The sequence below is a fragment of the Paenibacillus sp. JL3B1040 genome (genome assembly GCF_057063165.1).
On the sequence record NZ_CM169317.1, the window covers coordinates 1,385,464 to 1,442,057 of the forward strand.

Annotated in this window: 57 protein-coding genes and 5 tRNA genes (2 of these 62 only partly in view); 46 read left to right on the top strand and 16 right to left on the bottom strand. The window is 54.6% G+C overall.

The annotated features are described in order from the left end of the window. Positions 1–573: the end of a Tex family protein gene (locus tag ACZF99_RS06030; RefSeq protein ID WP_483609926.1), read on the top strand. It extends 1,662 nt beyond the left edge of the window; only the last 573 of its 2,235 coding nucleotides appear in the window; its start codon lies off the left edge, out of view; it ends in the stop codon at positions 571–573. A 204-nt stretch (positions 574–777) separates the two neighbouring features. Here ACZF99_RS06030 and ACZF99_RS06035 read toward each other — a convergent pair whose 3' ends face one another. The 4 genes from ACZF99_RS06035 to ACZF99_RS06050 form a co-directional block, all read right to left on the bottom strand. Beyond that, positions 778–885 (bottom strand): helix-turn-helix domain-containing protein, encoded by a 108-nt coding sequence (locus ACZF99_RS06035; protein ID WP_483612571.1) that lies wholly within the window; start codon positions 883–885, stop codon positions 778–780. 86 nt (positions 886–971) lie between these two features. Further along, positions 972–1,112 carry a cortex morphogenetic protein CmpA gene (gene cmpA, locus ACZF99_RS06040; protein WP_483609928.1) on the bottom strand — a complete coding sequence of 47 codons (141 nt, stop codon included), beginning with the start codon at positions 1,110–1,112 and terminating at the stop codon, positions 972–974. A gap of 529 nt (positions 1,113–1,641) precedes the next feature. Further along, positions 1,642–2,802, bottom strand: a complete 1,161-nt coding sequence (locus ACZF99_RS06045) for an IS4 family transposase (protein ID WP_483609930.1) — start codon at positions 2,800–2,802, stop codon at positions 1,642–1,644. Between the two features lie 540 nt (positions 2,803–3,342). After that, positions 3,343–3,693: a hydrolase/acyltransferase gene (locus tag ACZF99_RS06050; RefSeq protein ID WP_483612573.1), complete on the bottom strand. Its 351-nt coding sequence runs from the start codon at positions 3,691–3,693 to the stop codon at positions 3,343–3,345. Positions 3,694–3,819: 126 nt separating this feature from the next. Between ACZF99_RS06050 and ACZF99_RS06055 the strand changes: the two genes are divergently transcribed. Beyond that, positions 3,820–4,290, top strand: a complete 471-nt coding sequence (locus tag ACZF99_RS06055) for a SprT family protein (RefSeq protein ID WP_483612574.1) — start codon at positions 3,820–3,822, stop codon at positions 4,288–4,290. Between the two features lie 238 nt (positions 4,291–4,528). On the opposite strand, the gene ACZF99_RS06060 is transcribed toward ACZF99_RS06055, so the two are convergent. Continuing rightward, complete coding sequence (locus ACZF99_RS06060; RefSeq protein ID WP_483609932.1) at positions 4,529–5,086, bottom strand: ArsR family transcriptional regulator; 558 nt, start codon at positions 5,084–5,086, stop codon at positions 4,529–4,531. 97 nt (positions 5,087–5,183) lie between these two features. After that, the gene (locus ACZF99_RS06065) at positions 5,184–6,452 is read right to left on the bottom strand and encodes an MFS transporter (RefSeq protein WP_483609934.1); all 1,269 of its coding nucleotides are present in this window, start codon (positions 6,450–6,452) and stop codon (positions 5,184–5,186) included. Positions 6,453–6,694: 242 nt separating this feature from the next. On the opposite strand from ACZF99_RS06065, the gene ACZF99_RS06070 reads away from it, so the two are divergent. The 12 genes from ACZF99_RS06070 to ACZF99_RS06125 all read left to right on the top strand — a co-directional run bounded on the left by ACZF99_RS06070 (position 6,695) and on the right by ACZF99_RS06125 (position 17,389). Beyond that, positions 6,695–6,770, top strand: a tRNA-Asn gene (locus tag ACZF99_RS06070). Between the two features lie 10 nt (positions 6,771–6,780). Next, positions 6,781–6,869 (top strand) — tRNA-Ser (locus ACZF99_RS06075). 437 nt (positions 6,870–7,306) lie between these two features. After that, positions 7,307–7,816 carry a hypothetical protein gene (locus ACZF99_RS06080; protein ID WP_483609936.1) on the top strand — a complete coding sequence of 170 codons (510 nt, stop codon included), beginning with the start codon at positions 7,307–7,309 and terminating at the stop codon, positions 7,814–7,816. 215 nt (positions 7,817–8,031) lie between these two features. Further along, entirely contained in the window at positions 8,032–10,191 is a 2,160-nt protein-coding gene (locus ACZF99_RS06085; protein WP_483609938.1) for a BglG family transcription antiterminator, read from the top strand. A gap of 65 nt (positions 10,192–10,256) precedes the next feature. Beyond that, positions 10,257–10,493, top strand: coding sequence for a PTS sugar transporter subunit IIB (locus tag ACZF99_RS06090; RefSeq protein WP_483609940.1), 237 nt, complete (start codon positions 10,257–10,259; stop codon positions 10,491–10,493). A 38-nt stretch (positions 10,494–10,531) separates the two neighbouring features. Further along, positions 10,532–11,803, top strand: coding sequence for a PTS ascorbate transporter subunit IIC (locus ACZF99_RS06095; RefSeq protein WP_483609941.1), 1,272 nt, complete (start codon positions 10,532–10,534; stop codon positions 11,801–11,803). Between the two features lie 71 nt (positions 11,804–11,874). Beyond that, positions 11,875–12,474, top strand: coding sequence for a KpsF/GutQ family sugar-phosphate isomerase (locus ACZF99_RS06100; protein WP_483609943.1), 600 nt, complete (start codon positions 11,875–11,877; stop codon positions 12,472–12,474). A gap of 18 nt (positions 12,475–12,492) precedes the next feature. Next, a complete protein-coding gene (gene dapA, locus ACZF99_RS06105) occupies positions 12,493–13,392 on the top strand; it encodes a 4-hydroxy-tetrahydrodipicolinate synthase (RefSeq protein WP_483609945.1) in 900 nt (299 codons plus the stop codon). Positions 13,393–13,429: 37 nt separating this feature from the next. Then, entirely contained in the window at positions 13,430–14,023 is a 594-nt protein-coding gene (locus ACZF99_RS06110) for a beta/alpha barrel domain-containing protein (protein ID WP_483609947.1), read from the top strand. 210 nt (positions 14,024–14,233) lie between these two features. After that, positions 14,234–15,451 (top strand): ABC transporter substrate-binding protein, encoded by a 1,218-nt coding sequence (locus ACZF99_RS06115; RefSeq protein WP_483609949.1) that lies wholly within the window; start codon positions 14,234–14,236, stop codon positions 15,449–15,451. Between the two features lie 47 nt (positions 15,452–15,498). Then, positions 15,499–16,524 carry an ABC transporter substrate-binding protein gene (locus tag ACZF99_RS06120; RefSeq protein WP_483609951.1) on the top strand — a complete coding sequence of 342 codons (1,026 nt, stop codon included), beginning with the start codon at positions 15,499–15,501 and terminating at the stop codon, positions 16,522–16,524. 16 nt (positions 16,525–16,540) lie between these two features. Further along, positions 16,541–17,389 (top strand): alpha/beta hydrolase, encoded by an 849-nt coding sequence (locus ACZF99_RS06125; protein ID WP_483609953.1) that lies wholly within the window; start codon positions 16,541–16,543, stop codon positions 17,387–17,389. Positions 17,390–17,588: 199 nt separating this feature from the next. Here the strand turns inward: ACZF99_RS06125 and ACZF99_RS06130 are convergent, their stop codons facing one another. Beyond that, entirely contained in the window at positions 17,589–17,864 is a 276-nt protein-coding gene (locus ACZF99_RS06130) for a type II toxin-antitoxin system YafQ family toxin (protein WP_483609955.1), read from the bottom strand. Then, on the bottom strand, positions 17,854–18,135 hold the full coding sequence (locus ACZF99_RS06135; protein ID WP_483609957.1) for a type II toxin-antitoxin system RelB/DinJ family antitoxin: 282 nt from the start codon (positions 18,133–18,135) through the stop codon (positions 17,854–17,856). Before ACZF99_RS06135 ends, ACZF99_RS06130 begins: the two co-directional genes overlap by 11 nt. Positions 18,136–18,346: 211 nt before the next feature. Between ACZF99_RS06135 and ACZF99_RS06140 the strand changes: the two genes are divergently transcribed. Beyond that, positions 18,347–18,421: transfer RNA gene (locus ACZF99_RS06140), tRNA-Glu, on the top strand. Between the two features lie 17 nt (positions 18,422–18,438). Beyond that, positions 18,439–18,521 (top strand) — tRNA-Leu (locus tag ACZF99_RS06145). Positions 18,522–18,590: 69 nt separating this feature from the next. Here ACZF99_RS06145 and ACZF99_RS06150 read toward each other — a convergent pair. Continuing rightward, positions 18,591–19,442: a Cof-type HAD-IIB family hydrolase gene (locus ACZF99_RS06150; protein ID WP_483609959.1), complete on the bottom strand. Its 852-nt coding sequence runs from the start codon at positions 19,440–19,442 to the stop codon at positions 18,591–18,593. A gap of 96 nt (positions 19,443–19,538) precedes the next feature. Between ACZF99_RS06150 and ACZF99_RS06155 the strand changes: the two genes are divergently transcribed. Then, positions 19,539–19,859, top strand: coding sequence for an AzlD domain-containing protein (locus ACZF99_RS06155; RefSeq protein ID WP_483609961.1), 321 nt, complete (start codon positions 19,539–19,541; stop codon positions 19,857–19,859). Between the two features lie 39 nt (positions 19,860–19,898). Further along, on the top strand, positions 19,899–20,648 hold the full coding sequence (locus ACZF99_RS06160) for an AzlC family ABC transporter permease (RefSeq protein WP_483609963.1): 750 nt from the start codon (positions 19,899–19,901) through the stop codon (positions 20,646–20,648). Positions 20,649–20,659: 11 nt separating this feature from the next. Here ACZF99_RS06160 and ACZF99_RS06165 read toward each other — a convergent pair whose 3' ends face one another. Next, positions 20,660–21,253 (bottom strand): PAS domain-containing protein, encoded by a 594-nt coding sequence (locus ACZF99_RS06165; RefSeq protein ID WP_483609965.1) that lies wholly within the window; start codon positions 21,251–21,253, stop codon positions 20,660–20,662. Positions 21,254–21,573: 320 nt separating this feature from the next. Here ACZF99_RS06165 and ACZF99_RS06170 point away from each other — a divergent pair, with 320 nt between their 5' ends. The 20 genes from ACZF99_RS06170 to ACZF99_RS06265 all read left to right on the top strand — a co-directional run bounded on the left by ACZF99_RS06170 (position 21,574) and on the right by ACZF99_RS06265 (position 41,178). After that, positions 21,574–21,891: a helix-turn-helix domain-containing protein gene (locus tag ACZF99_RS06170; protein WP_483612576.1), complete on the top strand. Its 318-nt coding sequence runs from the start codon at positions 21,574–21,576 to the stop codon at positions 21,889–21,891. A gap of 69 nt (positions 21,892–21,960) precedes the next feature. Continuing rightward, positions 21,961–22,043, top strand: a tRNA-Leu gene (locus tag ACZF99_RS06175). A 156-nt stretch (positions 22,044–22,199) separates the two neighbouring features. Continuing rightward, complete coding sequence (locus tag ACZF99_RS06180; RefSeq protein ID WP_483609967.1) at positions 22,200–23,921, top strand: alkaline phosphatase; 1,722 nt, start codon at positions 22,200–22,202, stop codon at positions 23,919–23,921. Positions 23,922–24,030: 109 nt separating this feature from the next. Beyond that, positions 24,031–24,747, top strand: a complete 717-nt coding sequence (locus ACZF99_RS06185) for an ABC transporter ATP-binding protein (protein ID WP_483609969.1) — start codon at positions 24,031–24,033, stop codon at positions 24,745–24,747. Further along, positions 24,744–25,958 (top strand): ABC transporter permease, encoded by a 1,215-nt coding sequence (locus ACZF99_RS06190; RefSeq protein WP_483609970.1) that lies wholly within the window; start codon positions 24,744–24,746, stop codon positions 25,956–25,958. Before ACZF99_RS06185 ends, ACZF99_RS06190 begins: the two co-directional genes overlap by 4 nt. 15 nt (positions 25,959–25,973) lie before the next feature. After that, on the top strand, positions 25,974–26,897 hold the full coding sequence (locus ACZF99_RS06195) for a hypothetical protein (RefSeq protein WP_483609972.1): 924 nt from the start codon (positions 25,974–25,976) through the stop codon (positions 26,895–26,897). A gap of 279 nt (positions 26,898–27,176) precedes the next feature. Next, on the top strand, positions 27,177–27,455 hold the full coding sequence (locus ACZF99_RS06200) for a hypothetical protein (RefSeq protein WP_483609974.1): 279 nt from the start codon (positions 27,177–27,179) through the stop codon (positions 27,453–27,455). A gap of 98 nt (positions 27,456–27,553) precedes the next feature. After that, positions 27,554–27,979, top strand: coding sequence for a thiol-disulfide oxidoreductase DCC family protein (locus ACZF99_RS06205; protein WP_483609976.1), 426 nt, complete (start codon positions 27,554–27,556; stop codon positions 27,977–27,979). Positions 27,980–28,445: 466 nt separating this feature from the next. After that, a complete protein-coding gene (locus ACZF99_RS06210) occupies positions 28,446–29,588 on the top strand; it encodes a nucleotide-binding protein (RefSeq protein ID WP_483609978.1) in 1,143 nt (380 codons plus the stop codon). A 2-nt stretch (positions 29,589–29,590) separates the two neighbouring features. Continuing rightward, a complete protein-coding gene (locus ACZF99_RS06215; protein WP_483609980.1) occupies positions 29,591–30,811 on the top strand; it encodes a TadA family conjugal transfer-associated ATPase in 1,221 nt (406 codons plus the stop codon). A gap of 21 nt (positions 30,812–30,832) precedes the next feature. Next, positions 30,833–31,645, top strand: coding sequence for a type II secretion system F family protein (locus tag ACZF99_RS06220; RefSeq protein WP_483609982.1), 813 nt, complete (start codon positions 30,833–30,835; stop codon positions 31,643–31,645). Positions 31,646–31,661: 16 nt separating this feature from the next. Beyond that, positions 31,662–32,537, top strand: coding sequence for a type II secretion system F family protein (locus ACZF99_RS06225; protein ID WP_483609984.1), 876 nt, complete (start codon positions 31,662–31,664; stop codon positions 32,535–32,537). Positions 32,538–32,560: 23 nt separating this feature from the next. Beyond that, positions 32,561–32,755, top strand: a complete 195-nt coding sequence (locus tag ACZF99_RS06230; protein WP_483609986.1) for a Flp1 family type IVb pilin — start codon at positions 32,561–32,563, stop codon at positions 32,753–32,755. A gap of 2 nt (positions 32,756–32,757) precedes the next feature. Next, entirely contained in the window at positions 32,758–33,417 is a 660-nt protein-coding gene (locus ACZF99_RS06235; RefSeq protein WP_483609988.1) for a TadE/TadG family type IV pilus assembly protein, read from the top strand. Positions 33,418–33,448: 31 nt separating this feature from the next. Beyond that, entirely contained in the window at positions 33,449–35,677 is a 2,229-nt protein-coding gene (locus ACZF99_RS06240; protein ID WP_483609990.1) for a TadE/TadG family type IV pilus assembly protein, read from the top strand. Next, positions 35,646–36,719: a pilus assembly protein gene (locus tag ACZF99_RS06245; RefSeq protein ID WP_483609992.1), complete on the top strand. Its 1,074-nt coding sequence runs from the start codon at positions 35,646–35,648 to the stop codon at positions 36,717–36,719. The genes ACZF99_RS06240 and ACZF99_RS06245 overlap by 32 nt, the downstream gene beginning before the upstream one ends. A 21-nt stretch (positions 36,720–36,740) precedes the next feature. Then, positions 36,741–37,244 carry an A24 family peptidase gene (locus ACZF99_RS06250; RefSeq protein ID WP_483609994.1) on the top strand — a complete coding sequence of 168 codons (504 nt, stop codon included), beginning with the start codon at positions 36,741–36,743 and terminating at the stop codon, positions 37,242–37,244. A 20-nt stretch (positions 37,245–37,264) separates the two neighbouring features. Then, entirely contained in the window at positions 37,265–38,938 is a 1,674-nt protein-coding gene (locus ACZF99_RS06255) for a DUF6382 domain-containing protein (RefSeq protein WP_483609996.1), read from the top strand. A gap of 171 nt (positions 38,939–39,109) precedes the next feature. Further along, positions 39,110–40,147, top strand: a complete 1,038-nt coding sequence (locus tag ACZF99_RS06260) for a FecCD family ABC transporter permease (protein WP_483609998.1) — start codon at positions 39,110–39,112, stop codon at positions 40,145–40,147. Beyond that, the gene (locus tag ACZF99_RS06265; RefSeq protein ID WP_483610000.1) at positions 40,144–41,178 is read left to right on the top strand and encodes a FecCD family ABC transporter permease; all 1,035 of its coding nucleotides are present in this window, start codon (positions 40,144–40,146) and stop codon (positions 41,176–41,178) included. Before ACZF99_RS06260 ends, ACZF99_RS06265 begins: the two co-directional genes overlap by 4 nt. A 193-nt stretch (positions 41,179–41,371) precedes the next feature. On the opposite strand, the gene ACZF99_RS06270 is transcribed toward ACZF99_RS06265, so the two are convergent. Next, the gene (locus ACZF99_RS06270; RefSeq protein ID WP_483610002.1) at positions 41,372–42,301 is read right to left on the bottom strand and encodes a TIGR01777 family oxidoreductase; all 930 of its coding nucleotides are present in this window, start codon (positions 42,299–42,301) and stop codon (positions 41,372–41,374) included. A 77-nt stretch (positions 42,302–42,378) separates the two neighbouring features. Then, positions 42,379–42,792, bottom strand: a complete 414-nt coding sequence (locus ACZF99_RS06275; protein ID WP_410055666.1) for a DUF2621 domain-containing protein — start codon at positions 42,790–42,792, stop codon at positions 42,379–42,381. A gap of 236 nt (positions 42,793–43,028) precedes the next feature. Between ACZF99_RS06275 and ACZF99_RS06280 the strand changes: the two genes are divergently transcribed. The 4 genes from ACZF99_RS06280 (at position 43,029) to ppnP (ending at position 47,905) form a co-directional block, all read left to right on the top strand. Continuing rightward, on the top strand, positions 43,029–44,144 hold the full coding sequence (locus ACZF99_RS06280) for a deoxyribonuclease IV (protein WP_483610004.1): 1,116 nt from the start codon (positions 43,029–43,031) through the stop codon (positions 44,142–44,144). 37 nt (positions 44,145–44,181) lie between these two features. After that, the gene (gene purU, locus ACZF99_RS06285) at positions 44,182–45,081 is read left to right on the top strand and encodes a formyltetrahydrofolate deformylase (RefSeq protein ID WP_483610006.1); all 900 of its coding nucleotides are present in this window, start codon (positions 44,182–44,184) and stop codon (positions 45,079–45,081) included. A gap of 310 nt (positions 45,082–45,391) precedes the next feature. Further along, positions 45,392–47,416: a transketolase gene (gene tkt, locus ACZF99_RS06290; protein WP_483610008.1), complete on the top strand. Its 2,025-nt coding sequence runs from the start codon at positions 45,392–45,394 to the stop codon at positions 47,414–47,416. Positions 47,417–47,581: 165 nt separating this feature from the next. Next, positions 47,582–47,905, top strand: a complete 324-nt coding sequence (gene ppnP, locus ACZF99_RS06295; protein ID WP_483610010.1) for a pyrimidine/purine nucleoside phosphorylase — start codon at positions 47,582–47,584, stop codon at positions 47,903–47,905. A gap of 113 nt (positions 47,906–48,018) precedes the next feature. On the opposite strand, the gene ACZF99_RS06300 is transcribed toward ppnP, so the two are convergent. Then, positions 48,019–48,906, bottom strand: coding sequence for an NAD(P)-dependent oxidoreductase (locus ACZF99_RS06300; RefSeq protein ID WP_483610012.1), 888 nt, complete (start codon positions 48,904–48,906; stop codon positions 48,019–48,021). A 226-nt stretch (positions 48,907–49,132) separates the two neighbouring features. On the opposite strand from ACZF99_RS06300, the gene ACZF99_RS06305 reads away from it, so the two are divergent. The 4 genes from ACZF99_RS06305 (at position 49,133) to ACZF99_RS06320 (ending at position 53,185) form a co-directional block, all read left to right on the top strand. Further along, positions 49,133–50,488, top strand: a complete 1,356-nt coding sequence (locus ACZF99_RS06305; RefSeq protein WP_483610014.1) for a glucose-6-phosphate isomerase — start codon at positions 49,133–49,135, stop codon at positions 50,486–50,488. Positions 50,489–50,592: 104 nt separating this feature from the next. Further along, positions 50,593–51,225 carry a YigZ family protein gene (locus tag ACZF99_RS06310; RefSeq protein ID WP_483610016.1) on the top strand — a complete coding sequence of 211 codons (633 nt, stop codon included), beginning with the start codon at positions 50,593–50,595 and terminating at the stop codon, positions 51,223–51,225. A gap of 5 nt (positions 51,226–51,230) precedes the next feature. After that, entirely contained in the window at positions 51,231–51,830 is a 600-nt protein-coding gene (locus ACZF99_RS06315; RefSeq protein ID WP_483610018.1) for a TetR/AcrR family transcriptional regulator, read from the top strand. A 290-nt stretch (positions 51,831–52,120) separates the two neighbouring features. Further along, complete coding sequence (locus ACZF99_RS06320) at positions 52,121–53,185, top strand: sulfate/molybdate ABC transporter ATP-binding protein (protein ID WP_483610020.1); 1,065 nt, start codon at positions 52,121–52,123, stop codon at positions 53,183–53,185. A 285-nt stretch (positions 53,186–53,470) separates the two neighbouring features. Here the strand turns inward: ACZF99_RS06320 and ACZF99_RS06325 are convergent, their stop codons facing one another. From ACZF99_RS06325 to ACZF99_RS06335, 3 genes are all read right to left on the bottom strand, one after another. Continuing rightward, entirely contained in the window at positions 53,471–54,301 is an 831-nt protein-coding gene (locus ACZF99_RS06325) for a carbohydrate ABC transporter permease (RefSeq protein ID WP_483610022.1), read from the bottom strand. Between the two features lie 24 nt (positions 54,302–54,325). Further along, a complete protein-coding gene (locus ACZF99_RS06330; RefSeq protein WP_483610024.1) occupies positions 54,326–55,213 on the bottom strand; it encodes a carbohydrate ABC transporter permease in 888 nt (295 codons plus the stop codon). Positions 55,214–55,317: 104 nt separating this feature from the next. Next, a protein-coding gene (locus ACZF99_RS06335; RefSeq protein ID WP_483610026.1) for a sugar ABC transporter substrate-binding protein crosses the window boundary here: on the bottom strand, positions 55,318–56,594 show its 3' portion. It continues 4 nt past the right edge of the window; the window shows 1,277 of its 1,281 coding nt (coding positions 5–1,281); its start codon lies beyond the right edge, outside the window; the stop codon is at positions 55,318–55,320.

The window sequence follows — 56,594 nt, forward strand, 5'->3', positions numbered from 1 at the left end:
CTTGGCGCCAAGACGTTCGAGCAGTGCGTCGGCTTCCTGCGGATCGACGGGGGCGAGCACCCGCTCGACAAGACGCCGATCCACCCCGAGTCCTATAACGTGGTAAACCGGCTGTTCGCCGAGTTGGGCGTTTCCTTGGATCAGTTGGGCTCCAAAGAGCTGAACGTGAAGCTGGCTGCGCTGGAGCCGAACGAGCTGGCGCCGCGTCTGGAGGTTGGCGTTCCGACATTGCGCGATATTCTCGAAAGCCTGCAGCGCCCGGGGCGCGACCCGCGCGAGGAGCTGCCGCTGCCGATCTTCCGCACCGACGTGCTGAAGATCGAGGACCTGGTTCCGGGCATGGAGCTGCAAGGTACCGTGCGCAATGTGATTGATTTTGGCGCTTTTGTCGATATCGGAATCAAAAACGACGGGCTTGTGCACATCTCCCAGCTAAGCAACGGGTACGTGAAGCATCCGATGGACGTCGTCTCCGTCGGTGACAACGTTACCGTTTGGGTTATGAACGTGGACGTCAAGAAAGGCCGGGTCGGGTTGACGATGCGGGGCCCCGCCGAGGTTAAGGCGCAATAATGCAGTGAAACGAAAAGAGCCGAAGCAGCGGGGGTTCCTGCGGCTTACGGCTCTTTATGCGATCCGGGAACTGTAGTACCTGCTCCCGCTCCCGCTTTCCTCGCTACAGCCCGGCACTCTGCCTTGGCTTGTCTGGGGCGAGGACGAGGATCCTTTCTGGTCGTCGTGAATGCTCGCTGTACTGCAGGTCGAGCATCACCTTGGTCATACCGTTTCGCGTACGGTGCCGGACATATCGGCGAGCTGCTGATGCGTCAGCTTGAAGGCGATGAGAACGCCGTCCGGTTTCCGCGTGTCAGCTGTATGTGGGATGAACGATTATTGTGAGAACACGGGGCCGTTCCAAGCAGGTGTTTGCGCTGCTGCGGAGCCGCCCCTTTGGTTTTTGTGAAGAGCCGCTATTGTATCGGGTTGGTGTTGTCGGTTTGGCTATTCCGGCGGCTGTAGTAAAAGAACCAACAATCGTTGAGCAGTCGAATCTGACGGCGATCCCTCTTGTTAAAGGCACGCATGATCTGATTGCTGAGCCAATTCGGCAAGCGTATCCCCTCCTCCGGTAACCCATTGGTATGGTTAAGGTATGGGGCATTCCCCCAATCCGTGCAAGTCCTCCAGTAAATGAGACTGAATTTCCGGCTTTTGATCGCAAAGCGGTATCGGCTGAACGGATAAAGTCTCTACGTTCCGTTCGCGCAACTGCTCACATAGGCATCCTCCGGACACCACTATCCGCACCGGGCTAACGGAACTGAGAGACGTTATATGCTCAAAGAGGGGAATGTTCGAATCTAACGGAACGAGGAGACCTTATTTGTGGTGAAACCTGCAAAATAGCTGCCCATACCGTCGAATAAGGTCATTAGGTTCCGTTACAGCGGGAAATAGTCGGGAAATGGCACTAGCCTTGCATAGAAGCTGACATGGATTGGATTAAGAATCAAAAGTATACATGAAGTGTATCTAGACCAAATATTTTGCAGTTAGTTATCCAGGCTCATCGCCAAAAAGTCGATCTCCCTGTAAGCATAGGATCATGTTACCAATTATTGTATATATGCCCTTGTGTAACTATTTCTTGATCAATTTTACGGTCTTGTGCACCTTAGGATGCTTTCGAGGGCGACCGAGCTTCTTTTTCTTACGCCTACCAAGTGAATGCTTGGTCGGCTTGCGGTTCAATCGCTCCACAAATGCAGTCCATGAGGATGTTATATACGCTCGCAGCATCTTCAAAAAGGACCACAAGCGCTGAGGGGGTGCGGACTCTTGATGAATCAACTGCAGTAAGGCATGAGCAATCATCGCCAAATAGATTTGGTTCCACACCGCCTCTGGCTTGTAGCTGTATAGATGAACAAGACTTACATGTTGTTTCATCCATTTGAAAAACAGCTCGATGGCCCAGCGCCCACGATAGATGTCACTGATCTGTACAGCTGTTCGATCCCATACGTTTGTCAGAACCCGGTACAGACGTTCTTTGTCATCGATGTACTCCACCAATCGCAAAGAAACCTCCACTTGTTCTTTCGTTTCTTTATCCGTGTAGGATACGGTGACATCGGCATCGCGAAGGATCGAAGGGAACTCGGAAACATCGCGTTCTTCCTTCACAACGGTTCGGCTGTTTTTCTGGATACGTGCGACGAAGCGAATATTGTTTTCTAACCAATGCTTGAATTGGCTATACACAATGTAACCGCGGTCCATCACATGAATCGCCCTGGGATCGACGACGAGATCCAGCGCGACTTCCGAGTCTGCGACGCCTCGAGTGGAACAGACCATCTGATCGCAATAGCAGAGGCCTGGGCGGGCTAATACGACACTCGTATGAATCTTAATGCCATTGCTTGTCTGTGAATTATAAGCCCATTTACCCGCCATCTCTGGAAGAGACAACACCGTCGAATCGATGATGCGCAGCTTTCCGAGATGAGCCCCTTTTTGCGCTGAACAAACCTGATTTTGCTTAGAGATCAATTGGAACCAAAGCTCTTGCAGTTCCACTAATGGAAGTGCGTTTAAGGTCCGGTCAATCTGAGAAGCGCTGATGCGGACAAGACCAATATCTTGTTGTAACTGCGGATTCGCATCGAGATGAAGGCTAATGGTCTCCAGATCGCTACGTTGGCTTAATTGGGCTTCGATCAACAGCTTAACCGCTTTGACGAAAGTGAACTTGCGACGATAATTAAACAACGGAAAATGATCGTCGGATAAATCCATGTAATCTAGGCATTTACAAATGACGGTCTGATCTGGTACATTACCCATAGTGAGCTCCTTTTGTGAGAGGAATGGGTAACATGCCTATCCTTCAACATTAGGAGTTTTTTTATGGATTTCCAGAGTGATTCCATCAATTTCTTCAATATTTAGGAATTTGTGAGAACATTATTTTTCTTATGTCAGGTTTGGTGCAAGGCTAGTGGGGAAATGGGCAAATAAGGTCCGTACGTTCCGTTAGAGCGACGTGAGCTTACAAAGAGCAACGTAAGCCTACAGAAAACAACGCCGTGCATAGAGCGACGAGCCATTGCGGAGTGGGACGCTGGATTGGACCTACAGAGCGTCCACGAGCTGGCAGCGAGCGGCGCGGGGGTCGGCTGACAGGGGCCCACGTCGGGCCCGCGAGCCCCAACGCCCTGCCGAAGCGGCGCCAGGGCTGGCCGCCAGCAAGCCAAAAAAGCCGGCCCGATGAGCCCCATGAGAGGGGCAACTGAACCGGCCGGCTTCATTTTCTTGTGTCTCCTGCGCATCCGAAGGTTACGCGCCTTCTTCCTCGTACCATTGCTCCAGTTGCGCCTGGAGGGCGCGGATTTCGGTGAGCAGCGAAATCAGGGGGTAATTTTCCTCGCGGATCGCGGAAAAAGCGGACTCCAGCCCGTTGATGTAATCCAGCCCGCTTGTGATCCGCAGCGATTCCTGCAGGAGATCGAGCCGGTCGCATTCGGCAATCGCGCGCGGCAGCGACGGAATCTCCGAGGCCGTTAATTTATCGATTTCCTTGTTCAGCCGCAGATTCAAAGCGCTGAGCTGATAGGCGTAGTCGCGGGGCATTTCAACGAAGATCAGATCCTGATTTTGCTGCAAAATGACGTATCTCATTAGGGACATAGACATGCTTGCGATTCTCCTTTTCTATCCATCCTACTTGACAGTGTAGCGTAAGGAGAAGTTAAAATTCAAGTAATGAATCTAGCGGATTTCTTGCGCTCACGGCAACAGGAAGGGGAGAGGATGATGACGGATGAGCAGTTGCAAGCCTGGATCGAGCAAATTTCGCTGCGTTCCTTCGGCGTGCCTTTCCGGCACCAAGCCCGTTTTAACAGCAGGTTAAGAACCACCGGGGGACGTTATTTTATGAAAACCCACCATATCGAAATTAATCCCGCCCAGCTCGCGGCTTATGGGGAGGAGGAAGTCGAGCGCATCATCAAACACGAATTGTGCCATTACCATCTGCACCTGGCGGGACGAGGGTATCAGCATCGCGATGCGGACTTTAAGGCCCTGCTCCAAAAAGTAGGCGGCAGCCGATACTGCCACGCTTTGCCCGGGAGCAAGCAGCGAAAAACCTTGCCGCACCGCTACAAGCTGGTGTGCGCGGATTGCGGGATGGAGTATTTACGGAAACGCCGCGTCGACCCGAACCGGTACCGCTGCGGCAAATGCGCCGGCCGGCTTCGCCTATATGCGTTATCCGGCGGCTAAGGATGTGCTATACTTAAATCAAACCACGTAAGGAGTGATTTGAAGATGGCTCAATCTCAAGCCAAAAAACAGCGGCAAAAGCTGATCCGTGAAGGAAAACGCAGCCCGGAACTCAGCCGCAGTCCGTTTGCGTTCCAGGATTTGCGAACCCGGAAGACGAAAACGAAGCAGGAACAACTGCATCGGCAAAAATATAAGAACCACGCTTCCATTTACGGAGACGATGGTTCTTTTATTTTTACGATTCCGGTTCGCTGCTTTTCGCGAGGGTCAAAAAGAGCTCATACCGGTGGCTCTCATCCGAAATTTTCTTCTCGTGTTTATCGCAAAACGCCATGATCCACGCATGAAACTCTTCGGCTTCCTGCGGGGTTAAGTAGAGAATGTTGTTGGTCAATTGACCGGACGACGATTCTTTCCGGGATGTCTTCAAGAATCGTTTTTTGCTTTCATCATACAGATGGCTCAGCAGCTTCTCGGTTTCCGTTAAGGCGACCGGCTTGAGCGACTCATCGAAATGACTTTTTTTGATTTGGATCGGTCCGTCAAAAGGAACATAATACTTCGCGGTAATGCCGTTAATCACCTTCGTGTCCGCGAGCTGCAGGAGACCGATGCTCTCCAGCTTTTTGGCATGATAATAGACCTTGGCCGGAACCTCGCCCATCGTATCCGCCACTTCCTTCATCGTCGCCGGATGATTCAATTGCTTGAATGTATCCAGGATTTGAAGGCGATACGGGTCGGAGTAGATCCGAATGTCCTCCAGCGTTTTCAATTCCATCGCGTTACTCACCCCTGCAAGCCCCCTACCCGAACATCAGAAGTTGATTGTCATTGATTTAAGTATAGCTTGGGCCCGGAAAATGCGCAAAGCATGAAGCCTGCCGTGATCAAATTTCCATAAAGCTTCGCTGCCTTAGCAGCAACAAGACGGGAATCAGCAGAAGGAGTCCAAAGCCCACATACAGCAGTTGGACCTGCACCCATTCCCCCAGGATTCCGGCCAAGGTGCTCCCCGCCGGTATAGCGCAGGTACAGACCATCCCGTATAACGCTCCGACACGGCCAAGCAACTCCTTCGGTACAGTTTCCATGAGATAGGTAGTGGAAGGCGTGCTGCATAATGAAACAGACAAACCGATGCCAAAACAGAACAGCGTGGCCAGGGCAAGCGGTTGAATCAGTACGATCGCAGGCAAGTACATCAACGCATAATTCGCGCCAAGCAGCAGGTAACCGGTCAGGATGAGCGTGCTTTTTTTATAAGCTGCGCCTCTTCTTCCAATCCATAATCCGCTGACAATCGTACCGCAGACCAGGCTCATCCCCATGAGGCTTAAGCCGGTGGGTCCCGAATGCAGGATTTCATCGACATAGACGGTATTCAGCACGTTAAACGGCGACAAGCAGAAGTTTACGAAGGCCGCGGCGATAACGATCGTAATGAGAAGTTTATTGGATTTGAGATACTGCAACCCTTCCTGGAGTTCTTGAAAAAACGAGGAATCTTGTACGGCGTTGCGATGAGGTGCAGGCGAAGTCCGTCCGGCTCCCCGGATCAGCAGAATCAAAGCGGCGGCGATCGTGAAAGTGAGTCCGTCGACCAGAATCGCTGCGGAGATTCCCAAGGACGCAATGATACCGCCGACGGCCGCCATGCCCGCCAATTCGGCCGCTCGTGTGGCGGAGGTGCTGAAGGAATTGCCGCTGAGCAATTGATCCTTGGGCAGCAACTGAGGAACCAGGGCCAACTCAGCGGGAGAAGCGAAGCATTCCAGCGTGGAGGTGAGCAGCGTCAGTACATATAGATGCCAGGGAAGCAGCCAGCCTTGCCAATAGAGAAAAGCCGTGAAGCAGACGATCAGGCCGCGCCCCAGATAGGTGAGCGCCGCGACATGCTTCTTGGACCAGCGATCGACCAGGGTTCCGGCGAAAAAGCTAAAGGCGAGGTTCGGAATAAAATTGAGTGCAAACAAGGTGCCCATCATCAGTTTGGAGCCGGTGAGCATGTAAACCATCCAGCTGTAGGCGATGGAATCCACGGAATCCCCAAAGCGGGAGATGACGCGCGCCAACAATAGGTACATAAACGATTTATACATCGCCAATTCTCTAAACCCGGTAAAGGGTTGACTTTTAACCCGTACTTCTTGGCTCATAGGCACCTACCCTTAAAATAAATTCATATGTTAAAAATAATTTAACGTTATGTTTATTTTATAATCTTTTTTCGCACGGAATGCAATTCTTTTTTTGGGTGGCTTGTCCTTATGGATGCCAACGGGGGGTGGCTCTGCCCCAGAGCGGGTTGGGGAAAGAAGGCAGCGCTTCGAAAGCGCTTCGAATCTTGACTTTGCTACGGAAGCGTGATAAATTAATTGGTGTTCTCGATATTTTTCGTTCCCCGATAGCTCAGTCGGTAGAGCACTCGACTGTTAATCGAGTTGTCACAGGTTCGAGTCCTGTTCGGGGAGCCATTTCATTCTTGGAGAGATACCCAAGTGGCTATAAGGGGACCCTCTGCTAAGGGGTTAGACTGCGTAAGCGGTGCGAGGGTTCGAATCCCTCTCTCTCCGTTTTGGAATTACATCGATACAAAGAACCTCCCGATCATCCGGGAGGTTCTTTTGCAGAGGGATGAGAACCCTCAATTGGAGGGGGCGTCGGAGCATAGGCTTCGGGAGGATTGCATCGCAGTCTCGAACGAAGTGAGAGTATCCCTCTCTCTCCGTTTTGGAATTACATCGATACAAAGAACCTCCCGATCATCCGGGAGGTTCTTTTGCAGAGGGATGAGAACCCTCAATTGGAGGGGGCGTCGGAGCGTAGGCTTCGGGAGGATTGCATCGCAGTCTCGAACGAAGTGAGAGTATCCCTCTCTCTCCGTTTTGAAATTACATCGATATAAAGAACCTCCCGATCATCCGGGAGGTTCTTTTGTGCAACAACTTCTCCAAACTTTACGTTAATCAGATATAAGCCAATACACATTCGTTCTGAGGGAGAAGTTGGAATGAAAAGATATTTTCATATTACGGCAATAATTGGACTCCTATTTTTAATACTTGCTGGATGCGGCGCAGGGGTTCAAGGTGAAGAAAAAACGGCCGAGCAATTTGTGGAACAACAAGGTTATAAAGTTACTTCTCGCATGGGGGAAGTTCATAAGTACATTTTGGACCAAAGCAAACTTTACGGAGGCACCGGAACAATACTGTATCAACAAAGCTGGGGGGTTCAGACTACGGAACCTGACAAATATTTTGGCAAAGAGATAACCCTATACGGATTTACCGTTTCAAATCATCCTTTGGAGCAAACGTATAAAGCCAAAACAAATGTTTATGTCATGCTTGCCGATGGAGGCGTGATTGGCGGATATTCGTTTCCGGATATCGAGGACTTGGCAGGTAGCGTTTATTCATGGGATGGCAAAACATTGGAGGAAATAACCGGACAGACTTTTAAAGACTGGTCCGAAAATTGGAAAGGGAAGTACGCTCCAGATGATGCGGTTAAATGAGAATAGTCGTATGAAACGGATTGGCGGGCCTGATTCCCGCCTTTTTGCGTTAAAGGCTTTTCCGCACCTATAGGATGCTCTGTGGCCCCCTACTTTGCTCGTCATATGTTCCTCAAGGATTCTTCGATCCCATAGCGCCGGGTACAACTTTTGTACGGGTTAAGAACAAAAGTCGGACCTAAATCAAATTGAAAGCGCTATACCGCTTCAATACAATGAGTAACAGGGAGGGAACAAAAACAAAATCCCAGGATGAGATGCTGGCCGATGAGAACCAAGGAGGGAGAGCGCAAATGGACAAGGAAATCGTCTCGCTTCTGCGGATTTTGTTAAATCGCACGGTCGTGACTGCCAAAGGACTGCAAGAGGAAACCAATTCTTCCAAAAGACAGATTACTTACAGGCTGGAGAAGATTAACGCCATATTCAAAGCGGAACAAGCGCCGCTGATCTCGTTGGGCTCCCAAAAAGATATTGTGATTCAAAAGGAGACCAAAGATGCCATTAAAGAGATTCTCGAAAAGAAATATTCTAAACGAACCTACTATCTGAGCAAAACGGAACGGCTTTTATACATGTATCTCATGCTCTTTATTAACATGGAGGATGTCTCCATCCATCACTTTACGGATTCCCTGCGAGTGAGCCGTTCCACCGTCAATCTTGATTTTAAAGCTTTGATTCCCGCCCTGGCCAGTCAGGGGATCGAGCTTAGAAACAATCGCATCAGCGGCTACCATTTAGTTGGATCCGAAATGGAAATCCGCAGCGTGCTGATCCGAAACATTATCGAAACCCTCTCCAGCACGGAAAGTTCAAAAGTATTCGATCTTTTCATCGAAGAATATCAATTGGACAGTTTCGAGCAATCGAAAAAGCGGATATCGGATCTTGTCCAAAAGCATGCCATCAATTTTGTCGAGGACCGGATGGTAGAATTTATCTATATTTTCATCTTTATGAAAGCGCGGATCCTCTCAAACAATACGAGTGCTCTGGAGAATATGGATATCCCTAACGTTGCGGTCATGAATTCCATGAAGGAATATAAATTTGCCGAAGAATTGCTGGAAGTCTACGATAGCCGAAATGAAATACAAGCTCATGATGTCATGTATATCAGCGCCTGGATTTTGGGCATTTCCGTAGGAAATGCCGAGGAAGACACCAAGGACAGAGCGGCGATTTCGGAAATCGTCAACAAAATGATGACGAAGTTTGAATATTTAAGCGGCGTTCATTTTGTCAACCAGGAAAAAGTGTTCAAGCAGCTATATTCCCATTTTAGACCGGCTTATTACCGGCTTTTGTTCAAATTCCCTGTATATAATCCGCTTTGCAAAAAAGTGAAGGAAGAGTACCGGCTTGTTTACAGAATCGTAAGCAACGCTACCAAAGAGTTCTGCAGTTTATTTGGCGAAGAGATTCAAGAGGAAGAACTGGCGTATTTGACCATGCATTTTGCGGCCATTTTCTCGAACAGCAAAGACATCGACATCTTGAAAAAAAGAACGGCGCTAATTGTTTGTACAAACGGGGTGGGCAGTTCGGCGATCTTATATGCGGAGCTCACCCATTTATTTCCGGAGCTGCACTTCTTGCCGCCGCTGGAATCCTCCGAGCTGAAAAATTTCTCGGGGTCCGCGGATATTGTATTTACGACCAGCTATAAGGCGGAGAGCCTGGAAATCGATGCGCCCGTGATTAAAGTAAGCCCGGTCATGACTCAAAAGGAAAAATATAAAATTGCGCGCGAGGTGTACATTCAATTAGGCGATCTATTTTTAAGGCAGCCGCAAATTGACGAGGTTATGGACATTGTAAAAAAATATGCGAAGGTTACATCCGAAACGATGCTTTCGGGTGAGCTGCTGTCCTATTTTACACAGATAGAGAATTTTACGCCTAAAGGAGAAGAAGAACTGATGCTGAACGATCTTGTGGATGAAAAGCTTGTCAAACTAAAATTACCGGCCCGCAACTGGGAAGAAGCCATCAGGCAGTCGGCGTCCGTTCTCGTCGAAAACGGCAAGGCGACGCAACAATATGTGGATGCGATGGTCGAGGCCGCCAAGGAATCCGGGTCTTATATCGTGATCACCAAACATGTGGCGCTGCCGCACGCCAGGCCCAAGGCGGGAGCGAAAGAAATCGCCATCGGCGTAGCAACGCTGGAACAGCCCGTCGAATTCGGGCATCAAGATAACGATCCGGTTAAATACGTGATTTCTTTAAGCGCTGTGGACAGCAGCAGTCACTTGCGCGCCATGTCCGAGCTTGCTGAATTGCTTGAGATGGAGGAATTTTACCAAACGTTGGACAATGCCAAGGAGGCCGGGGAAGTTATCGATTTCATTAAAGCGCAAAAATTTTAAAGAAAAGGGGTTTGAGTATGTACAAAATTCTGGTTGCATGCAGAGCAGGAGTCGGATCGAGCTTGATGTTGAAAATCAAGACTCAGCAAGTGATCAAAGAAAACAATTTTCCGATTGAAGTTGAGCACGGCTCATTGGACGCCTTGAACGGGTTCAACGGTGACGCTGTCGAGACATTGATCGACGTTGCCGAGGAATTGCAGAAGAAAAACCTCAAAGTCGAGATTATCGGGATTCACAACGTCGTTGACCGCAACGAAATCAAGGCGGCTTTGGAGAATTTTCTCGCCTCGAAACAATAATGAAACACTAAATTGGTCATTTGCAGGGAGGAACGCGTGTGAACTTTATTATCAGTTTTTTGAGTACGCCCGCTGTTTTGCTGGGTGTAGTGGCATTTATCGGTTTGGTGCTGCAAAAGAAATCGCCTACTGAAGTCTTCACCGGCGCTTCGAAAACCCTGATTGGATTCCTGATCTTCGGCATCGGCGCTTCGGCCATGACCGGAGCATTGCAGAACTTCAATAAATTGTTCCAGTACGGATTCGGCATTACAGGGGTTATCGCATCGCCCGAGGCCGCCACGGCGCTTGCGCAAGGCACCTACGGATTTGAAGTTTCATTGACATTGATTCTTGGCTTCGTATTGAATCTGGTGTTTGCGCGGATTACAAAATTTAAAAACATTTTCTTTACCACCGGACATAGTTTGTTTTTTTCGTGCGTACTGGTATTGATCATGAAAGCGCACGGAGTTAACTCAGCCGTTACGATCGCCGTCGGAGGTACGATTCTGGGCTTTATGTCCGCCGCGCTGCCGCAATTCTGCCAACCCTTCATGCGCAAATTGACGGGTGGAGACGAGCAGGCCATCGGCCACTTCAATATGATCGGTTACGGCTTGTCGGGCTATATCGGCCGTTTATTCTCAAAGTACGAAAATGAAACGACGGAATCGATTCAATTTCCCAAATGGTTGTCTATCTTCAGGGATTTCCTGATGGGCCTGTCGATCGTGATGCTGATTTTGTTCTATGCGGCAACTTTAAAGGCCGGTCAAACCTTTACGCAAGAGCTTGCCGGCTCCCAGCATTGGCTGGTGTTCCCGCTTGTACAGGCCTTCACCTTTGTGGCGGGGATGTCGGTACTGATGACCGGCGTGCGTATGTTCCTCGCCGAGATTACTGCCGCATTCGTCATTATTTCGGAGAAATATATCCCGGGTTCGCGTCCTGCGCTGGATGTGCCGACCGTATTCCCGTACGCTCCCAATGCGGTCATTGTCGGATTTATCAGCGCCTACGCCGCCGGTCTGCTGGCGGTTGTCGTCATGGCCTCGTTCCCCGGCGTATTCCCGGTCGTCATTATCCCGGCCGCTCACATCTGCTTTTTCTCGGGCGGAACGGCTGCAGTATTCGGCAACGCCTCCGGCGGATGGAGAGGCGCCGTGACCGGATCATTTATTGCCGGACTGTTTCTTGCCTTCCTGCCGACGATTCTTTACCCGGTGTACGGAACGCTTGGCATTGAAGGCGCTACCTTCCCGAATATCGACTATAATGTCGTCGGAACCTTATTGCACAGCATTATGGAGCTAATCAAGCCTATGTAAGTGAAATGAACGAATGTCGATAGGAGCCATGGCCGTGTTTATGGCTCTTATCGCTTCAGGGGGGGATAACAATGATCGAGAGAACACTACCTGAATTTCTGGATATCCTGCAGGATGAAATATCGGCGCTTATCGCTTCCATCGACGAAGCGGCGCTCAAACAAGCTCGCGATCTTATTTTTCATGCGGAAAAAAATCACGGCCGCGTCCATGTGACAGGCATTGGCAAACCGGGCCATGTTGCCGGCTATACCGCCTCACTCTTCTCCTCGACCGGCACCCCCGCTTACGAACTTCACGGAACCGAAGCCGTCCACGGTTCGTCCGGTCAGGTGGTTCCCGGCGATGTCGTGATCGCGATCTCCAACAGCGGAGAAACGGAAGAATTGAAAGCAACGGTTGAAACGCTAAAGGGCAATGGCGCAAAGATTATTTCCGTTACCGGCAATCCGGATTCCTGGCTTGCGGGCAAAGGCGATGTCGTCCTGCTCGCAGGGGTCGGGTTGGAGGGGGATCCATTGAACAAACCTCCCCGCGCGTCCATCGTGGCCGAAATTATTGTGCTGCAAAGTCTAAGCGTGCTGCTTCAAGACGAGCGGGATCTAACTCCCGAAAAATATGTAAAATGGCATCCGGGCGGCGCTTTGGGTAAAGCGATCAAGGGAGTCTAACCGAAGGAGGAAGCAATTATGCTAGTTAAAGGGATCATTGCCGCAATGGTTACTCCTTTTGATGAAGAGCACAAGATCAACGAAGCGGCAACCAAGCAGTTGATCGACAAACTGATCGGCGGCGGGGTGAGCGGGTTGTTTATCCTGGGAACAAACGGCGAGTTCCATGTGCTGGACGAGGCGGAGAAGCTGCATTTCGCCAAGGTGGTGATCGAGCATGTCCGCAACAGAGTGCCCGTATATGCGGGGACTGGCGGAAACAGCACCAGGGAGGTTGTCTCCTTGTCCCGGAAAATGGAACAGCTTGGCGCGGATGCGCTGTCGGTGGTCACTCCTTATTTTGTGCCGCCTTCCCAAAAGGAACTGATCGCCCATTACAAGGCCGTGGCGGAGTCGGTCGAAACCCCGATCGTTTTGTACAATATCCCCAAAAATACGGGCGTCAATATCGATGCGGATACGGTCAAAGAACTGGCAAAAGTGAAGAACATTATCGGAATCAAAGACAGCAGCGGCAAGCTCGAAAATATCGAGAGCTATATCCGGGCTGCGCAGGGAGAAGATTTTGCCGTCTTGTCGGGCTCCGATTCGCTGATCCTGAAAGCTTTACAGGCGGGAGCTGCGGGGGCCATAGCCGCCACCGCCAACCTGATCACCGCCTTGGACGTTTCGATCTACGAGCATTATATCAAAGGAGAGCTGGATGCCGCGGCCCGAGCGCAGGAAGAAATTGAAGCTTTCCGAGCGGTGCTGAAACGGGGAACCGTTCCGTCGATTCTGAAAAAATCCATCGAATTGTCCGGGATTCCCGTCGGCTCGGCCAGCCCGCCGGTGAGCGAGCCGGATGAAGCGGCTGTAAATGAAATCAAAGCAATGCTTAAACAGTACAATTTTCATGCGGAGGTAGATCATGCTTAAGCCGGATATTGAAAAAAGAATCATAGACACCGGGGCCATGGCCATTGTCAGAACGGAAACCGTTGAAAGAGCAGCGGAAATTGCCGAAGGGTGCCTGGATGGCGGAGTGGATGTGCTTGAGATCAGCTACACGCTTCCAAACGCCGGAGAAGTCATACAGGCCCTTCATGAGAGATTCGCAGGCCGGCTGCTGGTGGGGGCGGGTACCGTACTGGACGGTGAAACGGCGAGGCTGGCCATTCTGGCCGGCGCAAAGTTTGTGATCGCGCCCAATCTGAGCAAAGAGGTTGCCACCATGTGCAACAGATACCGAATCCCGTATGCGCCCGGATGCGCGACCGTCACGGAAATGGTGCAAGCGCTGGAGCTGGGGGCGTCTTTTGTCAAAGCGTTTCCTATCTCCAATTTTTACGGCCCATCTTTGGTCCCGGTGATCAAAACGCCGCTTCCCTTTATGCCTATCTTGGCTTCCGGGGGAGTAACGCTGGACAATTTGGCGGAATGGATTAAAAACGGCGTCGATTCCGTGGGCATCGGAGGACTTTTGACAAGAGGCTCTAAAGACGATATCGCAGCAAATGCCAGGAAGATTACGGATATCATCAGAGAGGAAAGGGCACTTCTGGCTTAGGGGGCGGCCGAAGCGCGAGATTGCGGGCGGGGATTCGGCATAAATCAGGCCGTTTCCCCCCCCCTCGCTAATGCAGGAAATATCGGGTTGACTAAAATGAGGGCTTAAAGTAATCTTTATATATGATAATGATTATCATTATCATATATAAAGATGCAACTTTCATCCCGTTGCTTCATGCTCATCCTGCATTAGAAAAGGAGGTTCCTTGTGGTTTCACAAAAAGAGCTGCCGGGAGGCGGAAGCTTGCGGACACCGGACCGGAGCCGGAAAACCAACTTGAATGAGATCAAAGCATTTATCGATCGGCATTATGACGAATCTCTGTCGATCGGGCAATTGGCGCGGATGGCGAATATCAGCCCTAAATATTTTGTCGATCTCTTTAAGAAAACCTACGGTCTGAGCGCCATGGATTACTTGACGGCCGTGCGTATAAACCATGCGAAACGGTACTTGGTGGAATCAGGAGAACGTTTAAGGGATATCGCCTTGAAGGTTGGGTATAAGGATGAGTTTTACTTTAGCCGCAAATTCAAGAAAGAAGTCGGCGTATCTCCGTCCGTCTTCGCCAAGAACGCAAGACGGCACATCGCCGCCTGCTCCTCCCCGGTAATCGGACACCTGATTGCGCTGGATGTCATGCCGGTGGCTGCTCCGCTCGATCCCAAGTGGACGCCTCATTACTACTACACCTTGCAAACGAAGATTCGCTTCCAATTAAAACTCACCGCTCCTTATTCCCCGTGTCCGTTCGAAGTAAATCTGAACAAGCTGGTACAGGCTCGTCCCGATGCGATCATTTGCACAGACCATCTAACTTCCATGGAAAAGACGAAAGTACAGGAGATTGCTCCCTGCCACATGGTATCGGCGCAAGACGGTTGGCGGGATCAACTGCGGAAGATGGGCCGTTTTTTAAATAGAGAAGACGAGGCGGCGCAATGGATACGCCGATACGTACAGAGGGTTCGGTCCGCTCGGACGCAGATTGGCGAAGAGCTGGGACAGGACAAGTTGTTGGTCCTACGCATTTATGGACACAGCATCCATCTGTATGGGAACCGCGGATTGGAAGAGGTGCTTTATCACGACCTTAAGCTGAAAGCCGTAGCCCGGCGCTGCGCATCCGGCAGTCCGCCGTTGACATTGGAACAACTGGCTCAGTTAGCCCCTGACCGAATTCTTGTTCTGGTATGCCCTGAAGCGTCATCCCGCGCCTTTTGGCTGGCATTGCAGCATTCGCCCGAATGGCGGAAGCTGACAGCGGTAAAGAACCGGTATGTTTATCCCATTGCCTCCGATCCGTGGTGCGAGTACTCGGCAGTTGCGATCACGCGGATGCTTGATGAAATCTTGCTGCTGTTTACCGGAAATTGTCCAAATGCTTTTCCGGATAACGGCCATGGTGAATCCTTCGCCACCTGATCTATACTTAGGCGAATGAGAATGATTATCGTCTAGGAGGGTATACCGTGTCAAAATTTCTAGTTCACGCCAAGTCTGGTTTTATGCCCCGCATGTCGGCGTTCCTGTGCTGCATGCTTCTGGGAAGCGTGCTGACGGCCTGCTCTATGGAAAAAAGTGAAGAAGAGCCGACCGGCCAACCCAGCTCCGCAAACGTCGCCGAAGAGTCTGCCGCAGCGGATGAACCCAGCGCGAAGCCTTCCGGTGAGCAGACGGTCACGGACGAGCTTGGCCATGAGATCACCATTCCTGCCAACCCCAAGAACATTTTTGCCCCCAACATGGAGGACTCCTTGCTTAGTCTGGGCGTCCGGCCGGTAGCGCAGTGGTCCAACGGGAATCAGGGACATGCTTACTTGCAGGAGGAATTGGCGGGCGTGCCGAAGCTTGATTTCTCGGGAGGGCTGCCATCGCCGGAGGTATTAATGTCTTATGAACCCGATCTGATTATCTTGCATACGCAGACCTATGCCCAGAATGGGACCTATGAAATCTACTCGAAAGTTGCGCCAACTTACGTCTTCACGAATGCTTCCGGAAATATCGTGAAATCCCTTTCCACGATAGGGGAACTGATCGGCAAAACCGACGAGGCCAATCAAGCGCTGCAGGCTTATCGGCAAAAAGTGAAGGAAGCCCAGGAAAAGCTGAAAGAAGCGGTCGGAGAGAAGAAGGTGGCGATTATCCGCTTTGCCCACAAAGGCGTTAGCCTGATGGGCGGACAATACTTGTGCGGTTATGTCGTCCACCGCGATCTGGGGCTTGGCATATCCGAGCTCGTAGAGAATGAGAATAGCGCTAACCTATCGATGGAGATTCTTCTCGAATTGGACGCGGATTATATTTTTGTCATCAATGCCTATGACCAAGGGACGGAGCGCATGAATGAAATGATGGAAAGCCCAATCTGGAAGAGTATGAATGCCGTCAAGCAGGGCCATGTGTACGAAGTAAGCAACGAATATTGGCTTGGCAGCGGGCTGATCGCTTACGAAAAAATTGTGGACGACACGGTTCGGCTGCTGACACAATGAGCGGGAGGAGGATGACATGAAACGGAACATCATTACGCTGGATCATCTTTCTCGTCGCCGGGCCGACATCCCTCGCGCGGAGCAATGGACGCTGCGTTCACAGGCCGAGAATCGCACCTACCGGATTATCGTGGCGCAGCCGGAGGGGGAGCCCCCCGCTTCGGGATATCCGGTTATCTATTTACTGGACGGCAACTCGGTATTCGGAACGATGGCCGAGGCGATGCGCCTGCAGGGCCGCCGTCCCGATAAGACGGGAGTGGATCCGGCGATTATCGTGGGAATTGGCTATGAGACGGAAGCTCCGTTTGCGCCGGATCGCTTTTTTGACTACACGCCGGTTCCCAGTACGGAGTATACGCGCAGATCCGACGGAGCAGAGCTGCCCGAACAAGGCGGGGCAGCGGCTTTTCTTCAATTCATCAAGGAGGAATTAAAGCCGCAGATCGCCAGCGAGTTCCGGATTGACCCGAACCGGCAGACGATTTTCGGACACTCTCTCGGCGGCCTATTCGTGCTGTATGCGCTGTTTACGAAACCAACCGCGTTCCGGCACTATATCGCAGGCAGTCCGTCCATTCATTGGAGCAAGGAGTTTTTGCTTGAACAGGAGCGGACATTCACGGCCCGTATACGGAAGGAGCCGGTCAACGTCCGCCTGCTGCTCGGAGTCGGGGAACTGGAGAAAAGCCATGTCTCCCGCAATTGCGAAAGCGCCAGGGAGCTTGCGGAAAGGCTCTCTTCTCTCGCCGATTGGGGAGTGAGCGCCGTATACAAAGAGTTTGAAGATGAGGGGCATGTCTCCGTGCTGCCGGTTCTGATCAGCCGGGCCCTGCGGTTTGCTCTGCATCCGCAGCGGCAATGAGGAGTTGAGTAAGGGGCTTGGGCAGGGGACGTATTAAGAAAAACAGAGAGTCGGACATCGCGCTCGGCTCTCTGTTTTTTTCTTTTGTTGGACGCTTTGAATATCTGCGGGAAATGGAATAGAAGCGGCCCGATGAGGAAGAAATGGACATGTAGGATTAGCGACCTGCAAAAAGGAGGTGAACAATGGCCGCAAAGGATTAAAACAAATCACTGTGCGTACCTGTTCTGGTAAGGGTTAAAACTAAAATATCGTCATTGATCTTGTAAACCAGAAGCCAATCGGGAGTAATATGACACTCTCTATACCCGGACCAATTACCGGATAGTGCATGCCCCTTATTTTTCTCCGGTAGAGGGCTACCTGATGTCAGCAGGGAAATAACGTCTTGCAGCAATTGAATATTATACCCTCGTTTTATAATGGTTTTTAAGTCCTTTTTAAATCTTGTCGTCGCAAGAATCTCATACTTCATTCTGAACCTCGGCTACCAGTTCTTCAAAACTCGAATAGCGTTTTGTAGTTGGATCGCAGCTTATTTTATCGGCTTCTTCCATTGCGGCGATTGTTTCGGGGTTCGGAATATTCAAGGAGATTTCAAAGGGGATTTTCCCCTGCCGCACGGCTTGACGGACAAAGATATTAAATGCTGTCGTCATATTCATGCCTAGTTCAGAAAAAAGTTGTTCTGCTTGCTCCTTTAGTTTTTTATCCATGCGAATACTTAAATTTGTAGTTTCCGCCACGTACAATCCCTCCTTTGTAATTCATTATATATTTTAACACAAAATATGTGCATCATAAATAAAATGCACGGATTATTGATTTGAAAAGCGGCCAAACGAGCTCAAAGCTTGCGGATGAAGCCTATAGTTAGTCTAAAATTTAGGGTTGCAAGGCACTTAGGCTTTTGATATACTTAATTTTGTCGCTGCCTCAAGGCGATGATTGTGATGCGGCCCGTTGGTCAAGGGGTTAAGACACCTCCCTTTCACGGAGGTAACAGGGGTTCGAATCCCCTACGGGTCACCATTTATTTAACTGAATATGCGGTAGTGGTGGAATGGCAGACACGCTATCTTGAGGGGGTAGTGGGCGTACGCCCGTGGAGGTTCGAGTCCTCTCTACCGCATCCCGGAAAGAAAGAAGAACCTTGCGTTTAGCAAGGTTCTTTCTTCATACCCGAAGCCGTGAGTCTTCGTTAGATTTCGAGCAAGGTGCGAAGGGCGTAAGCGACCCCGTGCTCGTTATTGGTTCGGGTGGTTATCGTGGCCAGGCGCTTGACGTCGTCTACGGCGTTCCCCATCGCAATTTTGGTTCCGGCGACTTGAAACATCGAGATATCATTGTAGCTGTCCCCGATCACGACGGTATCGGACATATCGACACCCAAGCGGCCGGCCAGAAATTGCAAGGCGCTTCCTTTATCGGTTTCCTTCGCGATAATCTCCACGATATGGTTGGCGGAGGAAGTGGTATGCACTTGCGGATGGCTGTTGAAATGCTGCGTAATTTCGTTCAGCTTGTCTTCGTTGAAGGTATAAACCAGAAGCTTATATACGGGACGGCCCTGTTCCAGAAGCTGCAGCGGTCGGTCGATTCCCCGGAAGCCGAATTGGACGAACTGGATCTTTGCGCTCTCCCATAGCCGGTTGCGCTCGATGCCGGGATTGGCGCTGACCAGCATATCCATCTCGGCCAGCAGCTTCTGCTCGCCGTCGGAAGGCGAATAAATGGCTTCCGGGCAAAAGATTTCGAAATATACGTTATGTTTCATTAAATAGCGAACGGCTTCCGCAGCAACGCTCGGGTCGATCGGCGTCTCCCGCAGCAGCTTTCCTTCCCGGTCGAATATTTCCGCCCCATTGGAAGCGATGATCGGAATGGATAACTCTCCGGTCAAATGTCGAGCGTCAAAACTTGCTCTGCCCGTGCAAAGCGTTACGGTGTGGCCCTTGCCGACGGCATGCGAAATGGCGTCCAGGCCTTGGGGACTCGGAAGGCTGTCCGAAGTGAGCAGCGTTCCATCCAAATCCACGGCGATCAGTTTCATTGATAGTTTCCTCCTAGCCCATCGGTTGGTGGGTGTTGTCTGTTTTTATAGAGTATAGATTATGAAATGCATTTCAGGTCAAGGAGAGATCAAGACGTGGCAACCCAGCTATGGATTATTATTCTGATTGGAGCGGGAACTTATTTATTGCGGGCAGGATCCTTGGTTTTAGGGAGCCGGGTCCAATGGTCCAAATCGACGAAGGAGTGGCTGTCCTACGTGTCTCCCGCGGTACTCGGCGCGCTGATCGGCCCGCTGCTGCTGCTTAAGGACGGGAAGTGGATTCCGCTGGCGGAGAATCCGATGCTGTTTGCGGCCATACCTACGATGATCGTCGCCTGGTGGTCGCGTCGGCTCCTATTAACCGTAGCCGCCGGCGTGTTGTTTTATGCCGGCTTCCGTGCATGGTTAGGCTAGCGGGGAACGAATGAGACCTATAAGGAAGGGGAAACGCTCATGAACGGCACGAATCGGTCTAATCGAAAGGAAGAAATCCGGATGGCCCTGCGGGATGCATTCCCGATCATAGTGGCTTATTTTCCGCTGTCCATGACTTACGGCGTGCTTGCTATGGCGGGAGGACTGCATGGAGGAATCGCCGTATTCAGTTCGGTATGGATCTTCTCGGGGGGAGCTCAGTTTATGCTGCTTGGCATGTTCGCCTCGGCCGCGGCCCCCGTTACGATCGTAACGACGTTGCTGCTGTTAAACATGCGACATGTTCTGTATGGCGCGACCATGGGGCCTTATTTGGCGAATTGGAAGGAGTCGCGGAAGTGGCTGGCGGCAATCGGCCTTACGGACGAAGGGTTTGCGGTAACATCCAGCCGGGCTGCGCGAGGGGATAGATTACTCCCTACTTATTATATTACGTTCGCGTTGGCGATTTATGGATCCTGGGTTGCCGGGACCGCAGCGGGCATCGGCTTGGGCAGTTTCGTCACTGCGGAACTGGCGGAGGTACTTGCTTTTGCATTGCCGGCGCTGTTCATCGCTTTGCTTGCCGGCGGTGAACGTACGTTGCCGTTTATGGCCGCCGCAGGCTGCGGGGCGGCGCTCGCAACTTTGGCGGGGATGCTCGAACTCGGAGGCATCGGCCTAATCGTTGGCGGCTTGGCCGGCGCTACGCTGGGGCAGCGGATCAGCCGGATGAGATCAGGGCGGACGAGTCCCGCCCAGCCTAAAGCCGAGAACACGACGCGATAGAAGCGTACGGGTTATTCCGGCTGGGGAGGCAGGTCCAGGATTGAGGAATATTTGGGATACAGTGCCCGGATGCATTCGGGACAAATATCATGGGTGAATTCGGCGTGGGTATGCTTGACCAGGTAGGCTTCGATCGTGCTCCAGCGCTCGTTTTCGTCCTTGATTTTCTTGCATACGGCACAAATGGGCAGCAACCCCCGGAGCGTTCGAATCTGCGCCAAAGCCTGCCGTATTTGCAGTTCCTGTCGTTTCAGCTCGGTGATATCGGTGCAGGTGATGACGATTCCTTGGGGAGAGGCGGAGGTTTCTTCGGCATATGGGGTCATTTCGGCGAGGAACCATAGCTCGTCTTCGGGGGTCGGCGCCTTGAATTCAAACGCGAACAACCGGGAGTCTCCGTCTAATATGCGGGAAAATTGCTCCTGCAGCTGGTGGGCGTTAAAATAAGGAAGATGATGCGGGACATGTTGGAAGTATTGGAAGAGATTGAATCCGGGTCGATCCCAACCTGTAGCAACCCCCAAGAGAGAAGCCCGGTTTGCCCAGGTTCGGTTGACGGCGACGATCGTTCCGTCAGGGGCTAACGTGGCAATGCTTTGATTCAACGAATGATAGGGTTCTTTCCAACGGGGGTTCTCATTCACGGCGGGTGCGCTCCTGTCATGAAATAAGGGCAGTCTTCCGACCTATTAAGTACTTGCCGGCCCTGTGTTAAGATATAGGCGTACGTTTACTTAAATAGAGGCCCTTTCTTTAAACGAAAATACGCATGGAAAAGAATCGCAGTATTTCACTCTATTATATACGCAAATGCGTTACTTCACAATGGTTAAATCACTTAAATGCGTCATTAAAGTTTTTTAGGAAGGTTGGAGAGAAGTTGTCGATCTACGAGCGTATCGAACTGTTGATCAAAAACGCCGGAATGACCAAGAAGGCGTTTTGCCTGGAGCTGGGGATCAGTACCGGAAATCTCGGGGACTGGAAGCGCGGTAAATCCACGCCGAGTACGAATAAATTGATCGAAATCGCCGCTTTTTTCAATGTCAGCCTGGACTGGCTGATGACCGGAAGGGAGAAGCAGGCCGAATACGTGCAGGACCAAAGGGCGGAATACGCCTCCAACGAAAAGGACTGGAACTCGTTTGCCAGCTCGCTTACGGAAGCGGAACGGACTTTCATTCGGGAGTACATCGAGTTTACCCGTTACCGGAGATTGAGATCCGGCCGGAAGGACAATTAATTCCACTTTACTTTTCATGGCCGCGAAGATATAATAGTCCATGTTCGTCTGAACATCGTCTTTACAATCGCGGTCGTGGTGGAATGGCAGACACGCTATCTTGAGGGGGTAGTGGGCGTACGCCCGTGGAGGTTCGAGTCCTCTCGACCGCATTCATCAAGCAATTCCACAAGAAGAACTTCTCGGAGCATCCGGGAAGTTCTTCTTTTTTCGGTTTTACCAAACCATGACACAAGGATAATATCTACCGAATAATCTCCCTGTAAGCTTTTTACTAGTTTACATATCCTTAGGAAGGGGTTGGAGCAATGAATAAGTTGTGGAAAAGCCTGGCGATCGGCGGTTTGGCCTTATCCGTCGTCTCGGCGGGCAGCCTGGCCCAGGCGGAAGGCGATCGTTTGGAGACCAACGAGGCCGGCAAATCGAAGAACCTGATCGTTCTGATCGGCGATGGGATGGGTCCGGCGCAAGTGTCGGCGGCTCGTTATTACCAACAATATGAGCATGGCATTAAAGCGCTTAATCTTGATCCCTACTATGTAGGTCAAGCCACAACCTATGCAGACCGTGGAGAAGACGGGGGGACCATCGTGTCCGGGATTGTTACCGATTCGGCTTCGGCGGGAACGGCTTTTGCCACCGGGAACAAAACATATAACGCCGGCATCAGCGTATCCAATGAAGAGATATCGAAGCCGTTCGCTTCGATCATCGAAGCGTCCGAACGCAGCGGAAAGGCGACGGGGCTCGTTACGACGGCGCGGATCACGCATGCAACGCCGGCGGTTTACGCCTCGCACGTTCGCAACCGCGACAACGAGAATGCGATCGCTTCGCAATACCTCGAGAGCGGCGTCGACGTGCTGCTGGGCGGCGGCGAATCTTTCTTCGTCACGAAGGAAGAGAAAGGCAAACGCAGCGACAAGAACCTGCTGCCCGAGTTCAAAGCCAAAGGATACAACGTGGTTAAAAACCTGGGCGAGTTGAACGCGGTTCCGGCGGCCGCCGGGGCTAAAGTGCTCGGCCTGTTCGGCGGTTCGCACGTCGCATACGTTCCGGACCGCAGCGACGCTACGCCAAGCCTGGCAGAGATGACGGAGAAAGCGCTGGAGCTGCTGTCGACAGACCAAGACGGGTTTACGGTCATGATTGAAGGCGGGCGGATCGACCATGCCGGGCATGCCAACGATTTGCCGACGCTGGTCCAAGAGGTGCTGGACTTTGACGCTGCATTTAAAGTAGCGCTGGAATTTGCCAAGAAGGACGGCAACACGTCGATCGTTGTAACGGCCGACCACGAAACCGGCGGATTGTCTTTATCCCGCGACAACATTTACGAAATTAACATCGACCTGTGGGATCAACAAAAGCATTCTTCCGAGTATTTAATCACTGCGTTAAACGACGCTAAAACCATTGCCGACGTGAAAAAAATCGTTGCGGACAATACCTGGATCAACGACTTGTCGGATGAGGAAGCACAGCTGATTCTCGATGGCGATGGTTCCTCCTACAAACGCGAAGGCGGGTATAACGCGGTAATCTCAAAGCGACTGCTGATCGGCTGGTCCGGCCACGGGCATTCCGCGGTGGACGTAGGCGTATGGGCGTATGGACCAATCGCGGACAAGGTGAAGGGACAGATCGACAATACGCAGATCGCCTTGGCCGGGGCCGAGGTATTAGGCGTGGATCTGCAGAAAGCCTCGGCTGAACTGCAGGCGAAATATCTGTATCCGAAATTTAAAATCAACCGCGCTAACGAAGTGCTGTATCCGGCTAAAGCGTTGGCTCAAGCGCTGGGCGGATCCTATCAGGAATCCGGGAATACGGCGACGTTAACCGGCAGCACGGGCAGAACGCTGACCGTCGATCTAAAGGCGGGTACGGCCAAAGTCGGCGCTGCCGCGTCGGCATTGACGGTCGATGTGGATAACGGCACTTTGTATTTGCCGCTGGCCGCATTTAATGAACTGACCGGGAAAACGCTGAAATGGGATGCGTTATCGGAACGGCTCCTGATCAACTAAACGCACGGATGCTCTGAAATAACCGCAGGAACAAACAGGAGACAGGTTTCGGTTCTCCTGTTTTTCCTGTATGTACGAAGGAGAGATGGCATTGCTGCACGTAAGGGGTTTGAAGAAACAGTTTCAGGTGTCAGGCCAACGACTGCCGATTTTGGACATTCCGGAATGGGACGTAGGTCAAGGGGAAATGGTGGCCATCACCGGGCCCAGCGGTTCGGGCAAGAGTACGCTGCTGCACATTCTAAGCGGGATCCTGCGGGCCGATGAAGGAGAGGTAAGCATCGAAGGACAATCGTTGAACGGGATGACGGAATCGGCGAGAGACCGATTTCGGGCCGAGCGCATCGGTTACATCCTGCAGGACTTTCATTTGATTCCTTCGTTGACGGCAAGGCAAAACGTGGAGATCGTACTCCCGCCTTCCTTGGGGAAAAGCGAACGCCGCGACCTCGTCGACGGCTGGTTCGCGGAAGTAGGGCTCAGCGACCGGAGTCGTCATTTGCCGTCCCAACTGTCGCGCGGTCAGCAGCAACGCGTCGCGATCATTCGAGCGTTGATCAACGGTCCTTCGCTGGTGCTGGCCGACGAGCCTACAGGGAGCCTGGACTGGGAGACTGCCGACGAAATCGCCGCGCTGCTGCTTCGTCTTTGCGCTGGCGAGCGCCATACGCTCCTGGTCGTCACTCATGATCTCCATTTGGCGAACCGGTTTCCGAAGCGGGTTCATATCTCCGAGATGAACCGGATCGTTGGCGCAGCGCCCATGGCTTCGGGGCAAGGGGATGGCGCCGCAGCCTCGGCAGAAAGGGAGGCCCGAATCGGATGAACCTGCTGCAGCTGTTGTTGCGAAACATCTGGCACCGAAAATTTCTATCGCTGTTGACGGTACTTTCGGTTGCCGCAACCGTAGCGTTTATCGTGTTGTTGTCGTTGTCCCGCGATAGCGTCGAGCAGGGGGCGGAAAAGGGATACGGCCCGTTCGATGTGGTCGTCGGCGCCGCAGGCAGCGAAACCCAGCTTGTCCTTAGTACGTTTTATCACGTCGGAGCGCCAACCGGCAATATTCCGCTGACGACGCTGGAGACCGTCCGGCAGGATGCCGGCGTTGACGCTGCCTATGCGATGACGGCCGGGGATAACTATAACGGGTACCCGATCGTGGGAATCGATCCGGCCTATTTTCTGACCCGTTACGGTGATCGTATGTTGGCGTCCGGCCAGCTGTACACAGCAACCGGAGAAGTGGTCGTTGGTGATTATGTGGCTAGAACGCTGGGCTTGCAAGTGGGTGATACGTTTGCGGGAGCCCATGGCTTGGTCGAAGGAGCGCATCACGACGAGGCGGCGGAAGAAGAGGAGCATGGGGAACACGATGAGCATGCTGCCTTCATGTACACCGTCAAAGGGATCTTGCCCGCGCTTAACACGCCCGATGACCGCGCGGTCTTCACTACGGTTGACTACGCTTGGGCCGTGCATGAGGAAGCGGGGGCGGATCGTGAAATTACGGCGATTCTGGTGAAGCCGAAAACGCTGCTGGGAGCTCAGCAGTTGAAGACCGAGTTGGAGCGAACGGGGCGAATTCAAGTGACCTATACGAGCAAAGCGGTAGCGGATGTCGTCAACCTGGTGGACCAAGGGGCCGAAATCATCGGCATTGTGACGCTGCTCTGCGTGGTGCTGGCGGCCATTTCAATTCTCCTGTCCCTGATTGCGGCCGCCGGGGAACGGACGAAAGACGTCGGCCTGCTTCGACTGCTGGGCAAATCCAAGCGTTATGTTTGGCTGACGATGATCGGGGAAGGCTTGATCATTACGGCCGCAGGTCTCATCCTCGGCCTGTTGGGCGGTCATGTCGGCGCATATCTGCTAAAGGATGTGCTGTTTGCCGCCGGAGGGATTCAAATTGCCCCGTTCCGGTGGTCGTCCGAGCATACGCTGCTTGCTCTGGGAACCCTCGCGGTCGGGCTGGCGGCATCGTTGGGACCGGCGCTACGGTTATATCGAATGGACCCATTAACGTTATTTAAATCGTAAGAAGGGGGTGGCATCGTGAGAAAACATCGGGTGGTGCTCCCGCTGCTGATCACTTGCCTGCTGCTGCAAGCCTGCGGTCAGGAGAAATTGAACCACGAGGGAGCGGGTTCCTTTGCCTCCGCGACGGCCGTCGAAGATAGAGTAAGTGACGGGGGGGCAACCGCAGGCGGCTTGCCGGAGGAAGGAGAGTCTGCTGCAGACCTGTCCGACCGGCCGGCAACCAAGGCGGAGCCCGAGCGAGAAGCAGACCACGCGGAGGCAGGAAACGCCTCCGGCCGGACGGCAGGGGGGGCGGAGGGCCGAGGCGCGGCGAATTCCGACGTAGTCGGCCCGAAGACGCTTAACGAGAAGAAGGAGGTCCAAGCACCGTCCGCAGGAGAAAACGGCAGCTCCGCGAACGAATCGGCGAAAACCGAAGCGAAGCCGGCGGGCAAGCCAACCCCTGCCAAACCGAAACCCGCGGCGGCGACGGCTGACGCTGGAGCGAAGTCCGATCCAGTCGACCACTCCGCAGGTAAGCCGGCGAAATCCTCCTCTGCCGGAGACAAGCCGGGGAAGACAGCCCAATCGGGCGTTACTCAAATCGGCTGGTCGGAATTTTTTGACGGTGAGGATCAGACGACGCCATCGGACCGATTCTGGGATCTCAGCGGTTCCACCGTTACGATCAAGGGCTTTATGGGCGAGGTGCTGTCCTTTGATAAAAACTGGTTTCTGCTCATCCCTGAACCCGGGGCAGAATGCCCGTTCGACAACGGGGATGAGACCTATTGGAACAAAATTATGATCGTTTTCGTTCCGGATGACGTAAAGCTTCGCTATAAATCCGAAGCACTGCAGATCACTGGCCGATTGGACGTCGGCATCAAAATCGACGAATCGGGTTACAAGACGATGTTTCGACTGTATGACGCTTCGTTCAAAGAAGTCAAGGAGTGAACCACCATGGGCACCCTTCGCCGTTTTCTCAACTTTGGCGGGGGTGCCTTTTGCATGAAACTGGGGGGATTCCGTTTTTTCGGAAGAGGGCTTACTTACAATCGGGCGGAGTATGGGCCGGTGATTTTTTGCACATTCTAACAGACATCCTGTACATGCGCGTCAAATCGGGCCACCTGGGCGGGTTTTCAAGTTGACACGCCGATAAAAATTATTTAATATGACTAAGTACTAAAAGAGCGTTGCTCAGGAACGAAATTTGATAATACGGGTGATAACATGTCCTACAGACCGAATGTTTCAAATGTAACCAAGGCCGGCAGCAACGAAAATGACGGATTGTACGAGTTTATCGTCAATATGGCCGACGGTACGGCGTGCCGCGTGTTTTACCACCGTAATCCCGAATGGCGGTTAACCAACGTCAGCAGGCTGCAAAAGACACCTTGTCCGGTCTGCCGGAAAGACTTCATTTGCCAATGCATGGAGAAATTTTCGGGTGAAATCAACCGTCAGATGGTAGAAGGACAGTGGCTCGACAAGCTTGCGTCCGAGTAATACGCTTTAGCCAGCTGGCGACGGCAAGCACGGGAAACTTCCCGTGCTTTTTTTCTTGGAGGAAAGCGTCGATTCCAAGCGGAGAGGGGAGCCGGAGCATGCCGAGCAAACCGAAAGACAAGGATGAGCGCGTCGTATTGTTTGACGGCGTATGTCATTTATGCCAAGGAGCGGTCAAATTTATCATCCAAAGGGATCCGGTCGCCCGTTTCCGTTTCGCTTCCCTGCAATCCGAGGCCGGAGCCCGGCTGCTGAAAACGGCGGGCGCGCAGGGGAAGGCACTGGACAGCGTCGTTTTGATCGAACGCGGGACCTGTTATACCCGATCGGCGGCGGCATTACGTATTGCGAGAGGACTTCGTTATCCCTGGCCGCTGCTGTATGCCTTGATCCTCGTACCGCGAGGACTTCGGGACGCGGTGTATCAATTCGTCGCCAAGCATCGTTACGGGTGGTTCGGTAAGGACGAGACCTGCCTGGTGCCGACCCGGGAGCTAAAGGAACGGTTTTTGGAGGATGGGTAGCAGCGAAATTTGGGAAAATGAGCATGTAGGGGGAGGATGGAAGTAGCGTTCCAATCGAATGGCGTCGGATGGCTAGGAGGCAGGACCAAGTGGAAAAAGCACATCTATTTCGAGCGAAAAGTGAAGTTTTGAGGGAATTAGTTGGAAATACCCCACTTATTTTGCCCATTTATAGCCGTTTTCGAGCAAGTTCCCATAACTTAGTTGTAGAAAATCCACTTGGCACCTGCCGATTGTCTAAATGGAACAGATTGAAGTGGAGGATTTCCAATTAGCTTGGCCATTTCCAACTAGTAGAACGATCCGGACACCCTGTCCGCGAAATAGGACTTGCCCAATATCCAAAACTGTGATATTCTTACTGTAAATTTAAGGAATACGGAACGGAAGCACCGTCCATGATCCGATTGTTTATCGGGTTTTGGGCGGTGTTTTTTTGTTTTCGTTCCATTAGGGGAGGGTGGACATGGTTCCGATCAAATTGGCGTTGGCCGTGCAAGAAGAGGAGTATATCGACGCATTATTGCGCTATGTGCATGCGAGCGAGTTTGACCGGCGATTAGTGATAACGGCGTTCAGCCGGAAGGAGGCGTTTGCCCAATATGTGCTGGAATCCGCCGGGGAGGTCGATGCGGCACTGGGTGACGCGGCATTTCTTGAGGCGGTGGATCCATTGAAGCTGCCTGGATTTTGCTGCATCGAACTGGGGGCAGGCGGCGATTCGCAAGTAACGGGCAGCCTTCGTGTCGAGAAGTATCAGCCGCTGCATCAGTTGCTTTCGGCGGTGATCGAGCGGGTCCGGGGAGGCGTGGAGAAGACGGTGCGGACCGGTGGACAGTCGCTGGTCATCGGGGTTTATTCCAGTGTGGGAGGCTGCGGCAAGACGACGGTTGCGCTTCATCTGGCCCGGCAGTTGGCGACGGAAGGGGGAAAGGTGTTTTACCTTAACCTGGAGACGATCGGCAGCGCACTGCCGCTTGCCGGACAGGCCTTGAGGGAGGAGCAATCGGGGCTGGCCCGGCTACTGTACGATCTGAAGGCGGCGGATGACCGGCGGGAACCGCTCCGGTTTCCGATTTCCGCCTACGCCTACAGGCATCCCGTATTACAAGGGGATACGCTGGCCCCTCCTGACAATCTCAACGAGCTCTTGGAGATGGAACGCAAGGATACGGCGGAGTTAATCGACTATATCGCCGGCAGCGGTTTGTATGATTCGGTGGTCGTGGATATGGACTCCTATCCGGACGGTCGTACGGAAGCGGTGTTGGAGCGGGCGGATCGTATCGTTTGGATCGTCACGGACGACTGGGGCGTGATGCGCAAGACCGGGGGATGGCTGGCTCATCTCGAACGCACGCGCCCTTCCTTTTATCGGTCACTCCTGGGGAAAACCCGGTTTGCGCTCAATCGATATACCGGTAAGCGGTCGGTGGACCTGCCGAGACCGGAAATGAATTTACAGGCAACGTTATCTTATATTCCGGCCTGGAATCAAGGCAGCCCCCATGGGGAATTGCTGCACTCCCCGCTTTATCAACGCGACATAACCCGGCTTTGCCGCGAGCTCCATGACGAGGAACCGATTCCGCTGGCGCTGGAGGGATAAGGATGGAGGAAGCGGACTTTGCGGCGCTGCGCGGTGAGATTCGCCAAGGGCTGGACGTCACCTCCGTGCTGAACGACGATCAACTGCTGGACTATATCGAGCGGCGCGTGCTGGAGGATCGGCGGGTAGGCGGGGCAACCGCAGCCGAGAAGCGCAAATGGGTGCGCAGGCTATACGATTCGTTTCGCGGGCTGGATGTGCTTCAACCGCTCGTGGAGGACCGCAGCGTAACGGAAATTATGATTAACAGCCATGAAGAGATTTTCATTGAACGGGAGGGGCAGGTCCGACGGATTTCCGTCCGCTTCGAGTCCAGAGAACGATTGGAGGACATCATCCAAACAATCGTGTCCGGCGTCAATCGGGTGGTGAACGAATCGTCGCCGATCGTTGACGCCCGGCTCCGGGACGGGTCCCGGGTCAATATCGTGCTGCCCCCCGTGGCCTTGAAGGGCCCGACGATGACGATCCGCAAATTCCCGGAACGGCCGCTGACGATGGAGCGGCTGGTCGCGATCGGCTCGCTCAGCGAGGAAGCGGCGGATCTGCTGCAGCGGCTGGTACGAAGCAAATACAACATCTTTATCAGCGGCGGAACGGGCTCCGGGAAAACGACGTTTTTGAACGCTTTGTCCCAGTTCATCCCGCCCGACGAGAGGGTGATCACGATAGAAGACTCCGCCGAGCTGCAGATCGTTACGGTGCCCAATCTGGTTTCGCTCGAAACCCGGAACGCCAATACGGAAGGGAAAGGCGAAATTACCGTCCGCGATCTGATCCGGTCCTCACTGCGGATGCGGCCCAACCGGATCATCGTCGGCGAGGTGCGCGGGCCCGAAGCGCTGGACATGCTGCAGGCGATGAATACCGGACATGACGGCAGTTTGTCGACCGGGCACGCCAACAGCACCGCCGACATGATCAGCCGGTTGGAGACGATGGTGCTAAGCGGAGCCGAACTGCCGCTTCCGGTCGTTCGGAAGCAAATCGCCTCGTCCATCGACCTTTTCGTGCATTTGTCTCGCCTGCGCGACCGTTCGCGCCGGGTGACGGAAATATCCGAGGTCGCCGGTCTGCGGGATGGGGAGGTGGTGCTTCAGCCGCTATTTACGTTCCGGGAAGAAGGGGAGAGGAACGGCCGAATCGTTGGGAGCCTGCAAGGCAGCGGCACGGGGTTAATTCATTTGGACAAGCTGCGCATGGCGGGATTGCATGCCGGCTGATCGCATGAAGGAGGGGGCGGAATGTTGCTGAAAATGCGGGATCATTTGCAGCGGCGCAAGGGTGATCTGTTGTCCGCACAAGATAGGGCTAAGCTGGCGGATTATCGGACGTATCCGTTGTCCCCGCGGCAGAGAATCATTTGCGTGCTGGTTGGAGGAGCGGCTTTCTTTGCTTTGGGGTACATCTTCTTCCGCGTCATCCCGCTGGCGCTGCTGCTTTCGTTATGCGGGGCGTTTACGCCGAAATATTGGAGCGGCTACCTGCTGCGGCGGCGGCGGGAAAACCTCAGCCTGCATTTTAAGCAGGCGCTGTATTCGCTGTCCTCCTCATTGGCTGCCGGCCGGTCGGTGGAGAACGGTTTTCGCGAGGCGATCGACGATTTGAAGCTGCTTTATCCGGACGGGGACAACGATGTCATGCGGGAGCTTGCGATTATTTGCGCCCGCATGGATTACGGGCAGCCGGTCGAGGAAGCCTTGCTGGACTTCGGCCGCCGGGCCGCGCTGGAGGATATCGAGAACTTTGCCGATGTGTTTACCACCTGCAAGCGTTCCGGCGGAGATTTGGTGGAAGTCGTCCGGCGGACCTCGAACCTCATCGGCGAGAAGCTGGAGATCAGCCAGGATATCGGCGTGATGATCGCCCAGAAGCGGTTCGAAGCGAAGGCCATGCTGGCGGCGCCCGTTTTGTTTTTGCTATTTATGCAAATGACTTCACCGGACTATATGCGCCCGCTGCATCATGGAGCCGGATTGTTGATTTCAGGCCTGGCATTGGTGTTATTTGCGGCCTGCGCCTGGCTGATGTTAAAGATCATCGATATTCGGATATAGAGGGGGCGTTCCGGAAATGTACCTGTCGGTTGCGGGATTGCTGTTGATCGTTTTATGCGGCTGCTGGATTTATGCCTACCGGAAATCCCGGTTTCTCTATCGCGGTTATGCCGGATTGACCCTGGAGGGATTAAGGCTTAAGCGCTTCTCGCCGCCGATGCTGCTGTTTTCGGAGCGGATCAAGGTGTCCCAGCGGTTTCCGGGCTTCTTCTTTAAGCTTCAGCGTGCCGTGCAGAAAATCGGCGGCATCCGGCGTACCGGAGAGTTGACGTTGTTGTTGTTGGCAGAAGCGCTAACGTACGGTTATCTGTGCCTTCTCCTCGGTTGCATCATGACGCTGCTGAGCGGCGGCGGTGCCGGCTTGGCGATCGGCGGCCTGCTGGCTGTGCTGATCCCGATCGCGCTGATCAACGACCTTTATCGGAAGGTACAGCGGCGAGAGCAGGCCATCCTGTTGGAGCTGCCGGAGCTGTTGAACAAAATTGTGCTGCTGGTGGGCGCCGGCTCCACGGTTCAGCAGGCGATCAAGCTGTGCCTGGAGCGCAAACGGGAGCAGGCCGGCCATCCGTTATACCGGGAGCTGCTGCAAATGCAGAAGGAATGGGAGGGGGGCGATTCTTTTCAGCAAGCGATGGAAGGGTTCAGCAAACGTTGCGGCATCCAGGAGGTAGCCGCTTTTACGACGGCGGTGCTGTTAAACTACCGTCGCGGCGGGGAAGATTTTGCGCTGGCTCTGCGGGATCTGTCCCGTTCGCTATGGGAGAAGCGCAAAGCAGTCGGCAAAACGCTGGGAGAGCAGGCCTCTTCCAAGCTGGTGTTTCCGATGGTGTTGCTGTTTATGACGGTGCTGATTCTGGTTGGCGCACCCGCGTTTATGATGATGAATTTGTAAATCATGCAGAGGAGGAGTAAAACATGTTAACCGCATTTCGCAAGGAAATCAAAGGGGTTTGGCGCAATGAAGAAGGGCTCGGCATGCTTGAAATGATCTTGATTATCGCGGTCATCGTCATTATCGCCGTGATCTTCCGCGATCAGTTGAAGGAAATCGTCGAGAGCCTGCTCGGGAAAGCCAAGTCGAAAACCGAAAGCTTCATGGATAAGGATTAGGGATGCGGCTGTGGCGGGATCAACGCGGGGGCTTTACGGTGGAAGCTTCACTGGTGCTCCCGATCATTTTTTACACGGTGCTGATTCTCTTGTTCTTCTGTCTCTACCTCTACCAACACGTGCTGTTGGGGCAGGCCGCCTCCGTCGCGGCCGAGCGAACCGCCTATGTCTGGGACAACAGCCATCGGGACGTTCTGTCCGGAGCTTTTGCCGAAGGGGAATACGATTCCCTCTACTGGCGCCTGGAGGAGGATGGTATGCTGCAAGCCATCTTTGGCTGGAGCGGCGCAGGTGGCGCGGTAAGGCTGGATTTGCCCGCAGGGGCGGACGAGGCGGGCCGATCGCTCCCGTTTAAGAAGCTCGGCAGGACGGGAACCGGACTGCCCGGGAGCATCGATGGGGAGATGCGCTACGACAACCGGCTGCTCCTGCGCAAAGTAAGCATTGCTTTGGAGCGGCTGGTCCCGCTGGCGCCGCTCGAGGGCTGGATTGGCGAGTTGAATCAGAACGGGCGCGCGGAGGCCTACGTTGTCGAGCCGGTAGAATGGATCCGCAGCGTCGAACTCGCGCGCTATTACGGCGAGAAATTCCGGAGTGCCGGGGGAATTGGGGGGATGGACAAGCAAGAGGCGAAGGAAGCGCTGAAGCTGTTCGGCAAGTAAGCCGGGAGCCCGGAAAGGAGCGAAGGTATCGGTGTTTCAACGGAAACGTGCGGAGCAAGGGGCCGTTACGGTATTTTTTATCGTGATTTTTGCCGCGGTATTCGCATTTGTCGCCATGTTTATCGATTATTCCCGAATGTTTGCGCTGCAGGCCAAAGCGGAGGTTATGACGCATGCGGCTTCGAGGTCCGTCCTGTCCGCTTACGACCGGGAGCTGGCCGAACGTTACGGTTTGTTTGCGTATGGGCAAACCGATGGGAGCTACATCATGTCGAAGGTGCTTCAGGATCAGTTCGAACTTGTCCGGCAAAACGAGGGATTGCCTTTGCTGGGAGCTCAATTGGATTCCTCCTCCGTCGAATTGCTGCGTCCTATAGGAACCTATGCGGTGTTCGAACAGCAAATTCGCGAACAAATGAAATACCGGGCGCCGATCGATGTCGCCATCGAGCTGTTGAATCGGTTCAAACCGATGGCCCAAGTCATGAAGGAAGCTTCGAATACGGTGGACTTGCTGGGGAAATTGCAGAAGCTGTACGACCAAAGGGAGGCCAAGCTGGACGAGCTCCTGGAGAAGCAGCGGCAAGCGGCCCAAACGGTGGAGCCGTACGCGAAAGTCCTGTCGGGGGGCGGCGGTAGGGGCAGCGGCGAGGCTTGGAACGGCAGCATTTCCACGCTGGCCGATGCCGCGGCCGAATATCCCGATTATGTAAGCAAAGTCGAGGCGGATGCGGGCAAAGAACCCGAGGATCGGATGTATGCGGCGGAAATCAGCCGCTACCGTTCCGCAACCGGGGCGCGGTTTGCCGAACTGGACCGCGATCAACTTAACGCGGAGCAGAAGCATGCGTCAAACCTGCCGCAGGCGCAGGCTCTGCTTGAGGAAGCGCGACGGATCAATGAGCAAATGCGGCAAACGATCGAGGAGGCGGAGCGGCGCCCGGCGCAGGCGGGCTATGACGAAGTGTCCGCCGGGAGGAGTACCCAAGGCGGCAGCGCCGATCCGGCCGGCGAAGGCGGCGTGATCGCCGATATCCGGGCGCAGGCAGGCTCCCTTCTGCTATCCGAGGAGACGTTTGCCGGCCTGGCCGCGGATATCGATCGGCAGGCGGCGGCATTCGCCGGACTCCGCAGTGCCGGAAGCCCTTTGCTTGCACAAGCCGGATCTGTGATAACGGCAACGGCATCGTCTGCTTCTTTCGCTTCGAGCGTCAGCAGCGCCGCCCGGGCATGCGACGCCTATCTGCGGCAGTTTGTCGACCCGGGTCCGGGCAATGTCTTGGAGGCGAGCGCCCGTCGGCTGGAAAGCCACCGGTCTTCCGACAAGGAGCGGAAGGCTGCGGAACAAGCGGCTAGCGCCAAGCTGAAAGATGCAGCCGGCTGGATAAGGAAGATTGAACAGCTCAAAATCGGGCTGAAAGAACATCAAGCGCAATTCGATCAACTGGAGGCGATCATGGAAGCCAATCGTTCCTTAAACCGTTCGGCTTCCGGCGAGGAGTTTGCCGCGGCGGCTTTGAACGACGTTCCGAGCGAGGCGGGACGGGCATCCATGGCAAGCATGGACGGCTTATACGGCGGTTTGGCGGGGCTGATGGGAGGCATGTCGGATTCCGTATATCAAACGGAATATATTGCGAGCTATTTTCGCTTCCTGGATGTCAGCGTCCTGAACGGCTTGCTTGAAGGCGGAGTCCAATCGGACGAACCGGAGGCGATTCGCGGGCAATTGGCTCCGGAGCGCCAAGAGATCGAGTACATTTTGTACGGCATGCACAATCCGGGAGGGAATATCGCCGCAGCGTTTGGGGAGATATTTGCCATGCGGCTGGCGATTCGAACCATGGAGGGCTTCGGCAAAAACGCGGGCAAAGGGAATCCGCTGCTGGTCTTCGCTTCGGCGCTGCTATACGGAGTGCAGCATGCGCTGCAGGATATGGTTGCATTGACCCGGGACGGGAAAATCCAGTTGAGCGCCTACCTTAAGGTCGATCTGACCTACCGGGATCATCTCCGGTTGTTTTTACTGCTGCATGGCCGCAGCGAAAATCGGTTGTCACGAATGCTGGCCGTCATCGCGATGAACACCGGGATCGATCCGGCGGAGCGGGCCACTTATGTCAAAGGGAAGGTGACGGTGGCGATGCCGCTATGGTTTTTGCCCGGAGTTTGCAAAGCGCTGGGGAAAGCCGGCGTGTTGAAAGGAAACGTGGAAGGAAGCCGGTATTATGTTGCCAAGCAAGCGGACTTTTCCTATTGAGAGGTCAAAGCCGCGTCGTTCTCGGGGGAAGGAATCGGAAGGAAGCATCACCCTGGAGGCCGCCCTGATCGCTCCCGTATTCGTGCTGGTCGTGTTCTGGTTTATTTTCCTCGTCCATATGACACTGCTCTCCGGACAACTGCACGCGGCGGCGGCAAATGCCGCCAAACAGATCTCCGCGCACATTTATCCGGTGGCCCTGGCGGTTGCGGAACAGGGCAACGGGCAGCAAGAAATACCGACTCCGGCAGGAGGGACGGGGCAAGGGAATCCGGCGGGGATGGCTACGGAAGGCTCCGGCAAGGGGACCGCATCGGGAAACGGCCCGTTTACCTGGCGGATGCCATCCCTATCGCTGGAGGATTGGGCGGGGCAATATGCGGCAAACCTGCCGGAACCTCTGTCAACCTGGGTGACGAAAGCGGCGCGCAAAGGCGACGAACCGCTGCAGGAGCTAAGGGCTAGTGCGGCGCAGGCCGTGTTGGACCCGCTTGTCAAACCGATGCTGCACCCTTTTCTGCAGGGAACCTTGCTGGAAGAAGAGCGCTTGCACGTCAGCCGTGTGACGGTCCCGGACTTGAAGACGGGCAAGCAGCCTTATTTCGGGCTCGAGGTGAGTTACGAGCTGCCGCTGAAGGTTCCGTTTACCGGACGGCGGATGGTGCTGCAAGCGAGAGCGGAGGAGCGGCTTTGGATCGGCGATACCGGTGAGCTGGATCCGGGGGACGGAAGCGGGGAAGGGCAAACGGGGCAAGCGCCGGTCGTCCTCGCCAAGCCTGATCCGGCGTACGCCGGACACCGGGCTAGCATTTTGGCTCAGGTTGCCCCGGGGACAACCGCCAAGCTGACCGTTTATTACAAAAGCGGGGTCAGCCAGGCGAAGTATTTGGGGGAAGCGACCGCGGACGATCAAGGCAGGATCTCCTGGACGTGGCTGGTCGGCGGAAACACCACGCCGGGGACGTGGAGTTTCGTGATCGAAACGGAGGAAGGCTTGCGTACGACGGACGTGTTCGAGGTAGCAAGCCCGCATTCGAAATAGGAAAGGAAGTGCGGAGGATTCATGATCGAGGTCTGGGGTTGTTTTCTCATGCTGCTTGCGGCTTTCGTTACGGATCTAAGAACGATGAAAATTCCTAATATCATCACGGTCACGGGGATTTGCTCCGGATTGTCCTATCACTTGTTGACGGAAGGATGGAAAGGGGCATGGTTCGCGGCGGGTGGGGCGGCGGCCGGCTTTGGACTGATGTTTGCACTGTATTTGCTGCGTGCGGTCGGAGGCGGCGATGTGAAGCTGTTTGCGGGAATTGGGGCCTGGACGGGCATCGCTTTGACCTTATCGACGATGATGTACTCGATTTTGGCCGCGGGGTGTATCGGGCTGGTCCTCTTGATTTGCCGCCGCGAGACCGGGCTTCGTCTCCGGCGGATCGCTGGCGGTGTCCTTGGGGCGGCTGCGCTGCGCAGTTTGGGCCCGCTTCGGTCGACGGGCAACGGCCAGCTTCAGTTTCCGTTCATGTTGGCGGTGCTGCCGGGAATTATACTGGCGGTTTACTATATGTAATGAGCGAGGAGGGGCGTATCATGCCGGAGCTGGTTGCCGATTTTGTCAGGGACGGCGGAACCTACATGATTCTTGAGGCCAAGGAGGGGCTGCGGTCCGAACATCTGAACCGCGTCCAGCGTTCCATGTTGGCTGCGGTAACGGTGCCGAACCTGCTGCGGCTCGATATCCGAGAGATCGATTATCGGGTCAGCCTGCATTACGACATCACCGGAAAAAGAATGCTCTCCCAATGCCTGCGCAGCGACAAAATCGGCATGCCGGAGTTTTACGGTTTGCTGCTTCAGGTCGTTGCCGTGCTCGAGGATAGCAAGAGGTATATGTTGTCGCCATCCGGTTTTTTGCTGGATGAGGCGCATATCTTTGTGGAGGAGCCGCTATCCAGCGGGGCGATGTATTTTACATACGTCCCCTGGAAGGAGTCGCCGGCCGCTCCTCCGTTGTCCCAGGCCTTGCTGGCGCTGATGACTCGGCTGCTGACCTGCGTCTCCCGGGTCGAGGGGGACGGGATCCCGCAGTTGGTCCGGTTATGCGGGGATGAGCTGTTTTCTTTGGGAGAGCTAAAAAAAATGCTGCTGCGTCTGCTGTCGGACGGCTCGGATGCCGAGCCGGAGCTCCATGCTGCGGCAAGGGGGACGAAGCCGGCCGGGAGCGGGAACGATTCGATCCCACAACGCTCGGAGCCATCGCGGCAGCCCCCTCGTTCCGCCGTCGTCAGGGAGTACTTGCCGGAACGGGAGGCGGCAGAGCCGGGGGGCTTGGGGTGGTCCGGTTCCGCCATGGCCGATGCCAACGCAACCCGGGAGGAGTGGCCAGGGCTCGACGAAGAGACGGTACCGAACGAAACGGCGCTACGACCGACCTACCTTGTGCTGGGCATTCTTCTTGTGGATGCTTTATGCTGGAAGCTGCTTTACTTTGATCGCCCCGGAACATTGGGGTTGTCGTTATGCGTTGTGACTACCGCACTCTTGGGAACTGCCGGATTTGCGCTCTGGCGCAAGCTTCGGAGCCCTGCTGACATGGCGGAGGAAGCGGGCGGAGCCATGGCGGAGGAGGCACCGGCGGGGCTGACGGGAATATCCGGTCTTTTGGGCTTATCGACGGAACGGCATTCGGGACCATCGTTCGCCGGCAGAAATCGCGAAGTTTCGGGGCATTCCGCGTTCCCGTCCGGAAGGTCGTTTCAAGAACCGGAGTTCCCGGAACCGGCGGGGGCATCCAGGGAGCCTTTTGCACATCTGCCGGAGCTCTCCGGCGGGAAGCTGGAATCGGCCGCAGCCGAAGGCGTGCCCGATCCCGAGCGGGTGTTGTCGCCGCCTACGGTGCTGCTGAGCCGGCCCATGCAACAAAGGCAGGACCCTCCGCCCAGCGAACGCCCTCCGCGTTTTTATTTAGAGCGGTACAAGGCCGCTGGCGGCGAGCTTGAACGGATTCCGCTGACTCCAGGCAGCTTCGTGATCGGCCGTTCCGAGGAGCTTGTTCAATATGTCGAGAACACCGCAGGCGTTTCCCGTGCCCATGTGGAAATTTTGGTGACAGTGCACGGCTGTACGCTGAAGGATCTCGGCTCCAAAAACGGAACCTTGCTTAACGGGGAAAGCGTGGCGCCCTACAAAGAATATCCGCTGCAAGCGGACGATGTATTTGTCTTGGCGGATACGAACTTTAAATTCGGTGCGGAAGCGGCTTGACTCGCAAGAATTAGGGAGCTTTCGCCGACAGGGGTCCAATCCTCAACAATCAATTTGAAATGAATCGTAGATTCTTGACGGAAAAGCGGGTATAATGAACGAGAATGATTCTCAATTACATAGAATAGCGCTCTTATCCGCTGCAAAATTGATTAAAGGATGGTTCTCGACATGTCGGCAATAACCCAATCTACCAAACCGCGCTTGCGTTCCCGCCCGCTTGCGGCAACTTTGATTTTGTTCGGCGGCGCGGCGCTCCTGCTGTTCGCCATTGGTCTCTCGATTTCCGTCGGGGCGGCAGATATTAAACTCTCCACCGTCTGGGATGCTTTGTTCCACTTTCAGGCGGAGCAAACCCAGCATCAAATCATCATGGAACTGCGGCTCCCGCGCGCTCTGGCGGCTGCATTGATCGGCGCGGCGCTGGCGGTGGCCGGGGCGATCATGCAGGGGATGACCCGCAACCCGATGGCCGATTCCGGCTTGTTGGGACTCAACTCCGGCGCCGGTCTGGCGCTGGCCATTTGCTTCGCTTTGATGCCGGGTACCTCGTTCCTGCTTACGATGTTTTATTCGTTTATCGGAGCGGGACTCGGTGCCGGATTGGTGTTCGGCATCGGCTCCATGACCAAGGGAGGCATGTCCCCGGTACGACTAACGTTGGCAGGCGCGGCCGTCAGCATGCTGCTCACCGCGATCAGCGAAGGGATCGCGATTTATTTTAAGATCGGACAGGATCTTGCTTTCTGGTACGCCGGCGCGATCGCCGGCGCCAACTGGCTGCAAATCAAGCTGGTCTCGCCCTGGGTATTCGCGGGATTGTTCTGCGCCCTGCTGTTGTCCAAATCGATTACCCTGCTGAGCCTCGGCGAAGAGGTGGCGACCGGCTTGGGCCAAAGAACGCGCTTGATCAAGACGATTGGCATGATCATCGTATTGATTCTTGCCGGCAGCGCCGTTTCGATCGTCGGAGCCATCGGATTCGTCGGCTTGATGGTTCCGCACGTTGCCCGTTTTCTCGTCGGCGTCGATTACCGCTGGGTAATCCCGTCTTCGGCTCTGCTTGGCAGCTTGCTGATGGTGTTTGCGGATATTTTGGCGCGGATGGTCCATCCGCCGCATGAAACGCCGATCGGCGCTTTGATCGCCGTCATCGGGGTACCGTTCTTCCTCTACCTCGCCATGAAGCAGAAGGGGGGATTGGAATGAATCGCATCGAAACCCCGCTGCACTTGCGGCAAAAAGCCCGTAAGGCTTATCTCGTGATGAGCGTGTTCGCCCTGTTGATTGTCGCGGTATTCATCTTTAGCATGAATACCGGATTTATCCGGCTTTCGCCGCTTGACGTATTCAAGACGCTGGTTGGCTACGGAACGGAAAAGCAAGAGCTGATCCTGTTCGATTTCCGGTTGCCGCGCATCGTGATTTCCGTGCTGATCGGGATGGGGATGGCGGTTGCCGGCTGTATCTTCCAAGGCATCTCACGCAATCCGCTGGCCGATCCCGGCGTGCTGGGCATCAATGCCGGAGCAGGACTTGCGGTAACGTTATTCATTTCGTTCTATCCGACTACGGCCAGCGCCCCCGTCTTCTTGATGCCGGTATTGGCGCTGCTTGGAGCGGCCGGGGCGGCGGCCTTGATTTATGTGCTTTCCTTCAAAAAAAATCACGGCTTGCTCCCGATCCGGATGGTGCTGGTCGGGATCGCCGTAGCCGCTGGCATCAACGCAGCGATGATCGTGCTGCAGCTCCGGCTCCGCCCGGAGAACTTCCAGATGCTGCAGATCTGGCTGGTCGGCAGCATTTGGGGCACGTCATGGAAGTATGTGCTGGCGCTGCTGCCTTGGTTGATCGTGTTGCTGCCTTACGTGTTTCTGAAGGCCCGCGCGCTCAATGTGCTCAACCTGGGCGAACAGACCGCGACCGGTCTCGGCACCCCGCTGGAGCGTTCCCGTCTTGGGCTTCTGGCGGCTGCGGTTGGTTTGACCGGCTCCTGCGTCGCGGTGGGCGGCGGCATCTCTTTCGTCGGGCTGATCGCGCCGCATCTGGCCCGCCGGTTGGTCGGACCCAAGCATGAGTACTTGCTTCCGGCCTCCGCGCTGGCCGGTGGTTTGCTCGTCATTCTGGGCGACACGCTGGGCCGCTGGGTGCTGCAGCCGGCCGAGATCCCGACGGGGATCGTCGTGGCGATCATCGGCGCGCCGTATTTCCTGTATTTGCTGACGAAGTCCCGAGTGTAGGTTTCGGGCAAGGGCCGGATTCATAACGACGGCCCGGAGACTGGGAAATCCAGCACTCCGGGCCGTTTTTGAATTTGTTTAGATATCAGGGCAGAAAGTATCAACTTCGGGGCATTGGCACCCTGATCCCGCAAGAAAAACATCCGCGAAACGCGGCCTGTCTACTTTGAAGGTATGTCGATAGACGCTTTTCTTATGTTTTAATCAGGTCGGCGACCGCCGATTCCAAATCGGGGAAAGCGAAGGCAACCCCCGCATCAAGCGCGGCTTGGGGGACGACCTTCTGCCCGGCGAGCAGCAGCAGCGACATCTCGCCCAGCGCGGTTCGAAGCACCGCTGCCGGCAGCGGCAGCCAGAAGGGACGGTGATGCACGCTGCATACGGTGCGGCCGAATTCAAGGTTCGTCACCGGCTGCGGACTGACCGCGTTTACCGGGCCGCGAACTTCCGGATGAGCCGCACCGTAATCGATCAGCCTTACCATATCCCGGATATGAATCCACGGGACCCATTGCTTGCCGCTGCCGATGCTGCCGCCGATGCCTAGCAAATAGGGGAGGCGCATCAACGGATACGCACCGCCGTCTAGCCCCAGCACGACCCCGGTGCGCAGCTTGACCAAGCGGACTCCGCAGAACTCCCGGTCGGCGGTCTCCTCCCAGGCCTTCGTCACCTCGGCTAGAAAATCGGAGGGAGGGGACGGGAGCGCCGAGCCCTCGTCAAATATTTCCGTGAACGAGGTGCCGTAGATGCCAACCGCCGAGCTTTGCAAGACTACCTCGGGTTTCCGGTTCATCCGCTCAACGGCGCGGGCAACCGCCCGGGTGGATTCCAGGCGGGATTCCAGAATCCGCCGTTTGGCCGGCTTCGACCACCGCTGATTCAGTGTAGCACCGGCCAGATTCACGATTGTCGAGGCGCCTTCCAGCAAGGAGGGTTTCGTCTCCAGATCAGCCCACGTTACGGATGTCAATAGAGCCTCGGAAGCTGCCGCTTCTCGGAGCCAGCGTTTTCTCCCGTTAGCCCCCCGCGTGACGATCATCACCTCGTGTCCTTGGCTCAGCCAAAACTCAGCCAGCGCCCGGCCGATAAACCCCGATCCCCCGAAGATGGCCGCCTTCATGCGTCTGATCCCTCCTTTACGCAAAACATCCGGCCGCCTGGTGCAAGACAAGGAACCGGATGTCGTTTCGCGCGAATTTACTTATTCATTAAATGCCGGTAAGGCCGGTAATCGATCTGGTTCTTCTCCAGAAACTTGACGAGGAACTTGTTGTCGCGTTTCGGCGTGGCTACGATATAACCTCGGATGCAGTGTTCCTGCGTGACTTCGGAAGCCTTCTCCTGCAGCGCGATTTTGCCGATCTCCGCCGCGATCGAATGCTTGGCGATATCCCGGAAAGGCCCCGGTACGGGTTCAACCAGTCGGTCGAGGAACGCTTTGGCTTCGTCCGTCCAGAGATGGCGGCTTTGCTCGACCCAATGGTTCTGCCAGTCCAGCTTCGACATGCCGTCCGCCTTCGGGAGCACCTTCAAAAATTTGCGAAACATAAAGAAGCCGCCAATCGCCATCATCCCAAGCAGCACGAAGCCCCAGAATGCAATGCTGTTCATAAACCAGCGATTTGGGCCTTGGGCGGTCAGTATGTAAACGATAGATTGCAGCACGATTCATCACCTCGGAACGGATTTCGCTTTTCGCTTCAAATTCAGCTATCATAATAGTAGAAATTGAATCTTTCAAAACTGAGATAATCTGCTCAAATTATACCTTATTTCTTTATTTATTTCAGCATTCAAGCTAAAATAGGTTTGTTTAGCGATTTAATGTCCAAAAGGGGGAAAACACGTTGCTGAAAATTGGTTCCCACGTATCGTTCTCGGACAAAGGCTTGCTCAGCGCCACGGCCGAGGCGGCCACATACGGCTCCAGCTCCTTCATGATATACACCGGGGCACCGCAAAATACGCGGCGTAAACCGATCGAATCGATGAATATTGAAGAAGGCAAAGCGGCGATGGAGCAGGCCGGTATCGGCGAAATCGTCGTCCATGCGCCTTACATTATCAATCTGGGTTCTTACAAATCGAACACCTACCAGCTTGCCGTCGACTTCCTGCAGGAGGAAATCCGCCGCACCCACGCGCTTGGCGTGCGCAATATCGTGCTTCATCCCGGCGCTTTTACGGACAAGGATGCCGAGTACGGGGTGAACCGCATTGCGGAAGGACTTAACGAAGTCCTGAACGGAACGGGGGAAACCGACGTTTGCATCGCGCTGGAAACGATGGCCGGCAAAGGGACGGAAATCGGCCGCAGCTTCGAGGAAATCGCGCAAATTATCGATAAAGTCCAACATAACGAGCGGCTGACCATCTGCCTCGATACCTGTCACATTCATGATGCGGGGTATGACATCGTTCATGATCTGGACGGCGTCCTGAAGAAATTCGACGACACGATCGGGTTGAAGCGGATTGAAGTCGTTCATATCAATGACAGCAAAAACCCGGTAGGCGCGGCTAAAGACCGCCATACGCCGATCGGCTCCGGTTGGATCGGATTCGATGCGATCCACCGCGTCGTCCATCACGAGGGATTGCAGGGCCGGCCGTTCATTCTGGAGACGCCTTGGGTCGGGAAGGATGCGAAAACCCAACGTCCGATGTATGAAGTGGAAATCGCGCTGCTGCGCGGGAACGTCGGCGAGCGGTTCGGCGATGCGTTCCTAAGCGACGTGGAGCGCCTGTCCGACTTTTTCGCCAAGCAGGACATCGGGTCCCGCTCCTTCGTGCTGGATACGTGGACGATACTCAAGAACGATGCCAAAGCCAAAAAAGCCGATCCGCGCGAGCCGATGGAGCGGCTGTACGACCTCGCGACGGAAGCCGGCCTGTTCCCGGAGCTTACGGAAGAGCAGGTGAACCAGCGCATCGTTGCCTGGTTCGCCGGCGCGGCTAAATAACGAAGACATCATTTGCGGCAAGGGGAATGGACAAACAATGGATATGCATATCAAAACGGGCGGACAACCCGTCAAACCTTATGAGAGCCACCGCGCGCGCATGCTGATCTCCTGCCCGGACGGGCCGGGAATCGTTGCTGCGGTTTCCCGCTTCCTGTACGAGCATGGAGCGAATATCGTGCAATCGGACCAGTATACGATGGATCCGGAGGGCGGCATGTTTTTTATGCGGGTGGAATTCGACCTGGACGGATTGGACGGGCGAGTCGCGGCACTAAGGAGCGATTTCGAAGCGATCGCCTCGCAGTTTCGGATGGAGTGGAACATTTATCAATTAAGCCGTAAGAAGAAGCTGGCGATCTTCGTGTCCAAGGAGGATCACTGCCTGGTCGAGCTGCTATGGCAATGGCAGGCGGGCGATCTGGACGCTGAAATCTCCATGGTCGTGAGCAATCATCCGGATATGAAGGAATACGTCGAATCGTTTGGGATTCCTTACTACCACATTCCGGTGACGCCGGAGACGAAACGCGAAGCCGAGCAAAAGCAGCTGGAGATCGTCGGAGGCAAGGTCGACTTGATCGTGCTGGCGAGATACATGCAAATCGTCTCCCCGGCATTGATCGAGCCGTATCGCAATCGCTTGATCAACATTCACCACTCGTTCCTGCCGGCGTTTGTGGGAGGCAAGCCGTACGCCCAAGCGTATAACCGCGGGGTCAAGATTATCGGCGCTACCGCGCATTATGTGACCGAGGAGCTGGACGGCGGCCCAATCATCGAGCAGGACGTGCAGCGCGTCAGCCACCGCGACGACGTGAACGAATTGAAGCGAATCGGGCGGACCATCGAACGGGTCGTGCTGGCCCGGGCCGTGAAATGGCATATCGAGGACCGGATCTTGGTGCATCAGAACAAGACGGTAGTGTTCAACTGACCGGACCACCCGACGACATTCGGATAACCAAACCGGCACCATGGGCCGCTCGACATGGTGCCGGTTTTTGATTTTTTCCGCTCTTCGGCAAGCGATCCGCTCGTTCAACGTATGTTCCTGAAAACAAGCCCAAAACGGCTCATTGGCAGGGGAAGGGTTGGGAATAATGGAATAATGGTATGGAAAAGGGAAGTAGGAAGTGCTACAATAGATAAAGTCAAAATGATTTTTTCAAAATGATTGTTTTGTAATCGGAGCGTTAAAGTTTCATGATTTTCAACGATTTTTCATAACTAAGGAGGAAACACGAATGTCACTTGCAGACAATAATACGATCGACAATCTCTCGATCACCACCATTCGTACGCTGGCGATCGACGCGATCGAGAAGGCGAAATCCGGCCATCCGGGCATGCCGATGGGCTCCGCGCCCATGGGTTATCAATTGTTCGCCAAAACGATGAACCATAATCCGGACGAACCGACCTGGATCAACCGCGACCGTTTCGTCTTGTCCGCCGGCCACGGCTCCATGCTGCTGTACAGCTTGCTGCACCTGTCCGGTTACGACCTCCCGATGGAAGAAATCAAACAATTCCGCCAATGGGGCAGCAAAACCCCGGGTCATCCGGAGTTCGGCCACACCGCCGGCGTCGATGCAACTACCGGCCCGCTCGGCCAAGGCTTGGCGATGGCCGTAGGGATGGCGCTTGCGGAAACCCAACTGGCGGCGACTTACAATAAAGGCGATCTGAAAGTGATCGACCACTATACGTACGGGATTTGCGGCGACGGCGACCTGATGGAAGGCGTGGCCAGCGAAGCGGCATCGCTTGCCGGACACCTGAAGCTCGGCAAATTGATTTTCCTGTATGACTCCAACGACATCTCGCTGGACGGCAAGCTGAACCTCAGCTTCTCGGAGAACGTGCGCCAACGCTTCGAAGCATACGGCTGGCAAACGCTGCGCGTGGAAGACGGCAACGATCTGGCGGCCATCGAAGCGGCGCTCGAAGAAGCGAAACGCGACACCGAACGTCCGACGCTGATCGAAGTGAAGACGATTATCGGCTACGGCAGCCCGAACAAACAGGGCAAAGGCGGCCACGGCGGTACGCACGGTTCTCCGCTGGGCGCGGAAGAAGCGAAGCTGACCAAAGAGAACTACAAATGGGTATATGAAGAAGATTTCCATGTTCCGCAGGAAGTGCGCGAGCATTTTGCCAAAGTCAAAGAACGCGGGATTGCCGCTTATCAAGCTTGGCAAGAAACGTTTAAGCAATATCAAGCGCAATATCCGGAGCTGGCTGCCCAATTCGAACGGGCCGTCGCCGGCGATCTGCCGTCCGGTTGGGATGCGAAGCTGCCTAAGTACAGCGCAACGGACAAAGCCGTATCTACGCGTGTAGCTTCCGGCAACGCGCTTAACGGACTGGCTCCAAACGTACCGCAACTGCTGGGCGGCTCCGCCGACCTGGAGAGCTCGACGATGACGCACTTGAACGACTTGGCGATGTATACGCCGGAAACCCGCGACGGCCGCAACTTGTACTTCGGCGTGCGCGAGTTCGGCATGGCGGCCGCGATGAACGGCATCATGCTGCACGGCGGCCTGAAGGTGTTCGGCGGCACGTTCTTCGTGTTCACGGACTATCTGCGCCCGGCCGTACGTTTGTCCGCGCTGATGAAGCTGCCGGTCACTTACGTGCTGACGCATGACAGCATCGCGGTTGGCGAAGACGGCCCAACGCATGAGCCGATCGAACAGCTGGCTTCCCTGCGCATCATTCCGGGCTTGACGGTCATCCGTCCGGCGGACGGCAACGAAACGTCGGCGGCATGGGCTTATGCCGTGGAGAACAAATCGAATCCGGTCGCACTGGTGTTGACTCGTCAAAACCTGCCGATCCTGGAGAGTACGGCTGAAGCGGCCCGCGAAGGCGTCAAACGCGGCGGTTATGTCGTATCCGATGCGAAGGACGGCAAGCCGGTTGCGCAGATTATCGCCACGGGCTCCGAAGTCCAGCTCGCGGTAAAAGCGCAAGCGGCTCTGGCGGAAGAAGGCATCCACGTTCGCGTCATCAGCTTGCCGAGCTGGGATCTGTTCGACAAGCAGGGTCAAGCGTACAAGGACTCCGTCATCCTGCCGGAAGTCAAAGCCCGCGTTGCCGTGGAAATGGCGCATCCGTTCGGCTGGGAGCGTTTCGTCGGCGAGCAAGGCTCGATCATCGGCATCGACAAGTTCGGGGCTTCCGCGCCTGGCGACAAGGTCATTGAAGAGTACGGCTTTACGGTCGAGAACGTGGTCAACCACGTGAAAGCCCAATTGAAGTAAATAAGAATAGGAGTTCAAAAAGTCGGGTTTTCAGCACCGAGAAGGTTGGATGAAGCTAGGGCTTGAGTAGCGGAGCGTAGACGGATCTACGTGAGCAACGGAAAGCCCGGCTGAATTCAAGATTCGACGTCGAATCCGCTTCTTGATCCGAAGGGAGAGGGGAACGTGACAGAGCAACTGCAAAACGTGACCGTAGAGAAGCAAGCCAACATTTACTTTGACGGCAAAGTCACGAGCCGAACCGTTTGGCTTCCGGACGGAAGCAAACTGACGCTGGGGATCATGCTCCCCGGGGAATACGAATTCGGTACGGATTCGCTGGAAGTGATGGACATTTTGTCCGGAGACCTGAAGGTGTTGCTTCCCGGCGAAACGCTGTGGCGGGAAATCAGCGGGCGCGGGACGTTCACCGTTCCCGCCAAGTCTTCCTTCAAGCTGGAGGTGCGCAGCGTCACCGATTACTGCTGCTCTTATGGGGCGGGAGCCTAAGCCGGGAGCCTAAGGCGGAGGCGGCGCCCCGAGGCAACCAAAAAGGCAGGTAACAGCGACGCAAAGTTCGCTGTACCTGCCTTTATGCGCATTTAAGCTCAAAACGGGCTGGCTTAGTCGCCGATTTGCTTGCCGATCCAGGCTTCATACACTTTGACGATGGAGGAGAGGTCCTCATCGCCGAAGCCTTGGGTTTCACCCGCCTGGAACAGGCTTTTGGCCAAGCTCAGCATCGGCGCCGGAATGCCCGAGCCGTCGGTCAGCGCGGACGCGAGCTTCAGATCCTTCAGCATCAGCGCCAGCGAGAATTGGTTCGTGAAATCATGCTCGATGATTTTGTGTCCCTTGAGCTCCGCCGCTTTGCTGCCGGCGGAACCGAGCTGCACGAGCTCCAGGAAGCGGTCCGCCGGCAGCCCCGATTTGGCGGCGATGGCAAATCCTTCGGCCAATGCCAGATTGTTGATGCCGACGATCGTATTGTGGGCCAGCTTGGCGACGGCCCCGCTGCCGTTGTCGCCCATGTGCAGCACTTTCTTGCCCATCGTGTCAAACAGATCCATCACCCGTGCCAGCGTCTCCGCGGAACCGCCGACCATAAATACGAGCGTGCCGTCGATCGCGGCCGGCGAACTGCCGGTGACCGGGGCGTCGAGGAACGCGCCTCCCAGCGCGGCGATCTGCGCGGCCAGCCGTTTGACGAGCGCCGGCGAGATGGTCGAGCAGTCGATCACGGCGGTTCCGGGCCGGATTCCCGCTAATAGGCCGTCCGCGCCTTCGTACACTTCGGCGATGGACTCGTCGTTGCTGACCATCGTGATTACGACGTCCGCCCCGGCGGCGGCTTCCTTCGGCGAAGGTGCCACCGCGGCTCCCTGCTCGGCAAGGGGCGCCGCTTTGGATGCGGTCCGGTTAAACACGGTCACGGGATATCCTGCCTTTAGCAGGTTGGAAGCCATAGGCGCCCCCATCGTCCCGAGGCCGATAAATCCGAGTTTTTTCAAGTTCGTCACCATCTTCCCAAAGAATTGAACATCATTTAATTATTTTAGCACGTCGCGCGGAAACCTGTATATTGTGCCCTTGTCATTGCCGGGGATTTACAGTATCCTAGTTTTAAGTTGTTTGAGGCGGCGTTCGGACCGGCTTTTTTTACCAGACAGCAGCATTTGAGCGTTTCCTCTTGGATAGGTCAGTGTGATAAATATAAGACGGAGGAGAGTTTCAGCAATGTCCAAAAAAGTGACGTTTGACTACAGCAAAGCCCTGCAATTCGTCGGGCAGCATGAGATCGATTATTTTGCGGAGCCGGTTCGCACGGCTCACGAGCAGCTACATAAAGGTACCGGGGCGGGTTCCGATTTCCTGGGTTGGATCAACCTGCCGACCGAATACGATAAAGAAGAGTTCGCCCGCATCCAGAAAGCGGCGGCCAAAATCCAAAGCGACTCCGACGTCCTGATCGTCATCGGCATCGGCGGGTCCTACTTGGGGGCGCGCGCCGCAATCGAATCGCTGTCCCATTCGTTCTACAACCTGCTGCCGAAGGACAAGCGCAAAACGCCGGAAATTTATTTCGCCGGCAACAACATCAGCTCGACTTACGTGAATCACCTGCTTGACCTGATCGAAGGCAAGGATTTCTCCGTGAACGTGATCTCCAAATCGGGGACGACGACGGAACCGGCCATCGCTTTCCGCATCTTCCGCGCCGCCCTGGAGAAGAAATACGGTAAGGAAGAAGCGCGCAAACGCATTTATGCGACGACCGACAAAGCCAGAGGGGCGCTGAAGAAGCTGTCCACCGAAGAAGGCTACGAAACGTTCGTCATCCCGGACGACGTGGGCGGACGTTATTCCGTACTGACTGCGGTAGGCTTATTGCCGATTGCGACCGCCGGTATTAATATTGAAGAAATGATGCAAGGCGCAGCCGACGCGGCGAAGGAATTCAGCAACCCGAACCTCGCCGAGAACGCCAGCTACCAATACGCCGCTGTCCGCAACGCGTTGTACCGCAAAGGCAAAGTGACGGAGATCCTCGTCAACTACGAGCCTTCCCTGCATTATGTATCGGAATGGTGGAAGCAGCTGTATGGCGAAAGCGAAGGCAAGGATTACAAAGGCATCTACCCGGCTTCGGTTGATTTCTCCACCGACCTGCACTCCATGGGGCAATTCATCCAAGAGGGCAACCGGAACATCTTCGAAACGGTCATCCAAGTGACCGAAGTGCCTTGCCACATCACGATCGAATCCGATTCGGCCGATTTGGACGGCTTGAACTTCTTGGCCGGCAAAACGCTCGACTTCGTCAACAAGAAGGCGTTCCAGGGGACGCTGCTGGCGCATACCGACGGTCAAGTGCCAAACCTGGTCGTGAACGTGCCGGATATGACGCCGTATTCCTTCGGTTACCTGGTTTATTTCTTTGAAAAAGCCTGCGGCATCAGCGGTTACCTGCTGGGCGTTAACCCGTTCGACCAACCGGGCGTCGAAGCGTACAAGAAGAACATGTTTGCACTGCTTGGCAAACCGGGTTACGAGAAGGAAAAAGCCGAATTGGAAGCACGTCTTTCCGAATAAGCCGTAGATAACTTTTTGAACTACCTTTTATCAGCGCCAGGAAGCAGTTCGCCGGAAGGTACCGGAGGAGCTGCTTCTTGGCACATTCATAAGGATGGTCTCATATGCTGGAAAAGTACAAGACGGTCAGGCAAGCCGGAGAACAAGAAATCGTCATCAAGAAATCAAGGTTTATCGGGCACGTGAAGCCGGTGGAAACCGAAGCCGATGCGCTTCAGTTTATCGAGGAAATCAAGAAGAAGCACTGGAACGCCACACATAACTGTTCCGCGTACATGATCGGGGAACGGGACGAAATCCAGAAGCAATCGGACGACGGGGAGCCAAGCGGAACGGCCGGCAAGCCGATTTTGGAGGTGATCAAACATCAGGGCCTCAAGAACGTCGCTATCGTCGTAACCCGGTATTTCGGTGGCATTATGCTGGGGGCGGGCGGCCTGATTCGCGCCTATACTGACGGAGCCGTCGCGGCGATTGAAGCGGGCGAAGCGATTACTCGCGTGCTTCATCAGGAAGTGTTCGTGGAGCTGGATTACACCTGGCTGGGCAAGGTAGAGAATGAACTGCGTAACCGCGGCATCCGTACGGGAGATACGGGGTTTGCGGATAAGGTGACATTATGCTGTCTGCCGCTTCATCCGGAGGCGCAAGCCTTCATGGATTGGATGACCGATTTGACGGGAGGGCAGGCCGTGATGACGGAAGGTGAAAAGGTTTATTTTATTGAAGGGGAATAACGCCTATGGCAAGAAGAGCAGTAGATCAGGAGTTGTCGAGAGAAAGAATTATGGAAGCGGCCCGGCACTTGTTCATCACCAAAGGGTACCGCGGGATTTCCATGAGGAGCATCGGTCAGCATTTGGGATACAGCCACGGCTCGCTTTATTATCACTTCAAGGAAAAGGCCGAGTTGTTTTATGCCATTGTGGTGAAAGATTTCGAGTCGTTGACCCATTTATGCGAGCAGGTCACCAAACGTCCGCCTGCCGACGGACTGACCAAAACGGAGCAACTGATGCTGGAATTCATCAAGTTCGGCTTGGAGCATCCGCATCAATACGAGATCATGTTTATGCTCCGGGACGAAGAAATATTGGCGTACTGTCGCAGCGAACAGACCAAATGCTTCAGTATGTTCGAGTCCATCATCCGCAGCTTTTTGCAAGAGGAGAGGCATCCGCTGGAGAACAACCCGTCTCTTCCGCTCAGTATGTTTTTGGGCATGCATGGATTTATCTCTTTCTACATCCAGGATCGGCTGACCTTTGAAGAGATTAAGCCGGCCGCTGTCGCGCACGTCAAAATGTTAAGCCACAGCATTTACCACCGCGTAACGTCATAAGGCGTTTTTGTTTTCGCTTCTCGCTTTATCCAATTACATCATCATAGCATCAACACTTTATTACACTAATTGACAAAACCGGTCGATCCGAGGAGAAGGTTATTGGGATAGGCCGGTTTTTTGTTCGTCATTCGGCGAAAAAAGCACTTCAAACCGCTTGGCTACGCCCTTTTTGCGCATTGACGGAACGCATGCGGTTTGGTAATCTATTCTTATAGATAAATCCAAGTAAATTAATCAGAATTGGTGAAGATGATAGAAGTTAGACCGGAAGGGATGTGTGGTTTGGCATGCATGTAGAAGTGCGGGATTTGGATAAGCATTTTGGCAGCTTCCATGCCGTCCAGAATGTCAGCTTTGGCATCGAAAAGGGGCAATTGATCGGCTTGCTGGGACCGAGCGGCGGCGGCAAAACGTCGATTCTTCGCATGCTCGCGGGTCTGGAGCAGCCGGATAGCGGGGAGATTCTGTTCCATGGGCAGCGCGTCAACGAGCTGGCTCCGCAGGATCGCGGAATCGGCTTCGTTTTCCAAAGCTACGCCCTCTTTAAGCATATGACCGTATTCGATAATATTGCCTTCGGCCTGCAGGTGAAGAAGGTGTCCAAGGCGGATACCCGGGAGCGGGTCATGGAATTGGTCGAGCTGACCGGGCTGCGGGGCTTCGAGAGCCGCTATCCCCATCAACTGTCGGGAGGGCAGCGCCAACGGGTCGCGTTTGCCCGCGCTTTGGCGCCGCAGCCGCAACTGCTGCTGCTGGATGAGCCGTTTGCCGCGATCGACGCCAAGATCCGCCAGGAGCTGCGTTCGTGGCTGCGCGAGTTGATCGAGCGGGTGGGCATCACCTCTATTTTCGTTACCCATGACCAGGATGAGGCGATTGAGGTGGCCGACGAGATCATGATTATCAACCAGGGGCGACTGGAGCAAAAAGGGACGCCTTGGGATATTTACAAGGAGCCGGAGACTCCGTTCGTCGCCTCGTTTATCGGGCAATCGACGCTGGTGGAGCGTGCCGCCGACCTGAAGGGCTTCGAGGAAGAAAGCGGAGGCCCGGACACGAAAGCCCTGATCCGCCCGGAGTACATCGAAGTGGGCACCGAACACGAGTTTACGCTGCTGTCCGCGACCGCTCCCGCCGTAGTGAAGCATCTGCACTTCCGCGGCAGCGAGTGGCTGGTGGAGGTGGAGGTTGGCGGGCATACGCTGACGACGTTCCGCTCTTTGGAGAAGGAAACGCTGAAAGCGGGCCAGGAGGTTCGCGTCCTGGTGCACCGCGCTTATCTCTTCGACAATGAACGGAGCTGGATTCTCGAAAATCCGCTGAAACGAAATCCGCTGAGCGTCATGATTTAATACAAACAAGGGCACTGCCAATCCGATTGGCGGTGCCCTTGTTTAAGTATGAGTTTATGCCCCGGATTGCCCCTTTTCACGATTATCCCTTTAGTTCAGGAGGCAGGCGGGGGCGTGGATAAAAGACGTCCTTCAGGCTTTGCGGCTGCATTTGCCTTTGCGGGGAATGCAGCATCGGAAGTTAATGCCCTATGTTCCGCTTTCCTTTCCGCTGTAACCTGATCAAACGGGATAATCGTGTAAAGGGAGCCGGAAAGGGAGCCGGAAAGGGACCATCGGACCGGCTTATTTCATGCCCGAGATCGAATAGTTTTCGATGATATGTTTTTGGAAAATGATGAAGATGATGATGATCGGCACGACCATAAACGCCGACCCCGCCATCTGCAAAGCGTAATCGCCGCCATATTGGCCTTTAAGCAACTGCAGGCCGACCGACAGCGTATACAGTTTCTCGTCGTTGGCGATGATGAGCGGCCATAGGAAGCTGTTCCAACCGCCAATGAAGGTCAATATCCCTTGTACGGCCAATATCGATTTGGAAATGGGCAGTGCGATCTGCAGGAAGATACGGAATTCGCCGGCTCCGTCCAGGCGGGTTGCTTCCAGCAACTCGTCGGGGATCGTCGACATGAACTGACGGAACAGGAAAATGCCGAAGGCGCCAACCAGCCCCGGAAGCACGATGCCGATCATCGTATTGGTCAGGCTCATCGTGTTCAGAATCAGATAGACCGGAATCATCGTGACCTGGCCGGGAATCATCATGGTGGCCAGCACGAGATAGAAGAGACCGTCCCGGCCCTTAAACCGATATTTGGCGAAAGCAAACCCGGCCAGCGCGTTCAGAAACAGACCGAGGAAGGAAAAAACAACGATGATCAACGTATTTCGCAAGTATATGCCGAACCGCATGTTCTCGAACAGCTCGCGGAAGTTATCCAGCGTAAATTGCTGCGGCCACAGCGTCGGCGGGATTTGCGCCACTTCGCTTTCCGGCTTGAACGAAGATAAGATCATCCAAACAAACGGCAGCAGCATGAGCAGGCCCATCGCGCCGAGCAGAATGCCGACCAGCCATTGCAATGCTTTATCGCCGGAGGTTCTGGTTTCCATGCGTATACACCTCCCGGGATGACATCAGACATCCGCTTCCTTGTTTTGAAATTTGAATTGGACAAGCGTGATGAGGATAATGGCGAAGAACAGGATAAAGGACCCTGCCGCGGCATATCCGAATTTGCTGAATTGAAAGCCGTTATTGTAAATGAACAACGCCACGGACATCGTTCCGTCCAGCGGACCGCCTTTGGTCATAACGAACGGTTCCTCGAAGAACTGCAGCCAACCGATCATCGTCGTAATCGAAACGAAGAAGATGGCAAAACGCAGCAGCGGGATCGTGATCGACCAGGTTTGTCGCCAAGCGCTGGCCCCATCGATTTGCGCCGCTTCGTAATACGTCTTCGAAATCCCCTTGATGGCGGCGATAAATATGATCATGTTCAGGCCGATTGCCCGCCAGACGGCCAGAATGATCAGCGAGATCTTGGCCATAACCGGATCCTGCAGCCAAGGCACGGACCCCAGCCCCAGCGAGTTCAGAATATAGTTGAGCAGCCCCAGCGACGGGTTGTACAAATAACTCCACACGACGGCGACCGCCACGACGTTCGTAACCGACGGCATGTAGAAAATAACCCGAAACGCTTTAAAGATACGGGCTCGGCCGAAGTTAATCAATAAGGCGACCATCAGGGAAATGACGATGACAAGCGGCACGCCGATGATGACATAAAACAAGGTGTTAAAAATGGCATTTCGGAAAGAAGGGTCCTGCAGCACTTCCTTGTAGTTATCGAAGCCGATAAAGCCGATGTTCGAATAATCGGCCAACCCGGCCATATCCATGTCGGTGAAGCTGATGACGAGCGCGATGGCGATCGGAAGCAGCGAAAAGAGCGCCAGCAAAATCAGGGTTGGCGCAATGAACAGGTAAGGCGCGTTTTTTTGCGATAAGCCTTTCATATCGGTTCACTTCCTTTGTTGGGCGCATCTTGGCCAACGCTACCGCCGGTCCGCCGGGAAGCCGAATGGCCCGGCGGACCTAGGGGTATCGCGGTTCTTTTGGTTTACTTGCTGAGAATTTTCTCGGCTTCAGCGTTAAACGCATCCATCTCTTTTTGAACATCCGCGCCGCCGCGGACGATACGTTCAAAGCTCTTTAAATAAGTTTGGGCGATCTGCTCCCAAGTGGTAAGCAGCGGCATTGGTTCGGAATGCTCCAACTGTTCCTGGAGCGCCTGATAGTTCGGATCGTCCTTCAGGGAAGGGTCTTCCCAAGCTTTTAAGTTGGTCGGCAGCGATTTGGTTAACTGCATCCATTTGATCTGCGTCTCCGGCTTGCTCATGTATTGGATAAACTTCAAAGCTTCGTCCTGGTGTTTGGTATATTGGAACACCGACAAATCGGAACCGCCCAGCGCGGAGATGTTGTTTTCTTTGGCCGGCAGCGGAGCAACCGCCCATTTGCCTTCCAGATCCGGCGCTTGCGTCTTGATCGTGTTGATCATCCAAGGGCCGCTGATGAACATCGGAACGACGCCCTCGCCGCCAAGTCCTTGCACCGCATCCAAACCGAGGTCGACCGGTGCCGAACCGTCCTTAAAGAAACCGTTCAGATACTCGACGGCTTGCACGAACTCCGGCTGGTTGAACAACGGTTTGTTCTGGTCGTCCAGCAGCTTGGAGCCGTTCTGGCGGGCGAACATAAACGACAGCGACTGCTCGTTCATATCGATGCTGATGCCGTATTTGCCCTGGCCGCGGTCGGCCAGCTTTTTGGCCGCGTCGCGCAGCTCGTCCCAGGTTTTCGGCGCTTGATCATAACCGACCTCTTTCAACAGATCGGTCCGGTAGAAGAGCACCCGGGTTTCGGTGTACCAAGGAATGCCGACGATTTTGCCGTCATATTTGGTCGTGTTCACGGCGCCCGCATAAAATTGATCTTCTTTAAACTCCGGATACTTGTCCACCAAGGAAGTCAGATCGAGCAGCGCGCCGGCATTCGCAAACTCGGGGATCCAGGTCGTTCCCATTTGGATGACGTCCGGACCTTTCTTCGAAGCGACCGCCGTCAGCAATTTGTCGTGCGCATTCCCCCAAGGAAGGGCCTGAACATCGACCTTGATGTTCGGATTCTCTTTCATGAAATCGTCGGCGATTTGCGGTAGCGATTTGGCTTCGTCGCCCATCGCCCATACGCTGATTTCCACTTGTTGGTTACCGCCGCCGTTTGCGCCGGTATTGCCGTTGCCGCCATTTGCGGCGTTATCGTTCGCACCGCAGCCGGCAAGAAGGCCGGTGAGCACCAGCGAGCTGGCAAGCAGGGTTGTTGCTGTTTTTTTCC

Excerpts from the sequence above, each read along its gene's own strand:
- ACZF99_RS06220 (WP_483609982.1), top strand. The coding sequence starts at position 30,833 with ATGTTGCTGAAAATGCGGGATCATTTGCAGCGGCGCAAGGGTGATCTG.
- ACZF99_RS06085 (WP_483609938.1), top strand. The coding sequence starts at position 8,032 with ATGAGTAACAGGGAGGGAACAAAAACAAAATCCCAGGATGAGATGCTG.
- ACZF99_RS06210 (WP_483609978.1), top strand. The coding sequence starts at position 28,446 with ATGGTTCCGATCAAATTGGCGTTGGCCGTGCAAGAAGAGGAGTATATC.
- ACZF99_RS06050 (WP_483612573.1), bottom strand. The coding sequence starts at position 3,693 with ATGTCCCTAATGAGATACGTCATTTTGCAGCAAAATCAGGATCTGATC.
- ACZF99_RS06330 (WP_483610024.1), bottom strand. The coding sequence starts at position 55,213 with ATGAAAGGCTTATCGCAAAAAAACGCGCCTTACCTGTTCATTGCGCCA.
- ACZF99_RS06315 (WP_483610018.1), top strand. The coding sequence starts at position 51,231 with ATGGCAAGAAGAGCAGTAGATCAGGAGTTGTCGAGAGAAAGAATTATG.
- purU (WP_483610006.1), top strand. The coding sequence starts at position 44,182 with ATGGATATGCATATCAAAACGGGCGGACAACCCGTCAAACCTTATGAG.
- ACZF99_RS06200 (WP_483609974.1), top strand. The coding sequence starts at position 27,177 with ATGTCCTACAGACCGAATGTTTCAAATGTAACCAAGGCCGGCAGCAAC.
- ACZF99_RS06260 (WP_483609998.1), top strand. The coding sequence starts at position 39,110 with ATGTCGGCAATAACCCAATCTACCAAACCGCGCTTGCGTTCCCGCCCG.
- dapA (WP_483609945.1), top strand. The coding sequence starts at position 12,493 with ATGCTAGTTAAAGGGATCATTGCCGCAATGGTTACTCCTTTTGATGAA.
- ACZF99_RS06255 (WP_483609996.1), top strand. The coding sequence starts at position 37,265 with ATGCCGGAGCTGGTTGCCGATTTTGTCAGGGACGGCGGAACCTACATG.
- ACZF99_RS06065 (WP_483609934.1), bottom strand. The coding sequence starts at position 6,452 with ATGAGCCAAGAAGTACGGGTTAAAAGTCAACCCTTTACCGGGTTTAGA.
- ACZF99_RS06305 (WP_483610014.1), top strand. The coding sequence starts at position 49,133 with ATGTCCAAAAAAGTGACGTTTGACTACAGCAAAGCCCTGCAATTCGTC.
- tkt (WP_483610008.1), top strand. The coding sequence starts at position 45,392 with ATGTCACTTGCAGACAATAATACGATCGACAATCTCTCGATCACCACC.
- ACZF99_RS06110 (WP_483609947.1), top strand. The coding sequence starts at position 13,430 with ATGGCCATTGTCAGAACGGAAACCGTTGAAAGAGCAGCGGAAATTGCC.
- ACZF99_RS06275 (WP_410055666.1), bottom strand. The coding sequence starts at position 42,792 with ATGAACAGCATTGCATTCTGGGGCTTCGTGCTGCTTGGGATGATGGCG.
- ACZF99_RS06150 (WP_483609959.1), bottom strand. The coding sequence starts at position 19,442 with ATGAAACTGATCGCCGTGGATTTGGATGGAACGCTGCTCACTTCGGAC.
- ACZF99_RS06250 (WP_483609994.1), top strand. The coding sequence starts at position 36,741 with ATGATCGAGGTCTGGGGTTGTTTTCTCATGCTGCTTGCGGCTTTCGTT.
- ACZF99_RS06130 (WP_483609955.1), bottom strand. The coding sequence starts at position 17,864 with ATGAAGTATGAGATTCTTGCGACGACAAGATTTAAAAAGGACTTAAAA.
- ACZF99_RS06215 (WP_483609980.1), top strand. The coding sequence starts at position 29,591 with ATGGAGGAAGCGGACTTTGCGGCGCTGCGCGGTGAGATTCGCCAAGGG.
- ACZF99_RS06125 (WP_483609953.1), top strand. The coding sequence starts at position 16,541 with ATGAAACGGAACATCATTACGCTGGATCATCTTTCTCGTCGCCGGGCC.
- ACZF99_RS06180 (WP_483609967.1), top strand. The coding sequence starts at position 22,200 with ATGAATAAGTTGTGGAAAAGCCTGGCGATCGGCGGTTTGGCCTTATCC.
- ACZF99_RS06100 (WP_483609943.1), top strand. The coding sequence starts at position 11,875 with ATGATCGAGAGAACACTACCTGAATTTCTGGATATCCTGCAGGATGAA.
- ACZF99_RS06205 (WP_483609976.1), top strand. The coding sequence starts at position 27,554 with ATGCCGAGCAAACCGAAAGACAAGGATGAGCGCGTCGTATTGTTTGAC.
- ACZF99_RS06270 (WP_483610002.1), bottom strand. The coding sequence starts at position 42,301 with ATGAAGGCGGCCATCTTCGGGGGATCGGGGTTTATCGGCCGGGCGCTG.
- ACZF99_RS06310 (WP_483610016.1), top strand. The coding sequence starts at position 50,593 with ATGCTGGAAAAGTACAAGACGGTCAGGCAAGCCGGAGAACAAGAAATC.
- ACZF99_RS06160 (WP_483609963.1), top strand. The coding sequence starts at position 19,899 with ATGAACGGCACGAATCGGTCTAATCGAAAGGAAGAAATCCGGATGGCC.
- ACZF99_RS06230 (WP_483609986.1), top strand. The coding sequence starts at position 32,561 with ATGTTAACCGCATTTCGCAAGGAAATCAAAGGGGTTTGGCGCAATGAA.
- ACZF99_RS06235 (WP_483609988.1), top strand. The coding sequence starts at position 32,758 with ATGCGGCTGTGGCGGGATCAACGCGGGGGCTTTACGGTGGAAGCTTCA.
- ACZF99_RS06265 (WP_483610000.1), top strand. The coding sequence starts at position 40,144 with ATGAATCGCATCGAAACCCCGCTGCACTTGCGGCAAAAAGCCCGTAAG.
- ACZF99_RS06245 (WP_483609992.1), top strand. The coding sequence starts at position 35,646 with ATGTTGCCAAGCAAGCGGACTTTTCCTATTGAGAGGTCAAAGCCGCGT.
- ACZF99_RS06190 (WP_483609970.1), top strand. The coding sequence starts at position 24,744 with ATGAACCTGCTGCAGCTGTTGTTGCGAAACATCTGGCACCGAAAATTT.
- ACZF99_RS06090 (WP_483609940.1), top strand. The coding sequence starts at position 10,257 with ATGTTGAAAATCAAGACTCAGCAAGTGATCAAAGAAAACAATTTTCCG.
- ACZF99_RS06055 (WP_483612574.1), top strand. The coding sequence starts at position 3,820 with ATGACGGATGAGCAGTTGCAAGCCTGGATCGAGCAAATTTCGCTGCGT.
- ACZF99_RS06320 (WP_483610020.1), top strand. The coding sequence starts at position 52,121 with ATGCATGTAGAAGTGCGGGATTTGGATAAGCATTTTGGCAGCTTCCAT.
- ACZF99_RS06170 (WP_483612576.1), top strand. The coding sequence starts at position 21,574 with ATGACCAAGAAGGCGTTTTGCCTGGAGCTGGGGATCAGTACCGGAAAT.
- ACZF99_RS06045 (WP_483609930.1), bottom strand. The coding sequence starts at position 2,802 with ATGGATTTATCCGACGATCATTTTCCGTTGTTTAATTATCGTCGCAAG.
- ACZF99_RS06325 (WP_483610022.1), bottom strand. The coding sequence starts at position 54,301 with ATGGAAACCAGAACCTCCGGCGATAAAGCATTGCAATGGCTGGTCGGC.
- ACZF99_RS06225 (WP_483609984.1), top strand. The coding sequence starts at position 31,662 with ATGTACCTGTCGGTTGCGGGATTGCTGTTGATCGTTTTATGCGGCTGC.
- ACZF99_RS06080 (WP_483609936.1), top strand. The coding sequence starts at position 7,307 with ATGAAAAGATATTTTCATATTACGGCAATAATTGGACTCCTATTTTTA.